At 65.4% G+C, this 57,671-nt stretch carries 44 protein-coding genes and 3 pseudogenes; 27 read left to right on the top strand and 20 right to left on the bottom strand.

Features of this window, described 5'->3' with window-relative positions; genetic code table 11:
- Positions 1 to 198: 198 nt before the first annotated feature.
- The 3 genes from C5O79_RS34050 to C5O79_RS34040 all read left to right on the top strand — a co-directional run bounded on the left by C5O79_RS34050 (position 199) and on the right by C5O79_RS34040 (position 5,346).
- Positions 199 to 3,612: a DUF2339 domain-containing protein gene (locus C5O79_RS34050; RefSeq protein WP_122476739.1), complete on the top strand. Its 3,414-nt coding sequence runs from the start codon at positions 199 to 201 to the stop codon at positions 3,610 to 3,612.
- The gene (locus C5O79_RS34045) at positions 3,609 to 4,949 is read left to right on the top strand and encodes a DUF3999 domain-containing protein (RefSeq protein ID WP_122476740.1); all 1,341 of its coding nucleotides are present in this window, start codon (positions 3,609 to 3,611) and stop codon (positions 4,947 to 4,949) included. Before C5O79_RS34050 ends, C5O79_RS34045 begins: the two co-directional genes overlap by 4 nt.
- Positions 4,950 to 5,064: 115 nt before the next feature.
- A complete protein-coding gene (locus C5O79_RS34040) occupies positions 5,065 to 5,346 on the top strand; it encodes a hypothetical protein (protein WP_131932140.1) in 282 nt (93 codons plus the stop codon).
- Between the two features lie 121 nt (positions 5,347 to 5,467).
- Here C5O79_RS34040 and C5O79_RS34035 read toward each other — a convergent pair whose 3' ends face one another.
- On the bottom strand, positions 5,468 to 6,172 hold the full coding sequence (locus C5O79_RS34035) for a GNAT family N-acetyltransferase (RefSeq protein ID WP_236862344.1): 705 nt from the start codon (positions 6,170 to 6,172) through the stop codon (positions 5,468 to 5,470).
- Between the two features lie 279 nt (positions 6,173 to 6,451).
- Here C5O79_RS34035 and C5O79_RS34030 point away from each other — a divergent pair, with 279 nt between their 5' ends.
- The 3 genes from C5O79_RS34030 (at position 6,452) to C5O79_RS34020 (ending at position 8,171) form a co-directional block, all read left to right on the top strand.
- A complete protein-coding gene (locus C5O79_RS34030; protein ID WP_039346660.1) occupies positions 6,452 to 6,757 on the top strand; it encodes an NIPSNAP family protein in 306 nt (101 codons plus the stop codon).
- 310 nt (positions 6,758 to 7,067) lie between these two features.
- Positions 7,068 to 7,718 carry an NAD(P)H-dependent oxidoreductase gene (locus tag C5O79_RS34025; protein WP_122476741.1) on the top strand — a complete coding sequence of 217 codons (651 nt, stop codon included), beginning with the start codon at positions 7,068 to 7,070 and terminating at the stop codon, positions 7,716 to 7,718.
- Positions 7,719 to 7,952: 234 nt separating this feature from the next.
- The gene (locus C5O79_RS34020) at positions 7,953 to 8,171 is read left to right on the top strand and encodes a transcriptional regulator (RefSeq protein WP_122476742.1); all 219 of its coding nucleotides are present in this window, start codon (positions 7,953 to 7,955) and stop codon (positions 8,169 to 8,171) included.
- A 308-nt stretch (positions 8,172 to 8,479) separates the two neighbouring features.
- Here the strand turns inward: C5O79_RS34020 and C5O79_RS34015 are convergent, their stop codons facing one another.
- From C5O79_RS34015 to C5O79_RS38725, 3 genes and pseudogenes are all read right to left on the bottom strand, one after another.
- A complete protein-coding gene (locus C5O79_RS34015) occupies positions 8,480 to 8,677 on the bottom strand; it encodes a DUF2188 domain-containing protein (RefSeq protein ID WP_122476744.1) in 198 nt (65 codons plus the stop codon).
- Positions 8,661 to 8,830, bottom strand: a pseudogene (locus C5O79_RS34010) (IS3 family transposase); the annotation flags it as partial. The pseudogene C5O79_RS34010 and the gene C5O79_RS34015, both read right to left, overlap by 17 nt.
- Positions 8,829 to 8,972: pseudogene (locus C5O79_RS38725) on the bottom strand (LysR family transcriptional regulator); the annotation flags it as partial. The pseudogenes C5O79_RS38725 and C5O79_RS34010, both read right to left, overlap by 2 nt.
- Before the next feature lie 178 nt (positions 8,973 to 9,150).
- On the opposite strand from C5O79_RS38725, the gene C5O79_RS34000 reads away from it, so the two are divergent.
- The 4 genes from C5O79_RS34000 (at position 9,151) to C5O79_RS33985 (ending at position 11,445) form a co-directional block, all read left to right on the top strand.
- Positions 9,151 to 9,810, top strand: a complete 660-nt coding sequence (locus C5O79_RS34000; protein ID WP_046549787.1) for a carbonic anhydrase — start codon at positions 9,151 to 9,153, stop codon at positions 9,808 to 9,810.
- 61 nt (positions 9,811 to 9,871) lie between these two features.
- Positions 9,872 to 10,342 (top strand): cyanase, encoded by a 471-nt coding sequence (gene cynS, locus C5O79_RS33995; RefSeq protein WP_046549700.1) that lies wholly within the window; start codon positions 9,872 to 9,874, stop codon positions 10,340 to 10,342.
- Positions 10,343 to 10,487: 145 nt separating this feature from the next.
- Positions 10,488 to 10,967: a DUF1348 family protein gene (locus tag C5O79_RS33990; protein WP_028362915.1), complete on the top strand. Its 480-nt coding sequence runs from the start codon at positions 10,488 to 10,490 to the stop codon at positions 10,965 to 10,967.
- A 220-nt stretch (positions 10,968 to 11,187) separates the two neighbouring features.
- On the top strand, positions 11,188 to 11,445 hold the full coding sequence (locus C5O79_RS33985; protein ID WP_122476746.1) for a DUF4148 domain-containing protein: 258 nt from the start codon (positions 11,188 to 11,190) through the stop codon (positions 11,443 to 11,445).
- A 450-nt stretch (positions 11,446 to 11,895) separates the two neighbouring features.
- Here C5O79_RS33985 and cynR read toward each other — a convergent pair whose 3' ends face one another.
- From cynR to C5O79_RS33965, 4 genes are all read right to left on the bottom strand, one after another.
- A complete protein-coding gene (gene cynR, locus C5O79_RS33980; protein ID WP_122476748.1) occupies positions 11,896 to 12,783 on the bottom strand; it encodes a transcriptional regulator CynR in 888 nt (295 codons plus the stop codon).
- Between the two features lie 421 nt (positions 12,784 to 13,204).
- The gene (locus tag C5O79_RS33975) at positions 13,205 to 13,885 is read right to left on the bottom strand and encodes a hypothetical protein (protein ID WP_163009039.1); all 681 of its coding nucleotides are present in this window, start codon (positions 13,883 to 13,885) and stop codon (positions 13,205 to 13,207) included.
- 203 nt (positions 13,886 to 14,088) lie between these two features.
- Positions 14,089 to 14,568, bottom strand: a complete 480-nt coding sequence (locus C5O79_RS33970; RefSeq protein WP_047851177.1) for a DUF1348 family protein — start codon at positions 14,566 to 14,568, stop codon at positions 14,089 to 14,091.
- Between the two features lie 124 nt (positions 14,569 to 14,692).
- Positions 14,693 to 14,941, bottom strand: coding sequence for a hypothetical protein (locus C5O79_RS33965; protein WP_122476750.1), 249 nt, complete (start codon positions 14,939 to 14,941; stop codon positions 14,693 to 14,695).
- A 164-nt stretch (positions 14,942 to 15,105) separates the two neighbouring features.
- Between C5O79_RS33965 and C5O79_RS33960 the strand changes: the two genes are divergently transcribed.
- Complete coding sequence (locus tag C5O79_RS33960) at positions 15,106 to 15,693, top strand: TetR/AcrR family transcriptional regulator (RefSeq protein WP_122476753.1); 588 nt, start codon at positions 15,106 to 15,108, stop codon at positions 15,691 to 15,693.
- Between the two features lie 89 nt (positions 15,694 to 15,782).
- On the opposite strand, the pseudogene C5O79_RS38720 reads toward C5O79_RS33960, so the two are convergent.
- Positions 15,783 to 15,981 (bottom strand): annotated as a pseudogene (locus tag C5O79_RS38720) (IS3 family transposase); the annotation flags it as partial.
- A gap of 207 nt (positions 15,982 to 16,188) precedes the next feature.
- On the opposite strand from C5O79_RS38720, the gene C5O79_RS33955 reads away from it, so the two are divergent.
- From C5O79_RS33955 to C5O79_RS33920, 8 genes are all read left to right on the top strand, one after another.
- Entirely contained in the window at positions 16,189 to 17,091 is a 903-nt protein-coding gene (locus C5O79_RS33955) for a hypothetical protein (protein ID WP_046549707.1), read from the top strand.
- A 1,214-nt stretch (positions 17,092 to 18,305) separates the two neighbouring features.
- A complete protein-coding gene (locus C5O79_RS33950; protein ID WP_131932144.1) occupies positions 18,306 to 26,045 on the top strand; it encodes a YadA-like family protein in 7,740 nt (2,579 codons plus the stop codon).
- Positions 26,046 to 26,169: 124 nt separating this feature from the next.
- Positions 26,170 to 26,838, top strand: a complete 669-nt coding sequence (locus C5O79_RS33945; protein ID WP_122476756.1) for an OmpA family protein — start codon at positions 26,170 to 26,172, stop codon at positions 26,836 to 26,838.
- Between the two features lie 389 nt (positions 26,839 to 27,227).
- Entirely contained in the window at positions 27,228 to 28,373 is a 1,146-nt protein-coding gene (locus C5O79_RS33940) for a DUF2827 domain-containing protein (RefSeq protein WP_046549709.1), read from the top strand.
- A gap of 14 nt (positions 28,374 to 28,387) precedes the next feature.
- Positions 28,388 to 29,542, top strand: a complete 1,155-nt coding sequence (locus C5O79_RS33935) for a DUF2827 domain-containing protein (RefSeq protein WP_122476758.1) — start codon at positions 28,388 to 28,390, stop codon at positions 29,540 to 29,542.
- A gap of 25 nt (positions 29,543 to 29,567) precedes the next feature.
- On the top strand, positions 29,568 to 30,035 hold the full coding sequence (locus C5O79_RS33930; protein WP_047851184.1) for a DUF4019 domain-containing protein: 468 nt from the start codon (positions 29,568 to 29,570) through the stop codon (positions 30,033 to 30,035).
- Between the two features lie 34 nt (positions 30,036 to 30,069).
- Entirely contained in the window at positions 30,070 to 31,206 is a 1,137-nt protein-coding gene (locus tag C5O79_RS33925; protein WP_071331985.1) for a DUF2827 family protein, read from the top strand.
- A gap of 24 nt (positions 31,207 to 31,230) precedes the next feature.
- Entirely contained in the window at positions 31,231 to 33,210 is a 1,980-nt protein-coding gene (locus C5O79_RS33920; protein ID WP_122476761.1) for an FkbM family methyltransferase, read from the top strand.
- Between the two features lie 195 nt (positions 33,211 to 33,405).
- Here C5O79_RS33920 and C5O79_RS33915 read toward each other — a convergent pair whose 3' ends face one another.
- The 3 genes from C5O79_RS33915 to C5O79_RS33905 all read right to left on the bottom strand — a co-directional run bounded on the left by C5O79_RS33915 (position 33,406) and on the right by C5O79_RS33905 (position 36,648).
- The gene (locus C5O79_RS33915; protein WP_046549714.1) at positions 33,406 to 33,822 is read right to left on the bottom strand and encodes a hypothetical protein; all 417 of its coding nucleotides are present in this window, start codon (positions 33,820 to 33,822) and stop codon (positions 33,406 to 33,408) included.
- 92 nt (positions 33,823 to 33,914) lie between these two features.
- A complete protein-coding gene (locus C5O79_RS33910; RefSeq protein WP_046549791.1) occupies positions 33,915 to 34,718 on the bottom strand; it encodes an EAL domain-containing protein in 804 nt (267 codons plus the stop codon).
- A 787-nt stretch (positions 34,719 to 35,505) separates the two neighbouring features.
- A complete protein-coding gene (locus C5O79_RS33905) occupies positions 35,506 to 36,648 on the bottom strand; it encodes a DUF2827 domain-containing protein (protein ID WP_047851187.1) in 1,143 nt (380 codons plus the stop codon).
- Positions 36,649 to 37,090: 442 nt separating this feature from the next.
- Between C5O79_RS33905 and C5O79_RS33900 the strand changes: the two genes are divergently transcribed.
- Positions 37,091 to 38,413 carry a galactosyl transferase GMA12/MNN10 domain protein gene (locus C5O79_RS33900; RefSeq protein WP_122476763.1) on the top strand — a complete coding sequence of 441 codons (1,323 nt, stop codon included), beginning with the start codon at positions 37,091 to 37,093 and terminating at the stop codon, positions 38,411 to 38,413.
- A gap of 104 nt (positions 38,414 to 38,517) precedes the next feature.
- Here the strand turns inward: C5O79_RS33900 and C5O79_RS33895 are convergent, their stop codons facing one another.
- From C5O79_RS33895 to C5O79_RS33870, 6 genes are all read right to left on the bottom strand, one after another.
- Complete coding sequence (locus tag C5O79_RS33895; RefSeq protein ID WP_047851189.1) at positions 38,518 to 40,632, bottom strand: phospholipase C, phosphocholine-specific; 2,115 nt, start codon at positions 40,630 to 40,632, stop codon at positions 38,518 to 38,520.
- Between the two features lie 42 nt (positions 40,633 to 40,674).
- Positions 40,675 to 40,878: a hypothetical protein gene (locus C5O79_RS33890; protein ID WP_039339629.1), complete on the bottom strand. Its 204-nt coding sequence runs from the start codon at positions 40,876 to 40,878 to the stop codon at positions 40,675 to 40,677.
- Positions 40,879 to 41,193: 315 nt separating this feature from the next.
- Positions 41,194 to 43,191 (bottom strand): acetyl/propionyl/methylcrotonyl-CoA carboxylase subunit alpha, encoded by a 1,998-nt coding sequence (locus C5O79_RS33885; protein ID WP_122476766.1) that lies wholly within the window; start codon positions 43,189 to 43,191, stop codon positions 41,194 to 41,196.
- Positions 43,192 to 43,236: 45 nt separating this feature from the next.
- Positions 43,237 to 44,022 carry an enoyl-CoA hydratase/isomerase family protein gene (locus tag C5O79_RS33880; protein ID WP_122476769.1) on the bottom strand — a complete coding sequence of 262 codons (786 nt, stop codon included), beginning with the start codon at positions 44,020 to 44,022 and terminating at the stop codon, positions 43,237 to 43,239.
- A gap of 19 nt (positions 44,023 to 44,041) precedes the next feature.
- The gene (locus tag C5O79_RS33875) at positions 44,042 to 45,649 is read right to left on the bottom strand and encodes a carboxyl transferase domain-containing protein (RefSeq protein ID WP_039339637.1); all 1,608 of its coding nucleotides are present in this window, start codon (positions 45,647 to 45,649) and stop codon (positions 44,042 to 44,044) included.
- A gap of 31 nt (positions 45,650 to 45,680) precedes the next feature.
- On the bottom strand, positions 45,681 to 46,862 hold the full coding sequence (locus tag C5O79_RS33870) for an isovaleryl-CoA dehydrogenase (RefSeq protein ID WP_122476772.1): 1,182 nt from the start codon (positions 46,860 to 46,862) through the stop codon (positions 45,681 to 45,683).
- Positions 46,863 to 47,032: 170 nt separating this feature from the next.
- On the opposite strand from C5O79_RS33870, the gene C5O79_RS33865 reads away from it, so the two are divergent.
- On the top strand, positions 47,033 to 47,779 hold the full coding sequence (locus C5O79_RS33865) for a TetR/AcrR family transcriptional regulator (RefSeq protein WP_122476775.1): 747 nt from the start codon (positions 47,033 to 47,035) through the stop codon (positions 47,777 to 47,779).
- A gap of 54 nt (positions 47,780 to 47,833) precedes the next feature.
- Here C5O79_RS33865 and C5O79_RS33860 read toward each other — a convergent pair whose 3' ends face one another.
- A complete protein-coding gene (locus C5O79_RS33860) occupies positions 47,834 to 48,322 on the bottom strand; it encodes a MarR family winged helix-turn-helix transcriptional regulator (RefSeq protein WP_039339640.1) in 489 nt (162 codons plus the stop codon).
- Between the two features lie 199 nt (positions 48,323 to 48,521).
- Between C5O79_RS33860 and C5O79_RS33855 the strand changes: the two genes are divergently transcribed.
- The 5 genes from C5O79_RS33855 (at position 48,522) to C5O79_RS33835 (ending at position 54,371) form a co-directional block, all read left to right on the top strand.
- Positions 48,522 to 49,601, top strand: coding sequence for an aromatic ring-hydroxylating dioxygenase subunit alpha (locus tag C5O79_RS33855; protein WP_122477521.1), 1,080 nt, complete (start codon positions 48,522 to 48,524; stop codon positions 49,599 to 49,601).
- Positions 49,598 to 50,563: a PDR/VanB family oxidoreductase gene (locus C5O79_RS33850; RefSeq protein WP_122476778.1), complete on the top strand. Its 966-nt coding sequence runs from the start codon at positions 49,598 to 49,600 to the stop codon at positions 50,561 to 50,563. Before C5O79_RS33855 ends, C5O79_RS33850 begins: the two co-directional genes overlap by 4 nt.
- Positions 50,564 to 50,612: 49 nt before the next feature.
- Positions 50,613 to 51,674, top strand: coding sequence for an aromatic ring-hydroxylating dioxygenase subunit alpha (locus C5O79_RS33845; protein ID WP_122476781.1), 1,062 nt, complete (start codon positions 50,613 to 50,615; stop codon positions 51,672 to 51,674).
- 156 nt (positions 51,675 to 51,830) lie between these two features.
- The gene (locus C5O79_RS33840) at positions 51,831 to 53,174 is read left to right on the top strand and encodes an MFS transporter (RefSeq protein ID WP_122476783.1); all 1,344 of its coding nucleotides are present in this window, start codon (positions 51,831 to 51,833) and stop codon (positions 53,172 to 53,174) included.
- Positions 53,175 to 53,276: 102 nt separating this feature from the next.
- Positions 53,277 to 54,371: a porin gene (locus C5O79_RS33835; protein ID WP_122476786.1), complete on the top strand. Its 1,095-nt coding sequence runs from the start codon at positions 53,277 to 53,279 to the stop codon at positions 54,369 to 54,371.
- 26 nt (positions 54,372 to 54,397) lie between these two features.
- Here C5O79_RS33835 and C5O79_RS33830 read toward each other — a convergent pair whose 3' ends face one another.
- Positions 54,398 to 54,844, bottom strand: a complete 447-nt coding sequence (locus tag C5O79_RS33830; protein ID WP_046549726.1) for a hypothetical protein — start codon at positions 54,842 to 54,844, stop codon at positions 54,398 to 54,400.
- A 420-nt stretch (positions 54,845 to 55,264) separates the two neighbouring features.
- Between C5O79_RS33830 and C5O79_RS33820 the strand changes: the two genes are divergently transcribed.
- On the top strand, positions 55,265 to 57,454 hold the full coding sequence (locus tag C5O79_RS33820; protein WP_122476789.1) for a TonB-dependent siderophore receptor: 2,190 nt from the start codon (positions 55,265 to 55,267) through the stop codon (positions 57,452 to 57,454).
- The last annotated feature ends 217 nt before the right edge of the window (positions 57,455 to 57,671 follow it).

The raw sequence follows: 57,671 nt of genomic DNA, 5'->3' as shown, positions 1-57,671 counted from the left end.
CCGCGCCAACCCGGAAAATCCGCGAGGGCCGCTGTGATACATTCCCCGCCAACAGGCTGATCGCAACGCAGGCCGCCACGCGGCCACCGTGGTCAGCAGCGCATGCCGGTTCGCCTGCCGGCCATGCCGATACCGCCTCGACCGGCAAACGTCCGATCGCAGGCCGATAACGATACGAGAGAGAGGGAGCAAGGCGAGATGAACTGGGCTTTTACCGCAATCGGCTTCATCGTAGGCGGGATTGCCGCATTGATCGGGGATTTCTCCGGCATCACCGGCGCAGTGCTCGGTGCCGCGATCGGGTTCTGCCTCGACAATACGCTGCAACAGCGCAAGCGCAAGAACAACGGCACGCCCCCCGGCGCGTTCGCGATGCAGGCACCGCCCGCCCAGCCGCCGGCACCCTTGGCCGAGCGCGTCGCACGCCTCGAGGCGACCGTCGAGACGCTGACGCGTGAAGTCGCGTCGTTGCGCGGCCAGTTGGCCGGCGCGAAGGCCGGCTCGGCCGCGACTGACGCGACCGTGTACACGCCCACCGGGGCCGCCGCTACCTCTGCCTCGGCAGACCCATCCGCATCCTTCCCGCCTTCGGCCGTCCTGCCGCCGCGCGTGCCTGCCCAGCCGGCCGCCGCACGCCCGGACGCATCGGCGTCCGCCTCGGCACCGGCTCCCGCCCCCGTTCGCGCCGCCACGCCGGCACCGACACCGGCCGCCGCGATCCGCGCGAGCGAAACGCCTGCCGCCGCAGCGCCTGCACCGTCGGCTCCCCCCGCGCCGCCCAAGCCGCGCGAACCCGACCTCGTCGAGCGCGCATTCCGCGCCGCGCGCGACTGGCTGCTCGGCGGCAACACGGTCGTGCGCGTCGGGATCATCGTGCTGTTCTTCGGCGTCGCGTTCCTGCTCAAGTACGCGGCCGACAACAACATGCTGCCGATCGAATTCCGCCTCGCCGGCACCGCGCTGGCCGCGGCCGCGCTACTCGCGATCGGCTGGCGCGTGCGCGCGCGCCGTGCGGCGTACGGGCTCGTGCTGCAGGGCGGCGGCGTCGGCATCCTGTACCTGACGATCTTCGCTGCGACCAAGCTTTACGCGCTGCTGCCCGTCGGCGCCGCGTTCCCGCTGATGGTGGCCGTGTGCGCGCTGAGCGCGTTCCTCGCGGTGCGGCAGAACGCGCTGCCGCTCGCGTTCATGGGCACCGCGGGCGGCTTTCTCGCGCCGGTGCTGCTGTCGACCGGACAGGGCAACCATGTCGCGCTGTTCAGCTACTACGCACTGCTGAACGCGGGCATTTTCGCGATCGCGTGGTTCAAGGCCTGGCGTCCGCTGAACCTGCTCGGCTTCGTGTTCACGTTCACGATCGGCTCGGCATGGGGCGTGACGGCCTACCGGCCCGCGCTGTTCGCGAGCACCGAGCCGTTCCTCATCCTGTTCTTCCTGATGTACGTCGGCATCGCGCTGCTGTATGCGGTGAAACGCGAACTCGCGCTGCGGCACTACGTGGACGGCACGCTCGTGTTCGGCACGCCGATCGTCGCGACCGCGCTGCAGGCGTCGCTCGTGAAGGACATGCCGTTCGGGCTCGCGTGGAGCGCCGTCGCGCTGTCGGCGTTCTACGTCGTCGTCACCGCGTGGCTCGCGCGGCGCCGCGACCGCCTCGCGCTGCTGTTCGAATCCATGCTCGCGCTCGCGGTGATCTTCGCGACGCTGGCCGTGCCGCTCGCGTTCTCCGGCCCGACGACCAGCGCCGCGTGGGCGATCGAAGGCGCAGCCGTCGTGTGGCTCGGCGTACGCGAGAAGCGCATGCTGCGGTTCGGCTTCGGGTTGCTGATGCAGGTTGCCGCGGCCGGCGCATTCTTCACGAGCCTGCTCGGGCCGGCCGACGCCGCCGCACTGCCGGTGCTCAACAGCCCCTACATCGCGATGCTGCTGATCGCGCTCGCCGGCCTGTTCACCGGCTGGTGGCTGCACGGGCGCGGCGAAGCGCGCGCGTGGCATGCGTGGATGCCCGAGATCGGCGCCGCGGCCGCCGCATGGGGGGTGCTGTGGTGGGTGAGCGGCGGCCTGCACGAGATCCTCGTCTACGCGAGCCGTCACGTCGACCTGCATGCCGATCGCTTCGTCGTCGATACGACTGCGCTGTTCGCGGCCGGCACCGCATGGCTCGCGCACGTCGCGCGCCGCCGGCTCGCGTGGCCGCTCGCCGAATGGCCCGCGCTCGCGCTGACGCCGGTGCTGGCGCTGCTCGCGCTGCGCGCGTTCGATGCACACGAGGCGCCGCTGTCGGGGATGGGCGCGTTCGCGTGGCCCGCCGCGGTCGGCGCAGGACTTGCGCTGCTGTGGCGGCAGTCGCGCGGCACGGCAGGCGCCGATTCCGCGCAAGGCTCGGCGCGCGGCGTCGCGCCATCCCTCTCCGCAGGCATCATTGCGCCGCTGCACACGCTGATGTTCTGGACCGTGTGCGGGCTGCTGTCGCTCGAAGGCTTCTGGCGCCTGCGTGCGTACGTGCCCGAAGGCGCGTGGAGCTGGAGCGCATGGGCCTACGGTTTCGGTGCGCTGCTCCTGCTGGTGTCGGGCCCCGGCTCGCGACTGCGCTGGCCGGTTGCGGCGTTTCCGCGCGCGTACCAAGTATGGGGCGCGGCGCCGCTCGCCGCACTGCTGTGGCTGTGGAGCATCGCCAGCGTGACCAGCGACGGTAACGCTGCGCCGCTCTTCTGGCTCCCGCTGCTCAACCCGCTCGACATCGCGCAGTTCCTCGTGTTCGTCGCGTTCGCCGTGTGGCTGCGCCGCCTGAAGACGCTCGGCATCGCGTGGCATCCGCGCGTCGTCGACTACGCGGCCATTGCAACCGTGTTCCTGTGGTTCAACGCACTGATGCTGCGCACGCTGCATCATCGCTTCCACATGGCCTACGACATCGACACCGTGCTGTCGTCGTTCGGCATCCAGCAGGTGTTCATGGTCGGCTGGAGCCTGTTCGCTTTTGCCGGGATGTGGCTGACGCGCCGCGACGGCATCGCCCGCATGTGCGCGCTCGCGTCGCTGCCGCTCATCGTCGTGATGTGGGTGTGGACCTTCTACGCGAACTTCACGCAGGACGGCGGAAGCTGGGCGCGCGTGCCGCTCTTCAACCCGCTCGACCTCGTGCTCGCGGTCGTCTATGCACTCGCCGCGTCGTGGTTCGTGCGCGCACGCAAGCTTGGCTGGTCGTTCGGCAAGTATCGCGTCGAGCTGCCGAGCGCGGCCGGCGCGACCGCGTTCCTGTGGCTGAACGCGATCCTGTTGCGCACGTTGCATCACTGGGCCGGCGTGCCGTACCAACTCGGCGCGATGGCGGAATCGACGCTCGTGCAGGCGTCGGTGTCCGTGTACTGGACGCTCTGCGCGCTCGCGATCACGATCTGGGCCACGCGCCGCGGGCTGCGTCCGCTGTGGTTCGTCGGCGCCGCGCTGCTCGCGCTCACGGTCGTCAAGCTGTTCCTGTTCGACCTGTCGCACGTGTCCGGCATCGAGCGCATCGTGTCGTTCATCGGCATCGGCGTGCTGCTGCTGTTGATCGGGTATTTCTCGCCGCTGCCGCCGAAGGCCGCCGCGCAGCAGGACGACACGCAATGAAACGACTCGCCGCCCTGCTCGGACTGAGCCTGCTCGCGTCGGTCGCGGCGGCCGACGGGCGCGCCGCGCAGCGCTTCGCGCTCGACCTCGACGGCACCGCCGCGTATTACCAGCTCACCGTGCCGCAGCCCGTCTATGCGGCGAGCCGGCGCGACGAGCTCGGTGACGTGCGCATCTTCAACGGCGCGGGCGAGCCGGTGCCGTATTCGCTCGACGCCCCCGCGGCGGCCGCCGCCGTCCCGCCGAAGCGCACGCCGGTGCACTGGTTTCCGCTGCCGCCTGCCCGCGCCGACAATGCCAACGCGCCGCTCGGCGTGACGGTCGGCCCGGACGGCGCGCTGCGCGCGGGCGTCGCCGCACCGGTGCGCGCGAAGCACGGCGCGGATCTCGTCGACCTGTCGCATGCGGACGGCGAGATCGACGCGCTGCTCGTGCACGTGAGCGACGACAGCTACCAGGGGCGTGTGGCCGTCGAAGCCAGCGACGACCTGCGTGGCTGGCGGTCGCTCGGCAGCACGCAACTGCTGAAGGTCGGCCACGGCGACGCGATGCTGGTGCAGGAACGCATTGCGCTCGAAGGCGCGGCGCCGCGCTACCTGCGGCTCGACTGGCTCGATGGTGCGCCCGCGATCGCGTCGATCGACGTCGAGACGCACCCGCGCGATGCACGCGGGGCCGACACCGCATCCGTGCCACGTCAATGGCGCGACGCCGTACGCGTGCGGGCCGGCGGCACACCCGGCGAGTATCTGTTCGACACCGACGGCACATATCCGGTCGACCGCGTGCGCATCGACTTGCCGCAGCCGAATACCGTCGCGCGCGCGACGCTGCAGAGCCGCGCGGACGCGCAGGCGCCGTGGCGCGACGTCGCGGGCGCCGTGCTGTTCCGGCTGCAGGGCAAGGCCGGCGAGCAGCGCAATCCGCCGCTCGAATTCGCGGCGAATACGGATCGCGCGTGGCGGATCGTCGTCGACATGCGCAATGGCGGATTCGGCGGCGGCCAGCCGGCCGTCGCGATCGGCTGGCATCCGGCCGCGCTGACGTTCGTCGCGCGCGGCACGCCGCCGTTTACGCTCGGTGTCGGCGACGCGTCGCTCGTGTCGTCGGCCGTGAGCCGCGACGCGTTGCTGGTCGGCATGGCGCCCGAAGTGCGGCCCGCGCGCGTCGGCGCGGCGTTGCCGGTGTCGGCGGTCACGCCGGCGTCAGTGGCCGATACGGACGCACCGCGCCGCTACGTGCTGTGGGGCGCGCTGGTCGTCGCGGTCGGCGTGCTCGGGACGATTGCGTGGCGCCTCGCGAAAGGCGGTGGCGATACGCGCGGCCGCGACGAGTGACGCGAGGCGCTCGTCGCCCGTCTTTACACACCATGTATCGGGTGGACCTGTTTCCTTCGACGTTCGCAATGCATCACTGCGTATAGTCGTCGCATCGGAACCACGATGTGACGACATGCAGGAAACCTATCCATCGTATGACCGGCCGCTGCCACGCACACACGCGCGTGCGCCCGGCCCTGCGGCTGAAGCGGCCTCTGCTGCTCTTCCGATCATGCTGCCGCCGTCGATCGCCCTGCCCGCGCATGCCGACGACACGCCGGCGGCGCAGGGCACCATCGATGAAACGAGCCGGCAGCCTTCTGCGCGTGCAGCTTCCGTTTCCATGCAACCATCTTATGAAGGTTCGCGTGAAGATCGCGGCAAAGGATCGCGTCAGGGTATAAAAAGCGCGTAAACGTCCGTTTCGCCGCGGCGCGGCGGGGGTGTCTCAAGGGCCGTACACGAGCGGGAGCGCCACACTCCGCTCATCCGACGTTTACGCGGAAAAAACAGGAAAACGAACCGGCGCGCGACGGTCAGCCGAACGTGTAGCGCACGTGCTGGCCGCGCCGGGCCGCGGCGACCACGCGCGACGGCAACGCATACGCAAGGCGCCGCACGGCCGCCACGCGCGCGGCCATGCGTGACGCCGGCGCCACGCGGCGCGCGATGTGCGCGACGGGCCGCTTGCAAAGGATCGCGCTGTCGTAGCGCTTGCCGTCGAAGCGCATCACGTCGACGACGTCGAAACCCTGCGCGCCATAGAACGCGAGCAGGTGCGAAGCGGGATGCGGCGTATCGAGTGCGAGCAGCGTATAGCCGCGCAGCGCGGCCCACTGTTCGGCGAACGACAGCAGCAGCGCGCCGATTCCGCGGCTTTGGCATGCGGGGTCCACCGCCACCTGCCGCACGCTCGCGACGCCTTCTCGCCGGTACAGCGAGCACGCCGACGACGGATCGGTCGCATACAGCGTGGCCGTGCCGATCACGCGCCCGCCGCACACGGCGACGTAGCACTCGCCCGCTTCCGCGCGGCGGCGCGTGACATCTTCGCTCTGGTCGACGCACGTGCAATTGAGTCCCATCGCGCCGAGGCGCGCGAACGCGCGATGCAGCATCGGCGTAAGTTGTGCATAACTGTCGAAGGCCGGATCGAAACGCCGCACGATCACCCGATCGGCGCACACGGAAGGCGGCGCGGCGGGAGTACGTTCGGCGATCGCGTTCCAGGGTATCGACATTGCCTTGCTCCGTGGTTGGGATGCCAGAAGTCTATGAGCGCGCCCGCGGCCCTCGCAAGAAAAAATGTCGTAAAAGTTTGGGGAAACGCGCGCGGGAGAGACGGTCGCGAGGGTGCGCCCCGCCGCGCTGCGCGGGTCGTTGCGAGCAGATGAAAGTGCGCCGATCGTTGCTTGCGCAAGCAATGCATCCCGCTGCGGGATCACTCGCCGGCGTGTGCCGTTGACACACGCGACGACGCCCTCCAGACTCGTGGGTTCCTCTCCTCACCGAGCGCGCCCATGATCACCTGCTACCTTCGCTACGTCATCGATCCGTACAAGCTCGACCAGTTCGAAACCTACGGCAAGATGTGGATTCCGCTCGTCGAAAAGTTCGGCGGCACGCATCACGGCTACTTCCTGCCGTCCGAAGGGGCGAACAACATCGCGCTCGCGATGTTCTCGTTCCCGAGCCTCGCCGAATACGAGCGCTACCGCGAACGCTCGATGGACGATCCGGCCTGCCAGGCGGCGTTCCGCTACGCGGAGGAAACACGCTGCATCGTCAGCTATGAGCGCAGCTTCTTCCGGCCGGTGTTCGAGTAACGGGCAACGGCCCGGTACATTGCGCCCCGTTTCCTGACCGGGACGAAAAAAAGCCCCGCCTGCATCCGCGCGGCGGGGCCAACCCATGTCAGTAGAGACATCATGGAGGAGACGGGCCCATCTTATCGACCGCGGCCCGCCGTCCCAACCAAGCATTTCTGCTATCGATCTGGGCGGCCGCGCACACGATTGCCCCTGCCGCGCGGCATATCGATAGAACGAAAAGTCGTTTTCAGAGTGGCGTCGGGGTCGTTACCATCTGGTTTTAAGCCTGTGCTTAGCCGGGCAAGCCATCCCCAAGGAGCGCCCCTTGACTGCATTCGATCAACACCGCCGCCCATTCGTCGTCGGCATTGGCGGTACCACCCGTGCAGCGTCGTCGACCGAACGCGCGCTGTCGTTCGCGTTGCGCGGCGCGCAAGCGGCCGGCGCACGCACGCGGCTGTTCGACGGCCCGTTCCTGCATACGCTGCCGCACTACGCGCCCGAACACAAAACGCTGACCGACGCGCAGCGCGAACTGATCGACGCCGTGCGCCAGGCCGACGCGATCATCATCGCGACGCCTGGCTATCACGGCGGCGTCTCCGGCCTCGTGAAGAACGCGCTCGACACGCTCGAGGAACTGCGTGCGGACGATCGGCCGTATCTCGACGGCCGTGCGGTCGGCCTGATCGTCACCGCCTACGGCTGGCAGGCAGCCGGCACCGTGCTGACGTCGCTGCGTTCGATCGTGCATGCGCTGCGCGGCTGGCCGACGCCGTTCGGCGCGACCGTGAACACGCTCGAAACGCGCTTCGACGGCGCCGACAGCTGCTCGGATCCGAAGGTCGTCGCGCAGCTCGAGACGGTCGGCACGCAGGCGGCCGAGTTCGCGCTCGCGTTCGCATCGCATCGCACGGCCTCGCATGCGGCATCGGTCGACGCACTCGCGCCCGTGCTGAAGATCGCCAACCAGTAATTTCCCCATCTCCCACCGCCCGCGCCCGGCCGACTCCATTCGCCGGCGCGGGCGGTGCCTATTCGGCCCCACGGCCACGCGCCGTGCACACCGACGCTGCTTCCCGCCTGCCCGTTCCCGCCCCCGTGCCGATAACGATTCGGTCCGCTGCGTGATTTGCATTGGCCGAAAGATTGGTTCACGCCGCGGGCGGGTTTTCGTACGCTGAACCTCCGAACTTTCTCCGCGCACGCCATGAACCGTACGATCCGCTACAAGGGCTACGAAGTCGCCCCCGCTGCCGCCCGGTTGCCGAACGGGCTGTTCGCCGCCAACCTGACGATCGAGAAGGCGAGCGGCAGCCCGTCGCCGCGCGCCGTTTCGTTCGACGCGATCGATTTCTTCTTCGAGGAAGAGCACGCGCTGGCCTACGCGTCCCGCTGGGGTCGCCTCTGGGTCGACACGAACGCGTGACGCACGCCTGGCCGGCTATCGTTCGTCAATAAAGTCGAGCGCCATGCATGAATGAAATCAATGGCTTGAAAAACATTCCGCCATGATTGCCCGCTTCATTTTTCCATACAAGTTTAGCAAATGCCGCTGAATTGACAGGAAATACGAGCACTCGCTAATAGGCTTGATTCTTTCCAAGCTGTGGCGGTCTATCGATCGATCTTCGTCAGAATAGGCCGAGCACCATAGCGGAAGTGGCCTCCCACGCCACCTCCGCTCACAACTCTAGTCGGCGGGACCAGCATTGACGGGAACCATCATCAAATGCGTCAAGGCTTCCGCCACTTGTCCGGCTTCCCGGCACTCGTAGTACGCACCCGCTCCACCAGCACAAGGCCGCTCGGGTTGAGTTCGCCTGCACGTTCAATCGCTTCGCGTTGCGTCGTGGCAGTTGCACTTGCCCGTTGCGAATCCGGATGACGAACTGCGTAATTGACCTGCCTGACTTTGATCCTGAGCGGCAGCAATCAGCCACTCGCCCGGGCTCCTTTCCCTCTCTGGTTGCTTGAGCGTATAGGTTGCCACCCGGCGACTGAGCCGCACATAGCAACATGCCTGCGTTGAGATAGCCCCCGCCGAATCAGGACTTCCAGCGCATCGCGCCGGCCCGTTGGCCATGAGTTGCACGTTCCGCCCCGAACGGTCCAGCCGCCGAGTGCGCAGCATGTCTTCCAGTTGACGTCTCTGCTACGACAGCGTGGGCCGAGAAATGTGCAGCACCTCGGCGGCGCACGTGAAATTGCGGTGCTCCTGGACGGCCAGGACGTACGCACGTCACACAACAGCACGGCGGATTTCCTCGTGTCCGACAACAATTGGTCTTTCCTATGGTTAGCATCACAAACCCGTCTTGGACACTATGACGCCACAGGTCCATTCTCTGTTCAACGCATCGCACTGACCGACGCGGCGACGAACGCCAGACTGAATGGAGCTGACCATGCAAGAGATCATCGACGGTTTTCTGAAATTTCAGCGGGACATCATGCCCGCTCGCAGGGAGTTGTTCCGCAAGCTGGCGACCAGCCAGACGCCGCGCACCCTGTTCATTTCCTGTTCCGATAGCCGCATGGTTCCCGAACTGGTCACGCAGCGCGAACCGGGCGATCTGTTCGTGATCCGAAACGCCGGCAACATCGTGCCTTCGTTCGGTCCCGAGCCGGGCGGTGTGTCGGCTACCGTCGAATATGCAGTGGCCGCGCTCGGCGTGACGGATGTGGTGATCTGCGGCCACTCGGACTGCGGCGCGATGACGGCCGTCGCAACGTGCAAGTGCCTCGACCATATGCCCGCCGTCGCGAACTGGCTGCGCTACGCCGACTCGGCGAAGCTCGTCAACGAGGCGCGTGAACATGCAGGCGAGCGCGAGCGCGTCGACTCGATGGTGCGCGAGAACGTCATCGCACAGCTCGACAACCTCAAGACCCATCCCTCCGTTGCACTGGGACTTGCGCAAGGCCGCCTCAATTTGCACGGATGGGTCTACGACATCGAATCCGGCTCGATCGACGCGCTCAACGCCGCGACTCGCCAGTTCGTGCCGCTCGCCGCGCATCCCGATGTCACCGCGACGCCCGCCGAGTGCGTGGCTGCGCTCTGATTCCCGGCTCGTCACACCGACTGCCGATCTCACCAGGTTGATTTACTCAAGGAGCAACATCATGACCCAATCGCAAGTCACACCGAACGCACGCGAAGCGCTGACGGAAACGATCGTCGACGCGAAGGTGCGCAAGAACCTCACGTTCGAAGCCATCAACGAAGGCACGGGCCTGAGCCTCGCATATACGACAGCCGCGCTGCTCGGTCAGCATGCGCTGCCGGAGAATGCGGCGAAGCTCGTCGCCGAACGCCTCGGGCTCGACGACGACGCCGTGCGCCTGCTGCAAACCATTCCCGTGCGGGGCAGCATTCCGGGTGGCGTGCCGACCGATCCGACCGTCTACCGCTTCTACGAAATGGTGCAGGTGTACGGCTCGACGTTGAAGGCGCTGGTTCACGAGAAATTCGGCGACGGCATCATCAGCGCGATCAACTTCAAACTCGATATCCAGAAGGTTCCGGACCCGGAAGGTGGCGAGCGTGCCGTCATCACGCTCGACGGCAAGTATCTGCCGACCAGGCCGTTCTGAACCCATGATGCAACGACGAAAATTCTTACTGAGCACCGGTGCCGCGCTTGCTTCGGGCGGCCTTGCGCTCTCGGGTTGCACGATGACGGGGCCGCGCTCCACGTCGAGCACCAACAACGCGCTGTCCTCCACAAGGAGATCCGAAATGACTTCACCCGCAGCAGTTCGCCCGCCGCTTCCACCGTTCACGCTGGAGACGGCCATCGAGAAAGTCCGTCTCGCGGAAGACGGCTGGAATTCGCGCGACGCCGCCAAGGTCGCGCTCGCCTATTCGCTCGACACGAAATGGCGCAATCGCGCCGAGTTCGCGAACAATCGAGCGGAAGCGCAGGCGTTCCTCGAGCGCAAATGGAAGAAGGAGCACGAGTATCGCCTGATCAAGGAACTGTGGGCATTCGGCGGCAATCGCATTGCCGTGCGCTACGCCTACGAATGGCACGACGACTCGGGCAACTGGTTCCGCTCCTACGGTAACGAGAACTGGGAGTTCGGCGAGGATGGCCTCATGCAACGCCGCTATGCGTGCATCAACGATATGCCGATCAAGGAATCCGAGCGCAAGTATCACTGGCCCCTGGGCCGTCGGCCGGACGATCATCCGGGGCTGAGCGAGTTGGGGCTTTGAAGCCCGGATCGCTACAGCCGCGGTGATCGATTAGCGCCCGACGATCCTGTTGCGAAGAACGACGGATTGTTGGGCGTGTATTGACGTTCACGGGTACTGCTAGTTTTGTCGGGCGGTGCGCGAATCTCGTCCGGTGATTCGGCTATCAGAAACTATGATCCGCAACGCCATTATAGTTAGTACTACCTGATTTATACCGAAACAAGGAAAGGGAAACATCATGAACAAGAGCATCCGTCACATTTCGTACGTCCTGTCGGCACTTACGCTGGCTGCTTCCACCACGACCGCGTTTGCTGCCTCCTCCGCAGAAGCGGCTTCACCGGGTTACCACTCCGCTGCGCCGTTGATTCAGCAGAATGCGGCTCCGGAAGCCCAGCGCGCACTGACCCGCCGCGACGTGATCAACGAGCTGATCCAGGCCGAGCAGGACGGTACGCGGCAACGCCTGGACGATACGGTTTTCCACGGCTCGTGACGCCAGACCAAGCGGCTGCGACGAAGCGAGTCGTACGCCGCCTCATGAAGAGGGAGTCGCCTCGATGTGTTCATGTCCGGCGAATCGCCGTTTGCAGCATCCAATGCGGCAACGATCACGCCGAACTCGATCGTGAACACTTCCTCGATCGCAGCCCACATCGGCTTTGCCGATGCCGCCGAATCTACGGCCAACAAACACTCGGTTGACGGTTTGACCAAGCGCCCAGCAGTGAAAGGGGTCGCGGTCGGCGCGCATGCCAACGCATGCTGTGCCAAGGCCGGTCGCCACCCAAATGTTGGATCGTTACCGAGGCGGCGACAAGTCGGCAAAAGCGGGCTTCCCGTCGATGATCTCGGCAAAACGCGCTGTTGCGGGCCAATCCGCTCGCGCTGCATCAGCTTCGAAGCAAGTCACTCAACTACGCAACGCCGTCGATGTAGGTGGTGGTCACGTCGGCTTTCCAAACCGCTCAGTCAGCAGTTGTACGAACGCCCTGCTTGCCGCAGTGCGATACGCACCCTTGCGCTCCAAGACGGCAGCCGTACGCGTTGGCAGAGGGGGATCGAGCGGCACGGGATGTAGGCCCTCTTGCACGCGTGCGATGTGATCAGGGAGAACCGTCGCCAGTTGCCCGCGACGCACGATCTCGACGATTGCACCGATCGTATCCACTTCGATTGCGACAAGCGGTCGAATGGCGTGACGCGCAAAATGCTCATCGATGAACCGGCGCGTCGCGAATGTGTCGTTCAGCAAGACCAACGGCTCCTTGCCAAAATCAGGCGCCGCGAGTGCCTTGCGGCGTGCGGCACGCGGGTGGTTGCGGCCTACCACCAGGCTCAGCGTTTCCGCGAAGAGGGGTTGGCTTTCGATGTCGACTGAAAAGGCCGGATGGAATGCGACACCGATATCAAGCCTGTCGTCCGCAAGCTGCGCCTCCATCTGATCCTGTGTGAGTTCGCGGATATCGATCCTGATGCCAGGATGCAGCTGGTGGAAGCCATCGACGACCGGCCCGACCAAGGAAGCCGTATAGGTCGGCGTTACTGCGAAACGCAGGCTGCCCCGGCTCAATTCCGCTACGTCGTGTATCGCCCTCACCCCTGCGTCAAGGTCCTGTAGCGCGAGCTTGGCGTAACGCATCCACGCCTCTCCCGCGTCGGTCAATTGAACGGTTCTGCCTGAACGGTCGAACAGCAGTGTTCCCAGGGTGTCCTCGAGCTGCCGAATCTGCTGCGACAAGGTGGGCTGCGATACATGAAGCGCCTCGGCAGCGCGCGTGAAGTTCTTCTGTTCTGCTACTGCAAGGAAGTAACGGATATGACGTAGCAGCACGGGAATCTCCTCACCTATTGGCTATTCCTATCGAATCTATCGAAAACCAGTCTTGGGCGCTATTGAAATTCGCGTCCATCCTTCATCCATCGAATCAACGCCCGCACCAGATCCGATCGTGATGGAGGTCGTCGACGTGTTGCGGATACGCTGAACCCGGCCGTTAGTACGCTCACGCTGATGGAAATTTTTTGTTCGTATGCTTTCCTAATGATATTCGTTCGAGCGATCATCGTGTCCGCCTTTTCTGCTCGCCATCGACCTCCCGCTCGATGTTGTGCGGTCTCGCGCATCTTCGATCGTTCATTTGCTCGGCGGCGAAACGCCGGGCGATGTGTTGCCCGAGTCTCACATCAGCGTTGGTCAAAACCACAGTCGTATGCCTGCCCGTTATCGTAGGTAGGTGACCGTGTCCAGCGTTTCAGGAGGCTGCTCCACTTGGACCGAAGACCCGAAAGTTGGAGATGGCATCAATGGAGAACGGACCAGCTTTCAGCTGATTCCACTTCGTGCGAGTTTGCACCCACTGCGCGTGCTTGAATTGTGCAGCGTTTGCCGCGTCGTGAAGCGCCGGATATCCAAATTCGTCGGCATACTCGCGAAGGGCTGCCTGCCGCTCACGCCAATTGCCGGTACCGTGGTTAGCAAACGCGATATGTTCGAGGCACAAGTGAAGGACCGTTGCTGCACAGCGTTCGCTCGATGAACGGTCTCTATATGACACAACACGATCAGCAAAGAGAACTGCTGCGTTGTTCTTTTCGATCGCTTCTGCGACGTCAATGTCGAAGCCTGGAATGAAATGCGCACTCAAGGCGATGATTTCTTGCTGTTCCATCGTCAGTGAGGAGTACCAGCCAAGGAAGTGGTCGAGCGGCGATTCAATATTTTCGTTTGACATAATTGAGTCGATCGGCACCAACTCTACCGACTCGGAAGTGGAACGCACCGCGCAAGCAAGGCGCGAACCGTATTGCAGGATTTTGGACGCACCAACCATAATGTCGCTGCGCGGCATTATTTCGTTATCCTGCTGTTTTGCGATGTCTGCAAAATCTACGCGCGACATTGAGCGGCTGTTGTGCAGAAGCAAGGGCTGCAACGCTTACTGCCCACATGGAGTGGGCAGCAATCGCTAGAGGGCAGGCTAGGCGAGAAGGACAGCGAGACACCCTGGAATTCCCAAGCTGGGTGGGGTTGCTCCGTCATACCAAGCTTCGGGAGGCCGTCGTCGCAGAGACTGCCTCACCGTTGTCTTCGTTTCCCCGCGTGCTTCCAATTGAAGCGATACGATCAGCCCAGCTATTAGAGGCCGAGATCCGACAAGCCGGGATGATCATCCGGCCGACGGCCCAAGGGCCAGTGATACTTGCGCTCGGATTCCTTGATCGGCATATCGTTGATGCACGCATAGCGGCGTTGCATGAGGCCATCCTCACCGAACTCCCAGTTCTCGTTACCGTAGGAGCGGAACCAGTTGCCCGAGTCGTCGTGCCATTCGTAGGCGTAGCGCACGGCAATGCGATTGCCGCCGAATGCCCACAGTTCCTTGATCAGGCGATACTCGTGCTCCTTCTTCCATTTGCGCTCGAGGAACGCCTGCGCTTCCGCTCGATTGTTCGCGAACTCGGCGCGATTGCGCCATTTCGTATCGAGCGAATAGGCGAGTGCGACCTTGGCGGCATCGCGCGAATTCCAGCCGTCTTCTGCGAGACGGACTTTCTCGATGGCAGTTTCCAGCGTGAACGGCGGAAGCGGCGGGCGGAGTTCAGTGTTGGTCGACATGGTGTTACCTCAGTGGCTGGTGGATGAAGACCCGTTACCGGGTCGAAGGGTGGATAAGAGCAGTGCTGCGTGTTCTCGATCGCGTAGTCTGGCGACTCGCCCGTGTGCAGGGCGGACTTCGCCCTTACACCGCGAAGGTGATGTAACCGCCCGAGTGCGTCATGATGTGCGCCCAACGCACGGCCGCGTACAGGCCCTCGGCCGATGCAAAGTCGCTGCCGTCGATCGCGACGACCCACTGGTCCTCTTTGAGGCGAAGCGCGAGTCGTTGGCTTTCGATCAGGTCGCTGTACCAGCACCATGTGGCCGGATTCGACTTATCGGCCTGCAGAGCTTGATGAAGGGCAGTGACTTCGCAATCCGAGGGGCACATGACAGTCTCCTTTACGTACCGACCTTGAATGATTGAGACAGGTCTGTCTCAATATTGATGTAGACAGGTCTGTCTGTCAAGGAATTTCGGTGCATCCCGGCGCCTTTGCAGAGACAGGTCTGTCTGCCATAATGGACGCATGATTTGGCAAAAAAGGGGCCGAAATGTCACAACCCTCCGCACGCGACCGGATATTGGATACCGCGGCGCGCCTGTTCTATCAGGATGGATTCCGTGCCACAGGCATCGACAAGATCATCGCCGAGTCAGGCGTCGCAAAAATGTCGCTTTACCGGCACTTCGCCTCCAAGAGCGAACTTATTGCAGCGTTCCTGGACCGTCGTCATGAGTTCTGGATGGGCTGGTTTGTCGAAGAGGTGGAGGCTCGTTTTGCTCAGCGTGCCGAGCTGTCCGTCATCGCGGAAGCCTTAGGTGAATGGTTCGCGCAGGAAGACTTCCGTGGTTGCGCCTTTATCAATGTGGTCGCCGAAGCCGGATCGACGGGAGACCCGGGGCATCTTCAGCAGGCCGTATCCCACAAGCACGCGCTTGAGCAGTACATTTCTGAACTCGCTGGCCGCCTAGGGCTCCAGTCGCCTGCTACCGTCGCCGCAGATGCGATGCTCTGCGTGGAAGGCATGATCGTGCGCTATCAGGTGACACATGATTCGACAGTGGTGGATTCGGGCAAGCGTGTACTGGCGAGAATCGAAGAAGGCGCGTCAACAAGGCGCAAGTCCAAAGCTGCCTGACGGGTCCTTTCTGCGTGGACACCAACACCGGTGTCGCGTTTCATGGATGCAGAGCCTCTCGGCCGAGTGACCCAGTTCCTCCGCTTGCACAGAGGCACCCTGCCGTCGTCCAGCTTTCGCGCCACCGCCTGTCCACTTGCTTCCCGTGTGCACAGCTCGTCCGTCGCGGCCTGCTCGGACACCAATGAAGCAGCTGGTCGGCCGGCCGAGCCAATCACGCATTTCCTGGCTTCCGGATAGCGGTCGCGAACCCACTTCGACAGTTTCTGGGCGACAGGGATAGCCCAATCTCCCGAGGTTGCTTCGCGCCCCGCGTTACAGATACCCACTGCGGAAGGCGGCCGTCACTACCGCACGGGAGCCCTCGCTCGCCTTAGGTGTCGATCCGCTCGGTTTTAACGTCCAACGACACCGGCGTGCCCATGGCCGCTCGAAAATACGCGTTTACGGAAGCTATGCAAGAATCTTTCGACCCGTAATCGCATAACAATAGCCATGAGTGACACGCTGCAGGAACAGCATGCAGCGGCAGATCATGCAATGCGCAACTGGACCTTCGAGAGGCAAGGTTCGGTCCGGATCGGTTCCGATGCGCACATGCAGATGTTCTGCCGCATGCTGCTCGACACACACAATCCATACAAGCCGGCAGTCATCGACTGGCCGGCGCTCACGCCCGCCGAGCTCAAACGGCTCACGTCGCTGCCGATCTGGGACATCGCGGTGCAGACCGAAGGCCGCGCATCGATCCGCGTGGCCACCTATGCGTCGACGATCGGCGATCCGCTGCTGCGCCGCGCACTCGAGATGGACGGCGGCGAGGAAGCGCGCCACAAGGTCGTGCTGTCGAAGCTCGTCGAGGCATACGGCATCCGGCTTGCCCCCGAGCCGGCCTACCCTGCGCCGAAAGATCCCGAGTGGTGGTGGATCGTCACGGGCTTCAGCGAATGCATCGACAGCTTCTTCGCGTTCGGCCTGTTCCGTTCCGCGCAGCGCTCCGGCTATTTCCCGCCCGAACTCGTCGACACCTTCGAGCCCGTGATCCAGGAAGAAGGCCGCCATATCCTGTTCTTCGTGAACTGGTACGCATGGTACTGGCGCTCGCTCCCGTGGTGGCGCCGGCCGTGGTTCTTCGCGCGGGTCGCGGCCGTGTGGGTGCATTTGATCCGGGAGCGCATCGGCATCGCGCGCGGCATCGATTCCGACGGCGTCGCACGTGACGCGAACTTCCCGGCGACCGGCACCGCCGATATCGGCGATGCGCTCAATCCGCGCGAGCTGATCGAACTGTGCCTCGCCGAGAACGACCGGCGGATGGCCGGCTACGACAAGCGCCTGCTGCGCCCGATGTTCGTGCCGCGCATGGCGCGGTTAGCGCTGCGGTTTCTCAAGAAGTAAGGCCAACGCGCCTGGCAGAAGTCCGGTTGGTCGGGCAACCGGGCAATGCCTTCCTCGACGCTCGAAACCTCGGGCACCTGAATTCCACCGGGATCCGGGCGCCGGCAACGGCATCGCCAGCATCCGGCCGTGCAACATGCGATACGAGACGATCGATGCATCCGTCCCGTTCGGTGGCCCGCCCCTGGGGCGCGTTCGAACTTCGCTGCGCGCTCGTTGCACTTCCATGGCGAGCCGCATCACTGGGCTACCCCGTCCGCCGTCTGCTCGAGGCCGCCCCGTCGCGTCCGGTGTGGAACCTTGCCGACCTGCAGAGCCCTGCCGGATGTGGCGCGCCGGACACACTTACTCCCGCCCTTTTTTCTTCGATGCTTCGGCGCGCGCGGACAAATTGTCACACCCGGGATTTGACGATTCGGGGGCAGGCCGACTGCACCGGACAGCCTCTTTAACAACCTGTCGCCGTCAGGCGCACCATCGACGCAGGTCCCCCCTGCCTGACGGATTTGCCCTGCCGCTGAACCCCACTCGATTGTCACAATCGCAGAAATAGTCAATAGGACAAATTCGAAAGGTGAATGATGACGATCCGGTCGGCCGTCCCGTAGCACTTTTTTACAAATTCGACGGGCCAACCGGCCCGAAACGCCCGTCACGCGGGCCATCGCAGCGGACCGGATGCGCAAATCAGCACAGCCCGATGTTTTATATTTCAAATTAAATTGATTTATAGATAATCCGCATAATCAATAAAAATTCCACATGCAAATCTCAAGTTAACAAATTAATGATTATGCAGCCATATTATCCATCCGCACACCAACCAACATTACACCCACGAAAGAATTTCTTAACTCGCAAACGTTTGCTATTTCATTCATCTTACAATTTGGCATTTTTACTATGTAACCCACCGCACAAAACAACCGTAACACCATGATTTTTATAATAAAAATTGAGTCGAGCGCAGAATCCCCAAACCCTTCACTAAACATTCTTACAACTTTCAAATACATTCTTCACAGATACATCAAAACGCGATCCATTAACCATCCTTTAACTTTCCAAACGCTCTATTTATCACTTTTTATCAATCTGAAAAATCCTCCTCCAATAAACTCCGCCCATCAATTTTGAGATTCGCGCGAGCGCACGGAGTATTCCTCTAACAAAAGAGACCGGTGTGTGGCGTGCATATTTGGAGGTAGCAGGACATGAACCGCACATACCGCTCGATCTGGAACGAGGCTCTTGGCGCATGGGTTGCCGCATCGGAGCTGGATTCTGCACGGGGCAAGAGCAAACGCTCGTCATCGGTCAAGTTGCTCGTCAGCTTGTTGCTGGTTGGCGCCGCACAGGCCAGCTACGCCGGTCTTTATACGTTCAGCGGAGGTAATGGAGGGGCCAATTGCGGTTACGCCGCCGGTACCGGACCCGACGGCGTGCGCTCGTATGTTGCCGGCACGAATCCCCAGGACGGCAGCGGCGGCTGGTCGTCGGTTGCCGGCTGTAATGCGAACGGCAACAACCTGACCGGCGTCACCCTGTTCGGCTCGTATACGACGGCCTCCGGCAACGGGGCCGTGGCTATCGGCATGGGCGCCTATGCCGCGCAATTGGCAACCGCCAACGGTCTCCAGGCAACGGCCTCGGGTCAATCGAGTACCGCACTGGGTTACAACGCATTGGCGGGCGGCACCGGCTCCGTGGCGCTGGGCGCCAATGCTGCGACGGCAGCCGACGGCTCGATCGCAATCGGTACGGGAGCCAAGACCACGGGCGGCTCGCAGGACATCAACTCGATTGCGATCGGCAATGGCGCGACAAGCTACGGCCAAAGCTTCGCGCTGGGTACGGGCGCATCAGCCGACCAGAACGGCTTTTTGCAACAAAACAGCAGTGTCGCTGTCGGCGCTTTGGCCAAGACGTCGAACAACACGACGCGTGCAGTTGCACTCGGCGTAGGCGCAACAGTCGACAACTCGAGCACGGTGATCGATGCTGGCATGGCGCTGGGCGCAGGCGCCACGTCGGCGGCGAACAGCGCGGCCGCACTGGGCACGAACGCAAAGGCTTACGGAAACAACTCCATCGCGCAAGGCACGAACGCCGTCGCAGGGGTCAGCGGTTCGCTGACCCCTGCGAACGATATCGCGCTCGGCAACGGCGCAACTGCGTCGGGCGGCAGCTCGGTTGCTTTGGGTTCGGGCGCGACTTCCACCGTCGCCAATTCGGTCGCCATCGGCACGGGGTCCACCGCCAGCGGCAGCGCATCGGGTACCACCGGAGGTACCGGCACCGTCAGCAGCACGATCAACGGTCAGTCGTTCGGCACCTTTGCCGCGGCGTCATCGACCGCCGGTGTTGTCAGCGTCGGAAATGTCGGTTCGGAACGTCGCATCCAGAACGTCGCGGCAGGGCTCGTCAGCAGTACCAGCACTGACGCAATCAACGGCAGCCAGCTCTACGCAGTTGCGAGCACGACGACGTCGAGCATCACCAGCCTGTCGACGTCGACCTCGACGGGTCTGTCGTCGACAAACAGCTCGATTACGTCGCTGTCCACCTCGACCTCGACCGGTCTCTCGTCAGCCACCAGCTCGATCGGTTCGCTTTCCACGGGCCTCAGCTCGACCAATAGCTCGGTGACGTCGCTGTCCTCGTCGACTTCGACGGGTCTCTCGTCGGCCAACAGCTCGATCACTTCGCTGTCGACTTCCACGTCGACCGGCCTCTCGTCGGCCACCAGCTCCATCGGTTCGCTTTCCACGGGCCTCAGCTCGACCAATAGCTCGGTGACGTCGCTGTCGACTTCGACTTCGACGGGTCTGTCGTCGGCCAATAGCTCCGTCACTTCGCTGTCGACTTCCACGTCGACGGGGCTCTCGTCGGCGAATAGCTCGATCACCTCGCTGTCCACGTCCACGTCGACCGGCCTGTCGTCGGCCAACAGCTCGATCGGTTCGCTGTCGACCGGTCTCTCGTCGACCAATAGCTCCGTCACGTCGCTGTCGACCTCCACGTCGACCGGCCTCTCGTCGGCCAGCAGCTCGATCGGCTCGCTCTCGACCGGTCTCTCGTCGACCAATAGCTCCGTCACGTCGCTGTCGACTTCCACGTCGACCGGCCTGTCGTCGGCCAACAGCTCGATCGGTTCGCTCTCGACCGGTCTCTCGTCGACCAATAGCGCCGTCACTTCGCTGTCGACTTCCACGTCGACCGGCCTGTCGTCGGCCAACAGCTCGATCGGCTCGCTTTCCACGGGCCTCAGCTCGACGAATAGTTCGGTGACGTCGCTGTCGACTTCAACCTCGACGGGTCTCTCATCGGCCAACAGCTCGATCACCTCGCTGTCCACGTCCACGTCGACCGGCATCAACTCGCTGTCCACGTCCACATCGACGGGTCTGTCGTCGGCCACCAGTTCGATCACCTCGCTGTCCACCTCGACCTCGACTGCGATCGAAGCCGCGAAGACGCACTACTACAGCGTCAACGACGGTGGTGTGCAGCAAGCCAACTACAACAACAACGGCGCAACGGGCATCAACTCGCTCGCCGCCGGTGTAGCCGCCACTGCAGCGGGCGCGAGCAGTGTCGCCGTCGGCAATGCTGCAAACGCAGGCGGCGCAAGCGGCGTCGCCGTCGGCAATGCTGCGAGTGCGAACGCAAGCAGCGCGGTCGCGATCGGCCCGAATGCCGTCGCGAGCAACGTCGGCAGCGTCGCGCTGGGCAGCGGCTCCGCCACGGCCGCGGCCAACCCGACGCCTACCGGTACCGTCGGCGGCGTGACCAGCACGTTCGCGGGCGGCAATCCGACGAGCGTCGTCAGTGTTGGCAGCTCGACCAACCAGCGCCAGGTCACGAACGTTGCGGCCGGCGCGATCTCCTCGACCAGTACCGACGCAATCAACGGCTCGCAGCTCTTTGCAACCAATGTGGCCGTGGATTCGCTGTCGACGACGGTGTCGTCGTCCAGCAGCGCAATCTCGTCGCTGTCCACTGGCCTGAGTTCGACCAACAGTTCGGTCTCGTCGTTGTCGACTTCCACGTCGACGGGGCTCTCGTCGGCGAATAGCTCAATCACTTCGCTCTCGACGTCGACTTCGACGGGCCTCTCGTCGGCAAACAGCTCGATCACTTCGCTGTCCACCTCGACTTCGACGGGGCTCTCGTCGGCGAATAGCTCGATCGGTTCGCTGTCCACCTCGACTTCGACCGGTCTCTCGTCGGCAAACAGCTCGATCACCTCGCTGTCGACTTCGACCTCGACCGGCCTCTCGTCGGCAAACAGCTCGATCACGTCGCTGTCCACGTCGACGTCGACCGGCCTCTCGTCGGCGAATAGCTCGATCGGTTCGCTGTCCACCTCGACTTCGACCGGTCTCTCGTCGGCAAACAGCTCGATCACCTCGCTGTCCACGTCGACGTCGACGGGGCTCTCGTCGGCGAATAGCTCGATCACTTCGCTGTCCACCGGCCTCAGCTCGACGAATAGTTCGGTGACTTCGCTGTCGACCTCGACTTCGACCGGCTTGTCGTCGGCTAACAGCTCGATCACCTCACTTTCCACGTCGACGTCGACCGGGCTCTCGTCGGCGAATAGCTCGATCACCTCGCTGTCGACTTCGACTTCGACCGGTCTCTCGTCGGCAAACAGCTCGATCACTTCGCTGTCCACCTCGACTTCGACCGGTCTCTCGTCGGCAAACAGCTCCATCGGTTCGCTGTCCACGGGCCTCAGCTCGACGAATAGCTCGGTGACATCGCTGTCGACTTCGACGTCGACCGGCCTGTCTTCGGCTAACAGCTCGATCACCTCGCTCTCGACTTCGACCTCGACCGGCCTCTCGTCGGCTAACAGCTCGATCGGTTCGCTGTCCACGGGCCTCAGCTCGACGAATAGTTCGGTGACTTCGCTGTCGACGTCGACTTCGACGGGTCTGTCCTCGGCCAATAGCTCGATCACATCGCTGTCGACTTCGACCTCGACCGGCCTCTCCTCGGCCAACAGCTCGATCACGTCGCTCTCGACTTCGACCTCGACGGGCCTGTCGTCGGCCAATAGCTCGATCACATCACTGTCGACTTCGACTTCGACGGGCCTCTCGTCGGCCAACAGCTCGATCACCTCGTTGTCGACTTCGACCTCGACGGGCCTGTCGTCGGCTAACAGCTCGATCACGTCGCTGTCGACCTCCACGTCGACGGGCCTCTCGTCGGCAAACAGCTCGATCACGTCGCTGTCCACGTCGACCTCGACGGGCTTGTCCTCGGCGAATAGCTCGATCACGTCGTTGTCCACGTCGACCTCGACCGGCCTCTCGTCGGCTAACAGCTCGATCACGTCGCTGTCCACGTCGACCTCGACGGGCTTGTCCTCGGCGAACAGCTCGATCACCTCGCTGTCGACCTCGACTTCGACTGGCCTCTCGTCGGCCAACAGCTCGATCGGTTCGCTGTCCACGGGTCTCAGCTCGACAAATAGTTCGGTAACCTCGCTGTCGACTTCCACGTCGACCGGCCTGTCGTCGGCTAACAGCTCGATCACTTCGCTGTCGACTTCAACCTCGACCGGCCTCTCGTCGGCTAACAGCTCCATCGGTTCGCTGTCCACGGGTCTCAGCTCGACGAATAGCTCGGTGACCTCGCTGTCGACCTCGACTTCGACTGGCCTCTCGTCGGCCAACAGCTCGATCGGTTCGCTGTCCACTGGCCTCAGCTCGACGGATAGTTCGGTGACCTCGCTGTCGACTTCGACGTCGACCGGCCTGTCGTCGGCTACCAGCTCGATCGGCTCGCTCTCGACCGGTCTCTCGTCGACCAATAGCTCGGTCACGTCGCTGTCGACCTCGACCTCAACGGGTCTGTCTTCGGCCAACAGCTCGATCACGTCGCTGTCCACGTCGACCTCGACGGGGCTGTCCTCGGCTAACAGCTCGATCACGTCGTTGTCCACCTCGACCTCGACGGGCCTGTCTTCGGCCAACAGCTCGATCACCTCGCTGTCGACTTCCACGTCGACCGGCTTGTCGTCGGCCACCAGCTCGATCGGTTCGCTGTCCACGGGTCTCAGCTCGACGAATAGTTCAGTGACTTCGCTCTCGACCTCGACTTCGACCGGCCTCTCGTCGGCCAACAGCTCGATCGGTTCGCTGTCCACGGGCCTCAGCTCGACGGATAGTTCGGTGACGTCGCTGTCGACCTCGACCTCGACGGGCCTCTCGTCGGCCAACAGCTCGATCGGTTCGCTGTCTACGGGCTTGAGCTCGACAAATAGTTCGGTGACTTCGCTCTCGACCTCGACTTCGACCGGCCTCTCGTCGGCTACCAGCTCGATCAGTTCGCTGTCCACGGGCCTCAGCTCGACGGATAGTTCAGTGACGTCGTTGTCGACTTCCACGTCGACCGGCCTCTCGTCGGCTACCAGCTCGATCGGTTCGCTGTCCACGGGCCTCAGCTCGACGAATAGTTCGGTGACTTCGCTGTCGACTTCGACCTCGACGGGCCTCTCGTCGGCAAACAGCTCGATCACCTCGCTGTCGACTTCCACGTCGACCGGCTTGTCGTCGGCCAACAGCTCAATCGGTTCGCTGTCCACGGGCCTCAGCTCGACGGATAGTTCGGTGACGTCGCTGTCGACCTCGACTTCGACCGGCCTCTCGTCGGCCAACAGCTCGATCGGCTCGCTGTCCACTGGCCTCAGCTCGACGGATAGTTCGGTGACGTCGTTGTCGACTTCCACGTCGACCGGCCTTTCGTCGGCTACCAGCTCGATCGGTTCGCTGTCCACGGGTCTCAGCTCGACGAATAGTTCGGTGACGTCGCTGTCGACTTCGACCTCGACCGGCCTCTCGTCGGCAAATAGCTCGATCACCTCGCTGTCGACTTCGACCTCGACCGGCCTCTCGTCGGCAAACAGCTCGATCACCTCGCTGTCGACTTCCACGTCGACCGGCTTGTCTTCGGCCAACAGCTCGATCGGTTCGCTGTCCACTGGCCTCAGCTCGACGAATAGTTCGGTGACGTCGCTGTCGACTTCGACCTCGACCGGCCTCTCGTCGGCGAACAGCTCGATCACCTCGCTGTCGACCTCGACCTCAACCGGTCTCTCGTCGGCCACCAGCTCGATCACCTCGCTGTCCACGTCGACCTCGACCGGCATCAACTCGCTGTCCACCGGCCTGAGCAGCACGAACAGCACGATCCTGTCGCTGTCCACGTCGACGTCGACCGGCATCGGCTCGCTGTCCACCGGCCTGAGCAGCACGAACAGCTCGGTGTCGTCGCTGTCGACCTCGACCTCGACCGCGATCAATGCCGCGAAGACGCACTACTACAGCGTCAACGACAACGGCGTGCAGCAAGCCAACTACGACAACACGGGCGCAACGGGCACCAACGCCCTGGCAGCCGGCGTGAACGCCAGCGCGGCAGGCGCCAGCAGCGTCGCGGTCGGCGACGGTTCGAACGCGCAGTCGGCAGGCGCGGTCGCCATCGGCCAGAACGCATCGGCAACGGGCGGCAAGGCCGTGTCGATCGGCTCCGGCAACACGGCAACCGGCGACGGCGCGGTCGCGATCGGCGACCCGAGCATCGCAACGGGTACCGGCGCGGTGGCGATGGGCGCGAACGACACGGCGACCGGCAACGGCGCAGTGGCGCTCGGCAACGCGAACACGGCCAACGGCGCGAGCGCACTTGCACTCGGCAGCTCGAACCAGGCTACCGCGGACAACACGATCGCGCTCGGCAACCAGGCCACGGCAAGCGCGACCGGCGCGCAAGCGTATGGCTCGGCAGCGCAGGCAACCGCCGCCGACGCACTCGCCTTCGGCACGAATGCACAGGCCAACGTCGCCAACTCGATCGCACTCGGCGCGAACTCGGTCACGAGCGCCGCGAACCCGACGTCGAGCGCCACGATCGGCGGCGTCACGTACCCCTTCGCAGGCGGCTCGCCGGTCGGCGTGGTGAGCGTCGGCGCACCGGGCCAGGAACGCCAGATCACGAACGTCGCCGCGGGCCGGATCTCGGCCAGCAGCACGGACGCGATCAACGGCAGCCAGCTCAACGCGACGAACAACGCGATCAACACGCTGTCGACGTCGACCGCGTCGAACGTCGCGTCGCTGTCCACGGGCATCAACTCGCTGTCCACCGGCCTGAGCGCGACGAACAGCAACGTGGCCTCGCTGTCCACGTCGACCTCGACCGCGATCAACTCGCTGTCGACGGGCCTTAGCACGACGAACAGCAACGTGAACTCGCTGTCGACGTCGACCTCGACCGGCATCGGTTCGCTGTCCACCGGCCTGAGCACGACGAACAGCAACGTGGCCTCGCTGTCGACCGGCGTGACGAACATCAACAACCAGTTGAACCAGTTGTCGACGACGCTCAACAACAACACGACGCGTGCGGCGAACAACAACGGCGTGGCGGCCGACATGAATGGCACCGGCACCGACCACCCGACCGTCACCGCCGGCTCGAACTCGGTGGCGATCGGCGCGAATTCGACGGACGGCGGCCGCTCGAACGTGGTGTCGGTCGGTAGCGACACGCAGCAGCGCCAGATCACGAACGTCGCGCCGGGTACGCAAGGCACCGACGCGGTGAACGTGAACCAGCTGACGCAGGTGCAGACGACGCTGTCGACGGCACTGTCGGGCCAGCAGGCGCAGATCAACTCGCTGGGTTCGCAACTGCAGCAGACCGACCAGATGGCGAAGCAGGGTATCGCGGCCGTCGGCGCGATGGCATCGATCCCGCAGCTCGATCGCGATGCCAACTTCGGGATGGGCGTGGGTACGTCGACCTTCCTCGGCCAGAAGGCGATGGCGGTCAACATGCAGGCTCGCATCACGGAGAACCTGAAGGCGTCGATCAACGGCGGCTTCAGCGGCGGTCAGAAGGTGATCGGCGCCGGCATGCTGTACCAGTGGAAGTAACGCGTCGCGCCGCCAGGCCGCCCGGCACGCCAGCCGGACGGCCCGCGGCGGCCCCGACGGCCGGACGAGCCCGCCGCGCCACCCGCGGCGGGCTTCAGTCAACCCAAGCATTGAGGATGTAACCGTGAACAAACTCGCTCTTGCGCTCGCACTCTCCGCAACGGCCCTCGCCGCGTGCTCCACCGCATCCGGCCCGACCTTCAGCGCCTCCGAACTGCAGCCGCGCGACGGCGTGCGCACCTTCCAGGTGGACTGCCACGGCCTGCTGTCGGGCCCGCAGACCTGCATGAAGGCCGCCCGCAAGATTTGCGGCGAAGAGCCCGTGCGCGCCGTCGATTCGGCACGCGCGCTGCGCGACAAATCCGATCCCGCGACGCTCGTGTTCCAGTGCGGCGCCGCGGCGGCCGAGGCGGCTTCGGCCCCGGCCGCCGCGCCGGCGACTGCCGTCGTCGAACAGGTGAACCTGTCGGGCGACGCGCTGTTCGCAACCGACCACGCGACGCTCGCCCCGACCGCGCGCGAATCGCTCGACCGGTTGCTGAGCGAGCGCGCCGACCACACGTACTCGCAGGTGAGCGTCATCGGCTTTACGGACTCGGTGGGCAGCGACGACTACAACCTCGCGCTGTCGAAGCGCCGCGCCGAATCCGTCGCGGCGTACCTGAAGGCGCACGGCCTGAAGACCGACTCGCTGACGGTCACGGGTCGCGGCAAGGCCGATCCGGTCGCGTCCAACGCGACGCCGGAAGGCCGCGCCAGCAACCGCCGCGTCGAAATCCGCCTGCAGCACTGAGCGGGCCGCCGCCGCGCGCGGCGCCCGGTCCGGCCGGCCGCCGGCCCCGCACCCGACCTCCGCCGGACCGCCCGGGCGCCGCTTCGCCGGCGCCCGTTTCCGTTGGCCGGCGGCTATGTCAAAGTTCGTCACGTCCCGCCAAAACCGGGGGTTTCCGTGCCACAATCGCCGCAGACAGTCGCCGGGGCAGCCGCCCGAATCGCACGCCGTGCCAGGCGTGCCCGACGACACGCCGGAAACCGGCTGCCGCCCTCGCGAACCAGGTCGCCCGATTCGCCCGCCGTGGCGCACCGGCGCACATGCAACCATGACGATCCACGGCGCGCCGCTTTCGGGCCAGACGCTCGACGCGATGCCCGGACGCACGACGCCGCAGAGGAAACCAACCGGTGACGGACATCAATGAAGCCGCCTCGGGCGGCACCCGCAAGCAACGGCCGGCGGTCGGCATCTCGCTGTTTGCGCGCGACGGCCAGGCGATCTGGGAAAACGGCATACACCAGAACATCGCGTTCCTCGCGATGATGCTCAAGCGCTCGGATCGCGTCGGCCCCGTCTACTTCCTGAACGGCGGCGACGCCAATGCGCTGCCGGCCGGCCTCGAACTCGACGGCCTCGACATCCCGCTCGTGAAGCCCTCCGACGTCACGCACGAACTCGACGTCGTGATCGAAATGGGCGCGCAGTTGCCGGTGGAATGGCTCAGGCACATGAAGGCGCTCGGCAAGAAAATCACCGCGTTCTTCTGCGGGCACGTGTATGCCGGCCTGTGCGAAACGCCGATCTTCGGCAAACCGTCGGGGCACATCTTCAACGGCGCGCCGTTCGACGAAGTGTGGCTGCTGCCGCAATACGACAAGACGGCCGCGCCGATGCTGCAGACCATCCTGCGCGCGCCCGTCCATCTGATGCCGCACATCTGGTCACCGTACTTCCTCGATCGCCGCATCGCCGCGCTCGCCGCGGAAGGCGCGACGTTCGGCTATCGGCCCGGCCGCCGCCCGTGGCACCTGGCGATGCTCGAACCGAACATCTCGGTCGCCAAATCCTGCCACTACCCGATGCTCGCGTGCGACGAGTTCTACCGCGCGCGCCCGGACGCGGTCCAGCACATGTTCGTCGTGAATTCGTTGCACATGAAGGAGCATCCGACCTTCGTGCACTTCGCGAACAGCCTCGACCTCGTGCGCCAGCACAAGGCGACCTTCGAGCCGCGCCTCGACCTGCCGGGCTTCATGGCGCGCCATGCGGACGCTGTCGTGTCGCACCACTGGGAAAACGGGCAGAACTACCTGTATTACGACGTGCTGTACGGCGGCTACCCGCTGATCCACAACTCGACGCTGATCGGCGACGCCGGCTATTACTACCCGGACTTCGATTCCGCGGCAGGCGGCCGAGCGCTGCTCGAGGCCTGGCTGCATCACGACGAACGCCTCGACGACTATCGCGCGAAGGCCGGCCGGCTGCTGCAGTCGGTCTCGATCGACAACCCCGCGAACCTCGACGCGTTCGTCTCGCGTCTGGTCGCCTGAACCGGAGAATACGCATGTCGGACTCCAATGCCCGTCAAGCGCCCGGCGAGGGCAAGCGTCTCGTCGTCGGCGTATCGCTGTTCGTGCGCGGCGCCGGCCAGTCGCTGTGGGAAAACGGCATTTTCCAGAACTGCCTGCTGCTGATCCTGCTGCTGCGCCAGTCGCCGCTTGTCGCGGAAGCCGTGATGGTGAACGGCGGCGAACAGGTCGCCGATCCGCAGATGATGCTCGGCGAATGGGACGTGCCGCTGCTGTCGATGGACGAAGCGCTGCAGCGCTGCGACGTGCTGATCGAAATGAGCGCGCAGTTCGGCGCCGACTACCTGCGCGCGTTCCGCGAGCGCGGCGGCAAGGTCGTCACGATGCGGGTCGGCAACGACTACGTGATCGACATCGAACGCGCGATGTTCGACAAGCCGTCGGGTTTCCTGTTCTCGGGCGCGCCGTACGACGCCGTGTGGACGATCCCCGAATTCGAGCGCACGTGCCTGCACTATTACCAGTCGGGCCTGCGCGCGCCCGTCACGATCGTCCCGCACATCTGGCACCCGATGCTGTTCGACAAGGCGCGCGCGACGCTCGGCGCCGGGCTGTCGTTCGGCTATGAGCCCGGCAAGCCGCGCTGGCGCGTGACGATGTTCGAGCCGAACATCTGCATGGTGAAGACGAGCGTCATTCCGATGCTGGTGACGGAGGAAGCGTATCGCGCGCAACCGGATTTCCTCGAGTTCGTGCGCGTGTGCAACACGCTGCACCTGAAGGAACATGCGACGTTCGTCCACTTCGCGAAGAGCCTCGACATCGTGAACCACGGGATCACGACGTTCGAAAGCCGCTATGCGGTGTACGAGTTCATGGCCGCGTACGGCGATGCGGTGGTGTCGCACACGTGGGAAAACGCGCAGAACTACCTGTACTACGAGCTGCTGTACGGCGACTATCCGCTGATCCACAACTCGCCGTTCCTCGGCAAGGCCGGGTATTTCTATCCGGACTTCGACTGCCACGCCGGCGGCCGCGCGCTGCTGAAGGCGTTTGCCGAACATGATGCCAACCTCGAGGCGTACCGCGAGCAGTCGAGGCACGTGCTCAGCGCCGTCAGCATCTACAACCCCGAGAACGTCGCCGCCTATACGGACGCGATCGCCACCCTCTATCGCGACGCGTGACGCGCCGCCTTTTCCGGACTCCGACATGAATGCACGCACGCCCCTCACTCGCGCCAAATGGCTGATCGGTTGCGCCGTCGCTTCGATCGCGATCGGCGCGCACGCGCAATCCGCCGGCGAATCGGCCGACGCGCTGCTCCGCGACTCGGATGCGGTGTTCAAGCAGCTCGATGCCGGCCAGTACGGCGCGGTGTGGACCGACGCGGCCCCGTTCGTGAAGGCGCGCATCAAGCAGGACCAGTTCGCGGCCGACATGCAGCATGCACGTCAGTCGGTCGGCACGGTCAGCCGTCGCGGGTGGGCGCAGATCACGCGCATCCGCTACACGAATGCGGCGACGACGCCCGACGGGCTTTACGCGAACGTCGACTACACGACCACACTGACGAGCGGCGCGACGGTCTACGAGAAGCTGAGCTTCCGCCTCGAAGACGACGGTCGCTGGCACCTGACTGGCTACGTGCCGCGCCAGTCGCAGAATTTCGCGCAATAACCCGCGGGCAGCGCCCCCCCACGGAGCCGATCCGATGAAACTCAATGTCGCGATAACGATGAACGTGCAGCGCGACGCGACGCAGTCGATCTGGTACAACGGCGCGAATCAGCACTGCGTGTTCCTATACATGCTGCTGAAGCAGTCGCCGCTGATCGGCGAGGTCTGGCTCGCGCACGACGACGGCATCACCGACTATCCGCAAGCGCTGATGATGGACGCGTTCGGCGACGCGCTGCGGCCGCTGTCAGCCGTCGTCCACCAGACCGACCTGCTGATCGAAATGAATGCGTTCATCGATCAGACCCACACGGATGCCGTGCGCCGGCGCGGCGGCAAGTGCGTGTCGTACCGCTTCGGCAACGACTACGTGATCGCGGTCGAAACGATCAACTTCGAGAAGAATCAGTGGCGGCCGAACCCGAACCGCGTGCAGTTCGACGAGATCTGGACCAACCCGCAGCACATGCACACGTGCGCGGCGTATTTCCAGGCCGTCTATCGCGCGCCGGTGATCGAGCTGCCGCACATCTGGTCGCCGTATTTCATCGAGCGCAGCCTCGACGCCGATCCTGAACTGAAGGCGCGCTTCGGCTATCGCAACCACGGCACCGCGAAGCGCATCGCGTTCTTCGAGCCGAACCTGAACGTCGTGAAGAGCTCGATCGTGCCGATGCTCGCCGCGAACGCGTGCTACGTCGAGCATCCGGAGCTCGTCGAGCACGTGTTCATGACCAACACGTTCGACAAGAAGGAAAACGTCGCCTTCAAGCATCTCGCGCTCGGGCTCGAGATGGTGCGCGACGGCAAGGCAACCGCCGACGTGCGTGCACCGTTCGTCGCGTGGGCCGCGCATCACACCGACATCGTCGTGTCCCATCACTGGGAAAACGGCCTCAACTACCTGCTGTACGACGCGCTGTACGGCAACTACCCGCTCGTGCACAACTCGCCGTTCCTGCGCGACGTCGGCTACTACTACCCGGACTTCGAGATCTTCGATGCGGCGCGTGCGATCGCGACCGCCGCGCAGACGCATGACGGGCGGCTCGACGACTACGCGGCCGCGGCCCGCCGCTGCCTGCATCACGTCGACACGCTCGCCGAGCACAACGTCCACGCGTATTCCGCGCAGATCCGGCAGCTGTTCGACGGCCGCGCGCTCGGCTGACCTCCTTCGTCCACGCTAGCATCCATGAATCAGACCGTCCGCAATTTCGTCGTGATCGATTCGATTCACGGCCCGTTCGTCATCAACCGGCACTGCGCGTTTCAGGCCGAAGCGCTGATCAAGACCGGCCGGCCGCATATCCAGGGCGAGCTCGACACGATCCTGCACGTGATCGACCAGTTGCCGGACGATGCGATCGCGGTGGACGGCGGCGCAAATGCGGGGCTCGTGTGCGTGCCGATCGCGCACCGGCTGCGTGCGCGCGGCGGCCGCGTGTATGCGTTCGAGCCGCAGCGCACGCTGTTCCATGCGCTCGGCGGCACCGTCGCGCTCAACCAGCTCGACAACGTCCATCTGCTGAACATGGGGCTCGCCAGCACCAACGGGACGATGAAGGTGCCCGACGTCGACTACGGACAGGAGGCCGACTTCGGCCAGGTCTCGCTCGTCGACGGGCGGGCTGACGGCGGCACGCCGACCCCCGTCGTGCGGCTCGACTCGCTCGGGCTGCCTCGGCTGGATTTCCTGAAGCTCGACATCGAAGGGATGGAGATCGACGCGCTGCGCGGCGCGCGCCGGCTGATCGAGACGCATCTGCCGTGGTGCTGGATCGAATACTGGAAAGTCGGCGAGGCGCCGATCATCGCCACGTTCGCCGGCCTCGACTACACGTTCTACCGGATCGACGGCCTGAACATGCTGTGTGTGCCGAACCCGCGCTGGGACCGGCAGAAGCTGATCATCTCGGGCGATCCGCTCGCCGTCACGTCTAAGGCGGAAAACGATACGGCGCTCCCGGCAGCGGCAACCGCAGCCGCCGACGCCGAGGCGCCCGAAACGAACTGGAATCTCGCACTCGACCACGAGTCGCGCGGCGAATGGGGTCATGCCATCGACCGCTGGCAGCGTGCGCGCGACCGCGGGCTCGACGACGATGCGATCGCGCTGCAGCTCGCGTCGTGCTACGGCTTCGCCGGCGCACCCGAAGCCGGGCTCGCGGCGCTCGAACGCTTCGGCGATCCCGCCGCCCTGCCCGACGCGACGCGCGGGCGCATCGAACTCGCGCGCGCGGCGCTGCTGCTGCGCGCCGGCCGGCGCGACGAGGCCGCCCGCGCCACCATCGCCAGCGAAAACGTGCTGACGGCCACCCAGTTCGGGCTGCCGACGGAGCGGCTCTACCAGGGCCAGCCGCTGCGAGGCAAACGGCTGCTCGTGCTCAGCTACGGCGGCGTCGGCGACCAGCTCCAGTACGCGCGCTACCTGCCTACGCTCGGCGCGCTCGGCTGCACGAGCGTGACCGTCGTCGTGCCGGACGCGCTGACGGGCCTGCTGCGTCACACGTTCCCGCACATCGAATTCATCGGCGCACACGGCGCATGGGTCGACACGTCGCAACTCGCGCACGACTACTGGTGTTCGTGCCTGATGCTCGCCGCGCAGTTCGGCTACGCGCCGGCGCCCGCGGGCTCGGCCGCCGCGTACCTGTCGTGCCCGCCCGCGCACGCGACCGCGTGGCGCGAGCGCGTGCAGCGCGACGGCCACCCCGCCGGCACCCGCCGCATCGGGCTCAACTGGCGCGGGCGCGACGAAAGCGACGCGCGCTTCCATCGCGCGGCCAGCCTGCGCGACCTCGCGCCGCTGACGCGGATGCATGGCCACGCCGCGTACTGCATCAACCGCGACCTGTCCGCGCAGACCGAGCAATCGGACCTGCCGGTGACGTTCCCGCATCATGAGATCGGCGATTTCAGCGACCTGGCGGGGCTGATGCTGGCGCTGGATGCCGTGGTGACCACCTGCACCGCGCACATCCACCTCGCCGGCGCGCTCGGCGTGCCGGCCGTGCTGCTGCTCAGCCCGAAAGCCGACGCGCGCTGGGAAACCGGCTCGCGCACCGCGCTCTATCCGGGCATCCGGATCGTGCGCGCCGCGCGCGTCGGGCAATGGGACGACGCGGTCGACCGCGCGATGGCGTTCGTGCTCGGCGGCTTCGGGAAGGATTGATCGACGGGATGCGGATCGGGGCCGCGGCGTACGGAGGATGTCGACGCGGGCCGCGCGTCTCGGCTCCGCGAGCGCCGGGACCTGCGACGGCTCATTCACGTCGACGATCACGACGGCCCCGCGCCCGCCACCCTGCTCGGTGAAATACACGGCCTCCGGCTTGACCGCTTGGCCCGTGACGGGCGTGAACAGGCGCTAGACCAGCACCCGATCGCCGCTCTGCGCGGCGAACGTACGGCCATGCCGCCGCCCCATCCGCGCGAGCACCGCAAAGCAATGCGCCACCGGCCGGCTGGCGCTGCCGGATTGCTTGACGAGGCTGTCGGATACGCCACGCGCGATGGCCGAATCGTCGCCGCACGCGCCTGCGATAACGGCCGCGTAATAGTGCCGCGCCGCCAGCTCGCGGCCGCCGGCGTCGAGCGGCGTCATTCGCTGAATGCGGCGCGCAATGGCTTTCAGGCCGTCGAGATACGGCGCGACGTCGATCGGCACATCGGTCGATTCGGCGCCCAGTTGCCACAGCATGTCGGCCAGCTCGGTGATCGCGACGAGGTCGCGCGCACCGGTCGCCTGCGTGCCCGTTCCGCCTCCGGCCTTCGTCCCTGCCATGCTCGACCCCTTTGCGATTCGTCCCGGCCACGCGCCGATCACGCCCGATATCGGCGTGCATGCGGCACGCCACCTCGCCCGTTCCCGCGCCGTCACGCGGCGGCCGGCGACCGCCACGAAAAACGGATGCCCTGCGCCCAGGCGACGCCGGCATCCACGATGATCTGCCGGTCGACCTCGCTCTCCACGCCTTCGACGACGACGTGTCGCGCACCTTCATGTGCGAACGCGATCAGCCGGCGAAACTGGTAACGCCCGATCGCGTTGCGCTTGATCATCGACAGAATCGACCGGTCGAGCTTCACGATGTCGGGATTGCCGACCACCAGGTTGTTCAATGCACTGAAGCCGACACCGAAATCGTCGATCGCGATGCGGCACCCGGCCCGCTGGAAGCGGCTCACGAATGATCGCCCCGCGACGGGATTCAGCGGCCCCGTCTCCGTGATCTCGACCACCAGACGCGCCGCGACCGACGGCTCGCGCTCGAGCCGCCTGAAGATGGCCAGCCACGCGTCGTCGACCACCGCACTCGCCGCCGCCACGTTGCAGCCGTAGACGGCAGCCGGATCGGCGCGCAGCGCGTCGATCGTCCGGCCGACCACGAGCCGGTCGAACCACCGCATCAACCCGAGCGCCTCGAGGCGCGGCAGGAACGCGACCGGCGGCAGCGCATCGCGCTCGCCCCACCGCAATCGCGCCAGGCACTCCTGGTACAGCACACCACCCGACAGGTCGGCCCGGCACACGGGCTCCTGTGCGAACCCGAGCCGGCTTTCCACGAAACTGCGTACCGACGCAAGGTCGGGATGATCGTCGGGGGCGCCGAACACGAGATCGATTTCGTCACGATTCGCTTCCCGATTCGCCTCCAGGCGAGCTTCGACCGCATTCATCCGGCGCTCCGGCAAATGGCGAGCCGCCGATCGCGGCTCGACCTCAAGAAACATGCGGAGCAAGCCGACCATGACGCGCTCCGCCGCCTACCCGGCCATCCTGTTATGTCGATCTTTTCCGGGAGCGTACTTTTCGCTTCGGCGCGCCGTCAAATTCGATATTTTTCACGATATTCAGTAACTGGAAATACACCATGCGCACGCGATATCGAATGTGCGACAGGCCACACTAATGCAAATTATGGAACTCCGATCCGGATACTGTTTATTTCTCTTACCTAAACAACCCGATCCGACTCAATTCCCCTGCAACTCATGGATCCCGAAAATCAGGAAATCCCGAATTGATCTGATCAATACTGGCCCGTGAGGCATCGTTTCATCACCCGCTACCAGGCCTACCGCAGAGGCGCTCCAGCCCGTTTGCCCTACGTCTGAAATCGGCTGCCGCACGTCATTCGATCATTGCAGCATTCAATTTTATTGTTTCAAACGAATTATTAAATTTTCAAACTGGAATCTGACAGCCCTGAATCGATAATATCAATTTAATTTATATGACGATTATCGATTGAACCATTTTTAACAATCTTAAATACTTGTTAACCTTTAAAATGATTTCCGACGGACTTCCCTCGGAGCCGTCAAATTCGTGCCTTCAAAACCGTCGAACCGATCGGGTTCGGCGGTTTCTTTTTTAACGGCACCATTTCGTCAGACATTAGGGCGGGACTATCCCGATGGCGGGATTCGGCGCGACGGTGTGCATCGCGCGAAAGATAAGGCCTTATGCGGCCGATGCGCCGACCAGATTCGCGAGCAGCGCATCGTATTCGGCGACGAGTGCCGGATTGGCCGACGTATAGCGGCCGAGGATCTGGCGCTGGCGCCGCGTGTACGCTTCCCAGTCGTCATCGTGCGTATGCAGCGCGCGCAGCAGCGCATCGGCGCCTTGCTGCACGTCGTTGTCCGGATAGTAGTAGCCGAGATCGGGCGCGAGGCTCGCGTTGTGCACGAGCGGATAGCCCTGCCAGCACACGTCGAAATAGAAATAGTTGAGCGGGTTCGACCATTGGTGCGACACGACGATATCGGTCAGGTCGGCCAGGAACAGCGGCGTATCGAAGCGCCCGACGAAGCTCGCCTTGCCCGCGCGCACGATGTCGAGGTAGTTCATCAGCATCACGAACTCGGGGCTGTCGTGTGCGAGGCGGTCGGCATTCGTCACGTGCGTGAAGCAGATCGCGTCGGGGTCTCGCCGATACGCTTCGTCGATGATCAGCATCGGATACACGCAGAACTTCACCACGTCGTGGTTCGGCTCCATCACCGTCAGGCGCTTGCCGGGCTCGCTGCGCGGGCGGTATTCACCGTGCTCGGGCAGCGGCGCGGCGCGCGCACTCAGGAACATCGGATCCCACACGAACGGCACGACGCGCCCCGGGCAGCGGCGCAGCGACTGCAGGAACGGCAGCGACGAAGGCGCGATCTGCGGAATCGCCCACACCTCGTCGTAGCCGCGGTTGATGAACAGCGAATCCCACAGCCGGCGGCCGAACAGCATCGACTCCATCACGTTGATGTACTCGACGCCGCAGCAGTAGCTGACGAGCTTCGCGCCGCGCGCCTTCAGGTACGCCGTCTGCTCGCCGTTGACCTGGCCGCCGAGCTCGATCACCACGTCGAGCGAATCCTTCATGTCGTCGAACGTGCGCGTGTCGAATACGTTGCGATCCCACGGCAGCGCATCGGTGAGCGGCACATCGGTGGTGTTGACCAGCGTCACGCGGTAGCCGTGCGGCGACGCCATCAGCAGCTTCGCGAGAAACAACGCGTTCTGCTTGATGCCGTTGATCCACAGGCTTTCGTCGGGGGCACGCAGTCCGATCGTGATACCGATGCGCAGGCCGTTCAGGACAGGAGACGTCATCGTCGGCAGGATGGAAGGTTGGATGGGGATGGAATGGACGCAGTGTAGCGCGCGATGCGCCGCCCGCGTCAAGCGGCGCGCCGGCGGCAAGCCGGCATTCTAGCGGAGCGCCGGCCCCATACTGTCAGGGATGGTCAGCGCGCGGCCGCCGCATGCAAATCGGCGAGACGGTTGTGCGATACTCCGGCGACCCGCCGCGCGACCGGGATGCCGGGGGATGGCCGGACGGTATCGGCATCCGGCGCGTGCAGAAAAAGACCTCGCAACAACGCTGCGAAAACATGGCTGACAGAATGGAACGCGACGCCGCGCAAGTCTTCCGGACTATCCGTCACGAGCAAGGGCGGCACGCGCCGGAACGCGTGCCCGGCCGCGATGCCGTGCCGGCACACCCCGCGCCCGGCGCCCGCGGTTACCCGCTTCGAGGCCGTCGGAGCCCGCGATGATCGTCCTCAGCCATTTCAGTCACGACGCACCCGCGAGCCTCGAGAATCACCGGCAATACGCGCAGGCGCACGGCTATCGCCACGAAATCGTCGACGCCTCCGCGATGCCGCAGGCGCTGCCGTTGCGGCCGCTCCATCGCTACGAATCACTGCTCCATGTGCTGCGCGGCGCGCAGCCCGACGAACTCGTGCTGCTGCTCAGCGAAGATGCGGCGATCATCGAGCCCGTCGCGCTCGACCGCCTGATGAGCGGCCGCGACATGCTGTTCGTCGACGCGTTCGCGCCCCCATTGCCGCAGGTCGACGTGCAGATCTGGCGCAATACGGCGGCCGTGCGGGCGATCGTGATGCAGCTGGTGCAGCGCTGCAAGCTCGGCAGCGAACCGCGGCTGACCTCGGAGGCCGCGCTGTTCGCGGCGCTCGACACGCATCACCACATGACCCCGATCGACGGGGTGTATCCGGTCATGCCGACCAGCCCCGACCTCGATCCGATGTGGAGCCGCGAACCGACGTTCGCGATCAGCATCGACGACACGCCGCACGATCCCGAACGGAAAGGCACGACGCGCCGTTTCCGCGACGCGCTCGTGGCGTACGTCAATCGATGCCGTGCCGCTGGCCGGCCGATGTTCTCGTTCGATCACGCCGCCGCCAATACGCCGGACGAAGCCGCCGAGCGCAGCACCTACAATCCGGGCAGCCCGATCGCGTTGATGACGCTCTACACGCCGAACATCGGCAGCTATGCGCGCGTCGCCGAACGGAATTTCCGGCGTTATTGCGACACGCACGGCTACACGCTCTACGTGCATCGCGACATTCCGGCCGAAATCGGCCTGAACGCGACCGGCAACTGGTTCAAGCCGTGGCTGTTGCATGCGTACCTGCAGCATCACGAATGGGTCGTGTGGCTCGATGCCGACGTGCTGATCGCGGACCAGCAGAAAGCGCTGGCGCCGCTGCTCGAAGGGCGCGACTGGCTGCTCGCACACGACCTCGGCCAGTGGGCGTTCAACTCGGGCGTGATGGCCTTCCGGCGCACCGGGCGCAACGACGCGATGCTGCGCGACATGATGACGACGATCACCGCGCTGCACGACCGGTCGAGCGTCTATGCGAGCGACGGCGACCAGCTGCATTTCATTCGCGCGATGGAGCGCGACGGGCAATTGCACGGCGAAGGCGTGGCCGATCTCGTCAGCTTCAACACGCCGTGGCTGTTTCGCCGCGCGGACAGCCACATCGTGCACTACTACGGAATGTGGTCCGCGATGCGTGCGCTGATGATGGCGCACGACGACGGGGTGCTGGGCTGACGCAGAGGTTCGAAGCGGCAAAACCCGCTGGATGACTACAATCAAGTTCCCGAGAGACGGCGCTCATCGCGTGCCGGCAAGCCGCCGGCACGCACGGGCTACGGTCAGATCGCCGTCATCGTCGGCGCGACGGCGGCCGGATCGGTGAGGCTGGGATTGCCGGTTTCGACGTGCCCCGCGATGCGGCGCGTCCATCCTGCATTCCCCGCCACCGCGAACTGCAGGTCGTACCAGTGGCTGCTGCACGACAGATCCCAGCGCGCCTCGACGCGCTGCCCTGCCGGCACCGTCAGCGTGCGCGGTGCGCCACCGTACGCGACATCGGTAGCCGTGACCGTGAGCGTGCCGGTGCCCGCGTTGGCGATCGTCACGTACACGTCGCCGTTGGCCGTGTCGTAGCACGGCGTGATTTCAGGCTTCGCGCCGGCATCGGCCGCGGCCGACCCCGCGAAACGCCGGAAATAACCGTTCGGCCCCCACACGCTCACCAGGTAGTTGCCGTTCGCGTCGAGCGCCCACGTATCGGTCAGCTGCTTGCCCGCTTCGACCGTATAGCGGCGCGGCATCGCGGTCGCGTCCCCCGTATAGACCCAGAAGTGCGCGCCCTGCGTGCCGGTATTCGCGAACGTCAGCGCGTAGCCCTGCGCCTGGAGCTGGCCGGTCACATGCAGTTCGTACGGCAGCGCGCGCGCCGGCCGCGTGCCGGGTTCCTGCGCCGTCACGACCTGCTGCGCGGTGCTGGCCGGCGCGGTCTGCGACGACGCGCGCGAGCACTGCAGGTCCGCCTGCGCGACATACGCCTGCGTGCTCGGCAGGGTCGGCAGCGTGGCATCCGATTTCGAGAAGTCGAGCGCCGACGTCAGGTCGCCGCAGATCGCGCGGCGCCATGGCGAGATGTTCGTTTCCATCACGCCGAAGCGCTTCTCGATGAATTGCAGCACCGACGTGTGATCGAAGACCTGCGAGCAGACGAAGCCGCCCTTCGACCACGGCGAGACCACGAACATCGGCACGCGCGGGCCGAGGCCGTACGGCAGGTTGTCGGCCGTGTATGTGCCCGTCTGCGTCGAGGTCACGACGTTGTGCCGCTCGAGCGACACATCCACCGTACTCATGCCGGAGCCCGGCAGCGTCGGCGCCGACGGCGGCACGACGTGATCGAAGAAGCCGTCGTTCTCGTCGTACATGACGAGCAGGACCGTCTTGCTCCATACGTCCGGATTCGACGTCAGCGCATCGAGGATCGTCGACAGGTAGTACGCGCCGTACAGCGGCGTGAACTTCGGATGCTCCGAATACGCGGCAGGCGGCAGCAGCCACGATACCTGCGGCAGCGCGTTCGCCTGCACGTCGGCCTTCAGCTGCGTGATCGGGCGCGTGCTCATTCCGCGCGTCTGCAGCGACGAGCCGGCCGGCGCATTCACGAAGTTGTTGAAGCACGCGAGCATGTTCGTGCCGTAGTTGCCGGTGAAGTTGTCGAACCCGGTACCCTGCTGGTAGATCTGCCACGAGATGCCCGCCTTCTCGAGGCGCTCCGGGTAGGTCGTCCAGCTGAAGGGCGGCAACTGGACCTTGTCGAACTGGTTGTCGATGTAGTCGGTGTTGTCGAGCAGCGGGCCGCCGCCCGTGCCGAGCGGGTCGACCATGCCCGTCATCAGATACATGCGGTTCGGGTGCGTATTGCCCGGAATCGAGCAGAAGTAGTTGTCGCACACCGTGAACGCATCGGCGAGTGCATAGTGGAACGGAATGTCGTCGCGGACGTGATAGCCCATCGTCATGTTCGACTTCTGCACCGCCCATTGATCCGCGCGGCCGTTGTCTATCGCGCCGTGCGTCGTCGCCCACGTATGCGGCAGGCCGCCGATACATTGCGCGTTGACGCCCGGGTTGGTCGTGTCGTAGCGGAACGGCGCGATCACGCTCGTCTTGTCCTCCTGCCGCGGCTGGAACCACACCGGCTTGCCGTTCGGCAGCGTGACAGGGAAGCGGTCGTTGTAGCCGCGCACGCCGCTCAGGTGACCGAGGTAGTGGTCGAACGAGCGGTTTTCCTGCATGAACACGACGATGTGCTGGACATCCTGGATCGTGCCCGTCACGGAATTCGGCTCGATCGCCAGCGCCTTGCGGATCGATTCCGGCAGCAGTGCGGTGGCGGCGGTCGCACCGGCGAGGCCGGCGGAGAACTTCAGAAAGTCGCGTCGCGAATGGGTGGCCATGCTGGTTGCTCTTGATTGGATTTCTGGTGGAAACGGCCGGGATCAGGAAGCGGGCGAGGAAGCAGGTGCGGTGAATCCGGGCGGACAGTGCATCTGCGCGGTGGCGACCACGCCGCCGCCGCAAGCGGCCTTCTGCTGCGCGACGGGCGCGGCGGGTGCCGTCACGTCGTCGTTGCAGGCGCCGAGGAGTGCGGTCAGCGCGATCAGACCAGCGACCGCGAAGGGCCGTAGGGCCGAGTTTCGCATAACGTCTCTCCGTGGAGGTGATGACGTGACACAGGCGCGGGTGCGCACCGGTCATATCGACGGCGAGATGCTAATTTCGACGTGTTACACGATGGTGTCGCGCCAAGACGCGAGCGGCGTGCACGCAGATGGCGGCACGTGTCGGGGCGGAAGAGAGCGTGAAACGTAATGCAATCGAAAGATTCGCATTACTTCGTTTTGCCGTAGCGATCGAAGCAGGCCCGTCGCAATCCCGGTTGTGAAACGAATCGCGAAGCTTCATTGACGGGCCGGCAGCCGCAGCAGCCGGCCCGCATACGGTGAAACAGGCGGCGCTCAGCCCTCCGCCATCATCAGCAATTGCGCGCCATCCGAAACCTGGTCGCCGACGCCGTACAGCACTTCCGCGACCACGCCCGCGCTCGGCGCGCCGATCGTGTGCTCCATCTTCATCGCTTCCATCACGATCAGCGGCGTACCCGCTTCGACCTTCTGGCCGGGCTCGACCAGCACGGCGATCACCTTGCCGGGCATCGGCGCGGTCAGGCGGCCACCGCCCTGCTCCGCGTCACCCGCATGCGCGAGCAGGTTGCGCCATTCGAACGTCTCGGCCGCGCCCTGCGTGAACACGTGGAAGTTGTCGCCGTCCGCATACACGCGGCCGCTGCTGCGCACGCCGCCGAGCGTCACGTCGAAATCGAGCGGCGTGGCGCCCCGCGTCCACACGAACGGTTGCGCGGCGGCGTCGCCGATCGCGAGGCGCGCAACCGCGCCGTCGTCCTCGTACGTCACCGTCACGTTCGCTTCGCGTTCGGCCGCGTGCCATTCGAGCGTGCGGCGATAGCCGCCGTTCAGCCGCCAGTCCGGCAGCGCGCCCCACGGCGACGAACCCTGCGCGGTCGCGCCGCGTTCGCGTGCAAGCAGCGCCGCACACGCGAGCGCAAGCATCGCGCGCGGCGGCTCCTGCGGCGCGAACAGCGTGTCGTGGTTGCGCTCGATCAGGCCCGTGTCGAGATCGGCCGTCGCGAACGGTGCGCACGCAACGATCCGCTGCAGGAACGCGGCGTTCGTATGCAGGCCGACCACTTCACAGGCACGCAGTGCACGCAGCATCAGGCTCAGCGCTTCCGCACGGTCCGCGCCATGGACGATCAGCTTCGCGATCATCGGATCGTAGAACGGCGTGATCGCGTCTCCTTCGCGCACGCCGCTGTCGACGCGCACCGAGGCGCCGATCGCGAACTCGACACCGGCCGGCAGCCGCAGGTGCTTCAGCGTGCCCGTCGACGGCAGGAAGCCGCGCGCCGGGTTCTCCGCATAGAGGCGCGCCTCGAGCGCGTGGCCCTGCACGTGCAGTTCGTCCTGCTTCAGCGGCAGCGGCTCGCCGGACGCGACGCGCAGTTGCCACTCGACGAGATCGAGGCCCGTGACCATCTCGGTGACCGGATGCTCGACCTGCAGGCGCGTGTTCATCTCCATGAAGTAGAACGCTTCGCCCGTCATGATGAATTCGACGGTGCCCGCGCCGACGTAATTCACCGCACGCGCGGCCGCGACGGCCGCCTCACCCATCGCCTGGCGCACGTCGTCGTGCAAACCGGGCGCCGGCGCTTCCTCCAGCACCTTCTGGTGACGGCGCTGCACCGAGCAGTCGCGGTCGAACAGGTACACGGTATTGCCGTGCGTGTCGCCGAACACCTGCACCTCGACGTGGCGCGGGCGCGTCAGGTATTTCTCGATCAGCACGCGATCGTTGCCGAAACTGCTCGCGGCTTCGCGCTGGCACGACGCGAGCGCCGCCGGGAAATCGTCGGAGCGCTCGACCACGCGCATCCCCTTGCCGCCGCCGCCCGCGCTGGCCTTCAGCAGCACCGGATAGCCGATCGCGTCGGCTTCGCGATGCAGGTTGGCCGCGTCCTGGTCGTCGCCGTGATAGCCGGGTACGAGCGGCACGGCGGCCGCGTGCATCAGTGCCTTCGCGGCGGCCTTCGAACCCATCGCCGCGATCGCGTCGACCGGCGGCCCGATGAAGACGATGCCGGCCGATTCGCACGCATGCGCGAAATCTTCGTTCTCCGACAGAAAGCCGTAGCCGGGGTGAATGGCCTGCGCGCCGGTGGCGCGCGCGGCTTCGATGATGCGCTCGATGCGCAGGTAGCTGTCCGCGGCGGCCGAGCCGCCGATGTGCACGGCCTCGTCGCACGCGGCCACGTGCTTCGCGTTCGCGTCCGCGTCGGAATAGACGGCGACGCTCGCGATCCCGAGACGTTTGCACGTCGCGGCGACGCGGCACGCGATTTCGCCGCGGTTGGCGATCAGAATCTTGTCGAACATGGCTTCGGTGTCGTCCGGAAAGAGGGGGTCACGCGCGCTGCGCGATCATTCACGCCACGACGGCGTGCGCTTTTCGAGGAAGGACGCAATCCCTTCGCGCGCTTCCGCGCCGGCGCGGGTGCGCGCGATCCAGTCGGCGGTCTGCTCGATCAGCGTCGCGTCGAGCGGGCGGCCTGCCACGTCGGCGACGAGCCGCTTGCACGCCTTCACCGCGTCGGGGCCATTCGCGACGAGCGTCGCGGCCAGCTTCGCGACCGTGTCGTCGAGCGCCTCGGCGGGCACCGCGTCGTGAATGAAGCCGAGCGACGCCGCACGCGCGCTGTCGAACACCTCGGCGGTCGTGAAGTAGCGGCGCGCCGCGCGCTCGCCCATCGCGCGCACCACGTACGGCGCGATCGTCGCGGGGATCAACCCGAGCCGCGCTTCCGACAGGCAGAACTTCACGCCGTCGGCGGCGATCGCAATATCGGCCGCCGCCACCAGGCCCACGCCGCCCGCATACGCATCGCCATGCACGCGGGCGATCACCGGCTTGCCGCAGCGATGGATCGCCTCGAGCATTCGCGCGAGCTTGCGCGCATCGGCACGGTTCTCGTCGTCCGAGTAACCGGCCATCTTCTTCATCCAGTTCAGGTCCGCGCCCGCGCAGAACGCCGCGCCTTCCGCGGCGAGCACGATCGCGCGCACGCCTTCGTGCGCGTCGAGCCATTCGAACGCGGTGGTCAGCTCGGCGATCGTCGTCTCGTTGAACGCGTTGCGCACGTCGGGACGCGCGAGCGTGACGGTCGCCACGCGGCCGGCTTCGCTTACCTTGATCGTTTCGTATCGCATCGTTCAGCCCTCCCGGCCGTTACATGCGGAACACGCCGAAGCGTGTGTCTTCGATCGGCGCGTTCATCGACGCAGCGAGGCCGAGGCCCAGCACGTCGCGCGTTTGCGCGGGATCGATCACGCCGTCGTCCCACAGCCGCGCGCTCGCGTAATACGGATGGCCCTGGCGCTCGTACTGATCGCGGATCGGCTGCTTGAATGCGTCCTCTTCCTCGGCCGACCACGAACCGCCCTTCGCCTCGATGCCGTCGCGGCGCACCGTCGCGAGCACCGACGCGGCCTGCTCGCCGCCCATCACCGAGATGCGCGCGTTCGGCCACATCCACAGGAAGCGCGGGCCGAATGCGCGGCCGCACATCCCGTAGTTGCCGGCGCCGAACGAGCCGCCGATGATCACCGTGAACTTCGGCACCTTCGCGTTCGACACGGCCGTCACCATCTTCGCGCCGTGCCGCGCGATGCCTTCGTTCTCGTACTTGCGCCCGACCATGAAGCCCGTGATGTTCTGCAGGAACACGAGCGGGATCTTGCGCTGGCAGCACAGCTCGATGAAATGCGCGCCCTTCACCGCCGATTCGGAGAACAGGATGCCGTTGTTCGCAACGATCCCGACCGGGTGGCCCCAGATGTGCGCGAAGCCCGTGACGAGCGTCGTGCCGTAGCGCGCCTTGAATTCGTCGAACTCGGAATCGTCGACGATGCGCGCGATCACCTCGCGCACGTCGAACGGCTTGCGCGTATCGACCGGAATCACGCCGTACAGGCTCTTCGCGTCGTAGCGCGGCGGCTTCGGCTCGCGCAGCGCCACCGGCGGCGCGATCTTCGGTGCGAGGTGGCTGACGATGTTGCGCGCGATCGACAGCGCATGCGCGTCATTCTGCGCGAGATGGTCGGCCACGCCCGACAGGCGCGTATGCACGTCGCCGCCGCCGAGATCCTCGGCGCTCACTTCCTCGCCGGTCGCGGCCTTCACGAGCGGCGGCCCGCCGAGGAAAATCGTACCCTGCTCCTTCACGATGATCGACTCGTCGCTCATCGCCGGCACGTACGCGCCGCCCGCCGTGCACGAGCCCATCACGACGGCGATCTGCGCGATCCCCGCCGCCGACATCGTCGCCTGGTTGAAGAAGATGCGGCCGAAGTGGTCGCGATCGGGAAACACGTCGTCCTGGTTCGGCAGGTTCGCGCCGCCCGAATCGACGAGGTATACGCACGGCAGCCGGTTTTCCGCGGCGATTTCCTGTGCGCGCACGTGCTTCTTCACGGTGACCGGGTAGTAGGTGCCGCCCTTGACCGTCGCGTCGTTGCACACGATCACGCATTCGCGGCCGGCAATGCGGCCGATCCCGGTGATGACGCCCGCGCCCGGCGCGTCGTCGTTGTACATGCCGTTCGCCGCGAGCTGCGAGAACTCGAGGAACGGCGCGCCCGGATCGAGCAGTTGCGCGATGCGGTCGCGCGGCAGCAGCTTGCCGCGCGACAGGTGCTTGTCGCGCGCGGCCTGGCCGCCGCCTTGCGCGAGCTGTTCGATCTTCGCGCGCAGGTCGGCGACGACCGCCTCGAGCGCGGCGGCATTCGCGCGGAAGTCTTCCGAGCGCGGGTTCAGTTTCGATTCGATGATCGGCATCGACGGAGCTCCGTTCGCGTGACGTGGGGCGTTACATCGTTTCCGCGAACAGCTCGCGGCCGATCAGCATCCGGCGGATCTCGCTCGTGCCGGCGCCGATCTCGTACAGCTTCGCATCGCGCCACAGGCGGCCGACCGGGTATTCGTTGATGTAGCCGTTGCCGCCGAGGATCTGGATCGCCTCGCCGGCCATCCACGTCGCCTTCTCGGCCGTGTAGAGGATCACGCCCGCGCAGTCCTTGCGCACCTGGCGGATGTGGTCGCTGCCGGCCGAGTCGAGATGGCGGCCGACCGCGTACAGGTAGGCGCGGCAGGCCTGGAACGTGGTGTACATGTCGGCGACCTTGCCCTGGATCAGCTGGAATTCGCCGATCGCCTGGCCGAACTGCTTGCGGTCGTGGATATACGGCACCACCGCGTCGAGGCACGCGGCCATGATGCCCGTCGGGCCGCCCGACAGCACCGCGCGCTCGTAGTCGAGGCCGCTCATCAGCACCTTCACGCCGCCGTTGAGCTGGCCGAGGATGTTCTCCTCCGGCACTTCGACGTCCTGGAACACCAGCTCGCCCGTGTGCGAGCCGCGCATGCCGAGCTTGTCGAGCTTCTGCGCGACCGAGAAACCCTTCATCCCCTTCTCGACGATGAACGCGGTGATGCCGCGCGAGTTGGCTTCGACGTCCGTCTTCGCGTAAACGACGAGCGTGTCGCAATCGGGGCCGTTGGTGATCCACATCTTCGTGCCGTTGAGCACGTAGCGGTCGCCGCGCTTGTCCGCGCGCAGCTTCATGCTGACGACGTCGGAGCCGGCGTTCGGCTCGCTCATCGCGAGCGCGCCGATGTGTTCGCCCGACACGAGCTTCGGCAGATACTTCTGCTTCTGCGCGTCGGTGCCGTTGCGGTGGATCTGGTTCACGCACAGGTTCGAGTGCGCGCCGTACGACAGGCCGATCGATGCCGATGCGCGCGAGATCTCTTCCATCGCGACCATGTGCGCGGTGTAGCCCATGTTCGCGCCGCCGTATTCCTCGGCCACCGTCATGCCGAGCACGCCGAGATCGCCGAACTTCTTCCACAGATCCATCGGAAACTGGTCGGTGCGGTCGACCTCCGCCGCGCGCGGCGTGATTTCCTTCGCCGCGAACGTCGCGACGGCGTCGCGCAGCATCTCGATGTCTTCACCGAGCATGAATTGCACACCGGGCAGGTTGATCATGTCTCCTCCGTCTCCAGAAAGTGTGTGGCACCCACCGATTTCTGAGTTTAGCTCAAATCGAATGAATACCCAGATTCATTGACTAATACTGCGGAAATTTTGCACAGTTTCGCGCCTCGCCGGGTTCGTCGTCAATAGTTTTTTGAGTGATACTCAGATATGATGCCGAGATGACAGCCGCTACCGCCGACACCATGACCGCCACCGTCAAAGCCGACCGCGCCGATACCTCGCGCGCGCCCGCCGGGCGCAAATCCCAGCAACGCGTGCAGGACATTCTGCGCGCCGGCCGGGAAGTGTTCGCCGAAAAGGGTTACGAGCATGCGACGGCCGCCGAAATCGCGCAGCGCGTGGGCGTGTCGGAGGCGACGGTGTTCAGCTACTTCCGCGGCAAGCGGGAGCTGTGTGCGCGCGTCATCGCGGATTGGTACGACGAAAACATCGCCGCATTCGAGGCAGGGATGCCGCAGGACGCGTCGGTGCAGCAGCAGTTCGCGTTCATCGTGCGCACCCACCTGCGGCTGATGCTGGTGAACGGCACGGGCCTGTGCGCACTGGTGCTGTCGGAAGGCCGCGCGAAGCAGCACGCGCTGAGCGACGAGCTCACCGCGCTGCAGCGCCGCTACACCGCGCCGCTGATGGGCGTGCTCGCGCGCGGCCAGGCCGCCGGGCAGGTGCGCACCGACCTGCCGCTGAGCCTGCTGCGCTCGATGGTGTTCGGGCCGATCGAGCACGTGCTGTGGGATGCGATCCTCGGGCACCGCAAGCTCGATACGGAAACGACGGCCACGCAGCTCGTCGACATGCTGTGGGCCGCCGTGCAACCGCCGGCGCCGGAACAGGCGGCGCTCGTGCGCTTCAGGAACGAAGTGGCGGAAGCCGTGCGGCGGCTGGAAGGCGAAAGCACGCGCGGGTGACGCGGGGCGGGCAGCGCGCCCGCCGCTTCCCCGCCGCTGCGGGGTTCGAGGGCGCTACGACTCGTCGCCGACGCGCAGCGGCGCGCGGCTCTGCTCGTTGTTCAAATGGACGAACTTGCGCAACAGGCGCATCAGTTCCTGCGAATCGTCCTCTCCCATTCCGTCGAACAGGCCGGCACGCAATTCCTTCACCGACGGAATCAGGTGCGTGAGCAGTTCGACGCCCGCCGGCGTCAGCAGCAGGCGGCGCTGCCGCCGCGGCAGCACTTCGCGCACGATCAACCCTTTCGCTTCGAGCCGGACCGCGAGATCCGCGGTCGTCGACGTGTCGAGCGCGACCCGCTGCGCGAGCGTCACCTGATCGAGCCCCGGGCACTCGTACAGCATCCGCAGGACCGCGTACTGCACCGGCGTCACGTCCCGGCCCAGCTTCTCGTAGAACATCGCAACCGCGATCTGGTGCGCGCGCCGGATCAGGTGCCCGGGCTCGTCGTACAGATCGAGCGGGAAAACCGGCAGGTCGGCGGGATTCGTTTTTTCCATGAATGAGTCGATGACATAAGCGGCGCATGCCGGTTGCACGCGCCGACGGCATGGCGCTGCCTCGCGCCATTTCCCGGGAAAACCAGTATACCGCCCGCCTTGCTCCAGCCAATCTCGATGAGTACACTGAATCTCATTCAGTACACGGAATGAAGAGATGCCGCGTACCGGCGGCATCGACCTGAAGGAGACGACGAACGTGTTTCTCAAGAATGCTTGGTACGTGGCATGCACGCCCGATGAAATCGACGGCAAGCCGCTGGGCCGCAAGATCTGCAACGAGTCGATGGTGTTTTACCGCGCGGCGGATGGCCAGGTCGCCGCGCTGGAGGATTTCTGCCCGCACCGCGGTGCCCCGCTGTCGCTCGGATTCGTGCGCGACGGCGTACTCGTGTGCGGCTATCACGGGCTGGAAATGGGCTGCAACGGCAAGGCGGCCGGCATGCCGGGCCAGCGTGTCGGCGGCTTCCCGCCGATTCGCAGCTTCCCGGCGATCGAGCGGTACGGATTCATCTGGGTCTGGCCGGGCGATGCGGCGGCAGCCGATCCCGCCAGACTGCCCGCGCTGGCGTGGGCGGAAGACCCGGCCTGGGCCCATGGCGGCGGCCTGTATCACATCCGCTGCGACTACCGGCTGATGATCGACAACCTGATGGATCTCACGCACGAGACCTACGTGCATGCGACGAGCATCGGCCAGAAGGAAATCGACGAAGCGCCGCCGAAGACCACCAGCCACGGCGACGAAGTCGTCACGAGCCGCTTCATGGAGAACGTGATGCCGCCGCCGTTCTGGCGGATGGCGCTGCGCGGCAACGGGCTCGCCGACGACGTGCCGGTCGACCGCTGGCAGATCTGCCGCTTCGCGCCGCCGAGCCACGTGATGATCGAAGTCGGTGTCGCGCATGCGGGCCACGGCGGCTACGACGCGCCGGCCGACCTGAAGGCGTCGTCGATCGTCGTCGATTTCATCACGCCCGAGACGGACACCTCGATCTGGTACTTCTGGGGGATGGCGCGCAACTTCCGGCCCGACGATCACGCACTGACCGCCGAGATCCGCGAAGGCCAGGGCAAGATCTTCGCCGAGGATCTCGAGATGCTCGAGCGCCAGCAGCGCAACCTCGAGCAGTGGCCGGACCGCAAGCTGCTCAAGCTCAACATCGACGCGGGCGGCGTGCTGTCGCGCAAGGTGATCGAGCGGCTGCTCGCCGACGAGAACGCGTCGAGCCCGCAGCGGCCCGTGATTCCGGTCACGCAGATCAAGGAGGCGTCATGAGCGCCGCGACGCTGACGGTCCGGGTAGCCCGCAAGTGGCAGGAAGCGCGCGACATCTGCGGCTTCGAATTCGTCAGCGATGACGGCTCGCCGCTGCCGCGCTTCGACGCCGGCGCGCACATCGACGTGCATCTGCCGGGCGGGCTCGTGCGCCAGTATTCGCTGTGCAACCACCCGGAGCACGGCGATCGCTACCAGATCGCGGTGCTGCGCGATGCCGAAGGTCGCGGCGGATCGCGCGCGATTCACGACGCAGTCCGGCAAGGCGACACCGTGCGGATCGGCCTGCCGCGCAATCAGTTTCCGCTCGCGCCCGACGCGCCGCACCACCTGCTGCTCGCAGGCGGGATCGGCGTCACGCCGATCCTCAGCATGGCGGAACGGTTGCACTCGTCCGGCGTCGCGTTCGACATGCATTACTGCGCGCGCTCGACCGACCGCATGGCGTTCGTCGAGCGGATCAACGCGGCCGGGTTCCGCGATCGTGCCCGCTTCCACGTCGACGACGGCGCGCCCGAGCAACGCTTCGACCTGGCCGCCGTGCTCGCCGAGGCGCCCGAAGGCACGCACCTTTACGTATGCGGGCCGCGCGGCTTCATGGATGCGGTGCTGAACGCCGCGCGCGAGCGCGACTGGGCGGAAGCGCGACTGCACTACGAGTTCTTCGGCGGCGCGGTTGCGGCGTCCGGCGCGGATCGCGCGTTCCAGGTGCGGATCGCGAGCAGCGGCCAAGTGATCGACGTGCCGGCCGAATGCACGGTCATCGCGGCGCTGGCGGCAAACGGCGTCGACGTGCTGACATCGTGCGAGCAAGGCGTATGCGGCACGTGCTTGACACGCGTGCTGCAAGGCGAGCCCGATCACCGCGATGCATACCTGACCGACGACGAAAAAGCCGCCGGCGACCAGTTCATGCCCTGCTGCTCGCGAGCACGAACGGACCTGCTGGTACTCGATCTGTAGACGGATACGCCCGACACGAGGCGGCCGACCACAATACTGGAGACGATCAATGGAGCAACATGCCGGGCCATCAATCAATACTGCTAAATTCCCGGTCGACCGATGGTGGGTCGCCGCGCTGTCAACCGAACTGACGGACAAACCCATCGCCCGCACGCTGCTCGGCCATCCGGTCGTCCTGTTTCGGTTGCCTTCCGGGGAAGTCGGTGCGCTGGAGGATCGCTGCTGCCACAAGTCGCTGCCGCTGTCGTGCGGCTCGCTCGAAGCGCGCGGCCTGCGCTGCGGCTATCACGGCCTGCTGTTCGACCGCGGCGGCACATGCGTGGAGATTCCCGGGCAGGACCGGATTCCGGCCACGGCATGCGTGTCGTCGTATCCGGTGCAGGAGCAGGACGCGATCGTGTGGATCTGGATCGGCGCCGACGCACACGCTCGACCGACCTGCGCGCCGCCGCGCTACACGTTCCACACGGATCCGCAATACCGGTTCGGCGGCGGCCATTACCATTACGACGCGCCGTATCAACTGATTCACGACAACCTGATGGACCTGAGCCACCTCGGCTATGTCCATCTGAAAACGATCGGCGGCAACGCACCGCTGCACATGGGCGCGGAAACCCGCGTCAGCAGCGACGGCGACACGGTGACACTGGTTCGCCGGATGCCGGATTCCGTCCCGCCGCCGACCTACACCGCCGCATGGCCGTTCGCGGCCCGCGTCGATCGCTGGCAGGAAATCGAGTTCCACGTGTCGCACATCCGGATCTGGACCGGCGCGATCGACGCGGGCACCGGCGACCTGCACGATCCGGCGCGCGGCGGCCTTCACATGCGCGGCTTCCACGGCATCACGCCCGAGACGGAAACGACGACGCACTACTTCTGGACCGTCGCGACCAATCCGCAACACGACGTCGAGCGGGTCGCGCAAACGGTCATCGAGCAATCCGCGGCGACGTTCGACGAGGACAAGGCCGTGATCGAAGCGCAATACCGGAATCAGCTGCGCTTTCCGGAGCGTCGCCAGCTCGACATTCACGTCGACGCGGGCCCCAATCGTGCGCGGCGTGTGATCGAGCGGCTGCTGCTGCAGCCCGAACCCGCGTAAGCATCTTGCCGGCGCACCAGCGGTGCCTGCCGGCCGCAGCGGGAGGTCTCCGGGAATGCCCGTCAGCCCGCGCATTCGCTTGCATCCCATCCGTTGCGGCCGGCTTCGATGCCATTCCATTTGATTAGTCATACTACTTTATGAAGGATCTTTGACGTGAGCGCAAATATCCGCAATACGATCGACGAATCCCCGATGAGCGCATTCCAGACGATGGCGGTCACGGCCTGCGTCGTGCTGAACATGCTCGATGGCTTCGACGTGCTGGCCGTCGCGTTCGCCGCGCCGCACCTGGCGGCCGAATGGAAACTGAGCGGCAAGGAAATCGGCCTGCTGCTGAGTGCCGGGCTCGCCGGCATGGGCATCGGCTCGGTGCTGATCGCGCCGCTGGCCGACCGCGTCGGCCGCCGCCGCATCATCCTGCTCTGCCTCGCCGTGATCTCGACCGGGATGCTCGCCTGCGCGGCCACGCACGGCACGCTGCAACTCGCCATCGCGCGTGCGTACACGGGGCTCGGCATCGGCGGCATGCTGGCGAGCCTGACCGTCATCAGCGGCGAGTACGCATCGAACAAATGGCGCAGCGCCGCGATCGGCATGCAGTCGACCGGCTACGCGATCGGCGCCACTGCCGGCGGCGTCATCGCCGGCTACCTGCTATCGACCTGGGGATGGCGCAGCGTGTTCGCGTTCGGCGGCATCCTGACCTTGCTGGCGATCCCGATGGTGCTCGCGCTGCTGCCGGAATCGCTCGATTTCCTGCTGGCGAGGCGCCCCGACGACGCGCTGCAAAAAATCAACCGCATCCTCGCGAGGATGAAGCGCGCACCGATCGATGCGCTGCCGAGCACGACCTCGTCCATCGACACGGCAAGCCCCGCGTCGAGCTGGACAGCCGTGCTGCGCGCACCGCTCGCGCGCCGCACGATCGCATTGTGGATCGCGTTCTTCCTCGTGATGGGCAGTTTCTACTTCGTCGTGAGCTGGACACCGAAGCTGCTGGTCCAGGCCGGGCTGTCGGCGGCGCAGGGCGTCACCGGCGGCGTCCTGCTCAACCTCGGCGGCATTGCGGGCGCCTCGCTCTTCAGCCTGCTGTCGACGCGTTTCGGCCTGCGCAACCTGCTGGGCGCGACCCTGCTGCTCGGCGGCGCGCTGATGGTCGTGTTCGGCGCGAACACCGGCTCGCTCGGCATCGGGATGACCGTCGCGGTGTTCCTCGGCGCGGTGATCAATGCGTGCGTGGCCGGCATGTATGCGCTGTCGCCGACGCCATACCCCGCCGAAATCCGCACGACCGGCATCGGCCTCGCGGTCGGCATCGGTCGCCTCGGCGCAATCCTGTCGCCGATGACGGTCGGTGCGCTGCTGGACGACGGCTGGTCCGTGTCCCATCTCTATCTCGCGTTCCTCCTGCCGATGGCCGGCGCGGCAATCGCCGTCGCCGTAGCGGGCTCGCGTGCCGCGGCACCGCACCGGCAACGCGACCCGGCGATGTCGTAACACGCGACGCGCGCAGTCTTGCCGATACCCGTCGGCATCCCGGACTCGTCCGGGTCACCATAAAAATCGATAAGCATATCTACATACTGTTTGGAGACAGACATGAAAACGAAACTGGGCGTCGCGCTCGCGACGGCAATGGCGCTGGCCGGGCCGGCCTGCGCGCAAAGCAGCGTCACGCTGTACGGGATCATCGATACCGGCGTGTCCTACTACAACAACGCCGCGCACGGCGGATCGTTCACGGGCATGCCGACGCTGACCGGCGAGGTGCCGTCACGGTGGGGATTGAGAGGCACGGAGGATCTCGGCGGCGGCTATCAGGCCTTCTTCGTGCTCGAAAACGGCTTCCAGCCGGGCACCGGCGCATTGAACTACGGCGGCCGCCTGTTCGGGCGGCAGGCGAACGTCGGCGTAAACAGTCCGCTCGGCGCGCTGACCCTCGGCCGCCAGATGAACATGTCGATGATCGTGCTGACCAATGCCGACGTGATCGGCCCGTCGATTCATTCGATGGCGGATTTCGATTCCTATCTGCCGAACGCGCGCAGCGACAATGCGATCGGCTATAGGGGCACGTTCCGCGGCGTGACGCTCGGCGCCACCTACAGCTTCGGCCGCGACGCGGCCGGGCCGGCAGGACCGTCGGCGACGGGCTGCGCCGGACAGGTGCCCGGCGACATCGTCGCCTGCCGCCAATACACGGCGATGCTCGCGTACGACGCGAGCAACTTCGGGATCGCCGCGTCGCACGACGTGATGCGCGGCGGTGGCGGCGCGCTCGCCCCGCTGAACAATCCAGCGTACACCGATACGCGTGACATCGTCGCCGGCTACGTGAAGATCGGCCCCGCGAAACTCGGCGCAGGTTGGATCCGCCGCAATCTCGCGGCGGCCGAACACCTGCAGGCCGATATCGTGTTCGCCGGCGGCACGTACTATGCGACACCCTACCTCGCGCTCGACCTTCAGGGCATACGCTACCTGCAACGCCGCGAAAACAGCGAAGGCGGCACGAATGCCACGCTGCTCGTCGGCCGCGCGAACTATTTCCTGTCGAAGCGGACGACCGTCTACACGTCGGTGGGCTACATGTTCAACAGCAAGCTGGCGGCGAACGCGGTCGCCGCCGGCGGGACGGTCGGGACCGGGATGAACCAGCTCGGCGTGATGGCCGGCATCCAGCAGAAGTTCTGAACGCCGGCCCCCGCGCCGGCGCTGGGTCAGTTGGCGAGCCGGCAGTGCGAGAGCTTCAACCCCGGCAGCACCGGCGCATCGATATAGCCTTCGTTCACGCAGCTGAAGCGGAACGCTGCCGACGTGACGAACGGCTTGATCTCGCCGCCGGGGAATTTCGGCTTCAGCGCATCCTGGTCGGCCACGTCGAAATGCGTGTCGAACTGCTCGCCGTCCTTCGTCAGCGCGCCGAAATAGGTGCCGCCCGGATCGCTGCCCATCCGGATCACGGCGCCGACGAACACGAGGCGCTTGCCGTCGTACTTCGTCTTCGCGGCGGCCATGTCCTGCGTATAGGCCTCGATCACGGCGCCGTAACGCGCGTCGATCGCGGGGTCGTTGTCCGATGCCGCGAAGGCGATCTGGTGAACGCCCGCCAGCATCGTGCACGCCGCAAGCGCGGCCGCCGCGAATGGCGCGGAAATCTTCTTCATGGGTGGTCTCTCCCGTCTAGCGTGGTGGTTGAAGTGACTGAAGCCCGGCGCTTCGCCGGCTGCCCGGCGCAACGCCCGATAAATTCGCTTCCGTGGCTTTAATCGTTCGAATGGCGGAACACGGCTGCGATCACTTCTTCACCCGCGTGGTCGTGCGCGGTGCGCAGCGTCGCGCTGAACGCGACGTGACAGGAAAATGACATGGTGCGGCCCCCGGCTCTCTCATTGAATGTCACTGCTTCTGATTTTTGGTCGCTACGGTAGCAGACGGCCAACGGCCCGGCAACCAGGGCCCGCTTGTCACCGTTCATTTCATTACAATTGCAAATGATTCTTATTAAATATATTATTCGCGTCCTGGTCGTGGCGAAACGCCGTGGCCCGCACCCCGATCCTTAGCACTCCGTCTCGCATCGATTCATGCCATCCCGCCGACCACCCCGCCGCGCCCGGCCCCTGCGCCCGTGGCGCACGAGCCTGCCTGCCCTGATCACCCTGTGCGTCGCGAGCGGCACGCATGCGTCCGCCGCCGAACGCGCCGACGCCGAACCCGCCGCCTCAACTTCCGCTTCCACGTCCGCGCCACCGGCCGCGCGCGAACTCCCGGCCATCAGCGTCAGCGCATCGGCAACCGCCGATCCGACGGTCGGCTATCAGCCGCGCACCACGAGCATCGCGGGCGGCGACAACCGGTCGATCAAGGAAATTCCGCAATCGGTCGCGGTGGTCAGCAGCAGCGTGATGCAGGACCAGCAGGCGCGCTCGCTCGACGACGTGCTCGGCAACATCAGCGGCGTCACGCAAACGAATACGCTCGGCGGCACGCGCGACGCGTTCATCAAGCGCGGCTTCGGGTCGAACAACGACGGCTCCGTGCTCGTCGACGGCGTGCGCACGCCGGTGCTGCACAGCTATCTGGCAACGATCGACCGCATCGAAGTGCTGAAGGGCCCGGCGTCGCTACTCTACGGGATGCAGGATCCGGGCGGCGTGATCAACCTCGTCACGCGCAAGCCGGAAGACACGTTCGGTGGCTCGATATCGGCTTCCCGCACGAGCCACGGCGGCAGCAGCGCGACGTTCGATCTCACGGGCCCAGTCGGCCACCCGGGCCAGGTCGCCGGCGGCACGCTCGCGTTCCGGCTGACCGGGCAATACGACACGAGCCGCTACTGGCGCAGCTTCGGCCGCCAGCGCGACGCGCTGATCGCGCCCGCGCTGTCGTGGCACGACGCGAACACGTCGATCGACGTCAGTTACCAGTACGTCGACTACACGACGCCGTTCGATCGCGGCACCGTGCTCGTGAACGGCCAGCTCGACGATGCGCTGCGCTATCGCCGCTACGAGGAGGCGTGGTCTCAAAGCAGCGGCATCCAGGAAACGCTGCGTGCGCGCATCGAGCACCGCTTCTCCGATGCGTGGCGCGTGCGTGCGACCTACGGCTGGGGCCGCGACCGCTACGACCAAACCATCACCCGCGCCACCGCGTTCAACAGCGCGACCGGCGCACTGACGCGCTCGTCCGATGCAAACCTCGGGCGCAACGACTCCGACCAGATCGCGACACTCGGCCTGCTCGGCAACGTGACGCTCGCCGGGATGAATCACGCGATCTACATCGGCGGCGAATACGAGCGGCAGCGCAGCTTCCGCGGCGACACGATCCGTGGCAAGGCGACCAAGGGCTTCAACCTGTACGACCCCGTGTACGACCTGCTCGCGCCGGGCGGCACGCCCAACCCGAAGCAGAGCGATTCGCGCTCGCTGGTGCATGCGTATTCGATGGTCGTGCAGGACTCGGTGAAGCTCACTGACCGCCTCACCGCGGTGGGCGGGCTGCGCTGGGAAAACTGGCAGCAGGAATCAGGGATGGGGCGGCCGTTCGTATTCGCCGACCGTTCGCGCGGCACCGTGTGGCTGCCGCAGTTCGGGCTCGCGTATGCGCTCACGCCGGCGCTGACCGCCTATGCGAACGTGAGCCGCTCGTTCAAGCCGAACGTCGCCACGAACGTCGCGGCGCCGCTCGCACCGGAATACGGCCGCGTGCTCGAGGCCGGGCTGAAGTTCAGCCTGAAGCCGGCGATCACCGGCACGCTCGCGGTCTACCAGATCGACAAGCGCAACGTCGCGGTCACGGTCGGCGACCTCACGTCGACGATCGGCACCGCGCGCTCGCGCGGGATCGAGCTCGACGTCGCCGGGCAGATCACGCGCCACCTGAGCGTGATCGGCAGCTACGCTTATACGAATGCGAACGATCGCGACAGCAACACGCCGCTCGTCAACGTCGCACGCCATACGGGCAGCCTCTTCGCGGTATACGACACGGCGATCGCGAACCTGCCCGGCCGCTGGCGCTTCGGCGGCGGCGCACGTCTGGTCGGCACACGCTCCGGCGACACCGCGAACAGCTTCACGCTCCCCGGCTACGTGACCGTCGACGCGTTCGCGGCCTACGAAACGACGATCGGCAAGTTCCCGACGCGCTTCCAGCTCAACGTGAAGAACCTGCTCGACAAGACCTACTACCCGTCGAGCAACAACAACCTGATCATCGCGGTCGGCGAGCCGCGGCTCGTCACGCTGACGACGACGGTGTCGTTTTGAAGTTCTGAGGGTCCGATGCACGCGTGGGTGGGCCGGCAGGCAAACAGCGGCCCACGCTCAAAATTGCAAACATCGGATATGCACTGAAATGAATTTCGTACAGCTATCAGGCCATCTGAACGTCTTTTCAGATCGATCCCATATTCACATCGCCAGCAACTCTTCACGCTTGCGTCTGGAGAAGTCCATGTACGTCCACATCTGCTGAGCGCCTGCT

This window comes from Burkholderia sp. SRS-25 (genome assembly GCF_004343765.1).
Classification (GTDB): domain Bacteria; phylum Pseudomonadota; class Gammaproteobacteria; order Burkholderiales; family Burkholderiaceae; genus Burkholderia; species Burkholderia contaminans.
Note: the sequence above shows the minus strand (reverse complement) of the source record. Positions and strands in the feature narration are given on the sequence as shown.

Coding starts and splice junctions, on each gene's coding strand:
- C5O79_RS33865 (WP_122476775.1), top strand. CDS start 47,033: ATGACAGCCGCTACCGCCGACACCATGACCGCCACCGTCAAAGCCGAC.
- C5O79_RS33970 (WP_047851177.1), bottom strand. CDS start 14,568: ATGTCGACCAACACTGAACTCCGCCCGCCGCTTCCGCCGTTCACGCTG.
- C5O79_RS33965 (WP_122476750.1), bottom strand. CDS start 14,941: ATGTGCCCCTCGGATTGCGAAGTCACTGCCCTTCATCAAGCTCTGCAG.
- C5O79_RS33820 (WP_122476789.1), top strand. CDS start 55,265: ATGCCATCCCGCCGACCACCCCGCCGCGCCCGGCCCCTGCGCCCGTGG.
- C5O79_RS33935 (WP_122476758.1), top strand. CDS start 28,388: ATGTCGGACTCCAATGCCCGTCAAGCGCCCGGCGAGGGCAAGCGTCTC.
- C5O79_RS33885 (WP_122476766.1), bottom strand. CDS start 43,191: ATGTTCGACAAGATTCTGATCGCCAACCGCGGCGAAATCGCGTGCCGC.
- C5O79_RS34020 (WP_122476742.1), top strand. CDS start 7,953: ATGAACCGTACGATCCGCTACAAGGGCTACGAAGTCGCCCCCGCTGCC.
- C5O79_RS34045 (WP_122476740.1), top strand. CDS start 3,609: ATGAAACGACTCGCCGCCCTGCTCGGACTGAGCCTGCTCGCGTCGGTC.
- C5O79_RS33895 (WP_047851189.1), bottom strand. CDS start 40,632: ATGGCCACCCATTCGCGACGCGACTTTCTGAAGTTCTCCGCCGGCCTC.
- C5O79_RS33875 (WP_039339637.1), bottom strand. CDS start 45,649: ATGCCGATCATCGAATCGAAACTGAACCCGCGCTCGGAAGACTTCCGC.
- C5O79_RS33880 (WP_122476769.1), bottom strand. CDS start 44,022: ATGCGATACGAAACGATCAAGGTAAGCGAAGCCGGCCGCGTGGCGACC.
- C5O79_RS33905 (WP_047851187.1), bottom strand. CDS start 36,648: ATGACGTCTCCTGTCCTGAACGGCCTGCGCATCGGTATCACGATCGGA.
- C5O79_RS33960 (WP_122476753.1), top strand. CDS start 15,106: ATGTCACAACCCTCCGCACGCGACCGGATATTGGATACCGCGGCGCGC.
- C5O79_RS33890 (WP_039339629.1), bottom strand. CDS start 40,878: ATGCGAAACTCGGCCCTACGGCCCTTCGCGGTCGCTGGTCTGATCGCG.
- C5O79_RS34030 (WP_039346660.1), top strand. CDS start 6,452: ATGATCACCTGCTACCTTCGCTACGTCATCGATCCGTACAAGCTCGAC.
- C5O79_RS33950 (WP_131932144.1), top strand. CDS start 18,306: ATGAACCGCACATACCGCTCGATCTGGAACGAGGCTCTTGGCGCATGG.
- C5O79_RS33845 (WP_122476781.1), top strand. CDS start 50,613: ATGGAGCAACATGCCGGGCCATCAATCAATACTGCTAAATTCCCGGTC.
- C5O79_RS34035 (WP_236862344.1), bottom strand. CDS start 6,172: ATGTCGATACCCTGGAACGCGATCGCCGAACGTACTCCCGCCGCGCCG.
- C5O79_RS33860 (WP_039339640.1), bottom strand. CDS start 48,322: ATGGAAAAAACGAATCCCGCCGACCTGCCGGTTTTCCCGCTCGATCTG.
- C5O79_RS34050 (WP_122476739.1), top strand. CDS start 199: ATGAACTGGGCTTTTACCGCAATCGGCTTCATCGTAGGCGGGATTGCC.
- C5O79_RS33870 (WP_122476772.1), bottom strand. CDS start 46,862: ATGATCAACCTGCCCGGTGTGCAATTCATGCTCGGTGAAGACATCGAG.
- C5O79_RS33900 (WP_122476763.1), top strand. CDS start 37,091: ATGATCGTCCTCAGCCATTTCAGTCACGACGCACCCGCGAGCCTCGAG.
- C5O79_RS33835 (WP_122476786.1), top strand. CDS start 53,277: ATGAAAACGAAACTGGGCGTCGCGCTCGCGACGGCAATGGCGCTGGCC.
- C5O79_RS33910 (WP_046549791.1), bottom strand. CDS start 34,718: ATGAATGCGGTCGAAGCTCGCCTGGAGGCGAATCGGGAAGCGAATCGT.
- C5O79_RS33990 (WP_028362915.1), top strand. CDS start 10,488: ATGACTTCACCCGCAGCAGTTCGCCCGCCGCTTCCACCGTTCACGCTG.
- C5O79_RS33925 (WP_071331985.1), top strand. CDS start 30,070: ATGAAACTCAATGTCGCGATAACGATGAACGTGCAGCGCGACGCGACG.
- C5O79_RS33985 (WP_122476746.1), top strand. CDS start 11,188: ATGAACAAGAGCATCCGTCACATTTCGTACGTCCTGTCGGCACTTACG.
- C5O79_RS34000 (WP_046549787.1), top strand. CDS start 9,151: ATGCAAGAGATCATCGACGGTTTTCTGAAATTTCAGCGGGACATCATG.
- C5O79_RS33915 (WP_046549714.1), bottom strand. CDS start 33,822: ATGGCAGGGACGAAGGCCGGAGGCGGAACGGGCACGCAGGCGACCGGT.
- C5O79_RS33920 (WP_122476761.1), top strand. CDS start 31,231: ATGAATCAGACCGTCCGCAATTTCGTCGTGATCGATTCGATTCACGGC.
- C5O79_RS33930 (WP_047851184.1), top strand. CDS start 29,568: ATGAATGCACGCACGCCCCTCACTCGCGCCAAATGGCTGATCGGTTGC.
- C5O79_RS33955 (WP_046549707.1), top strand. CDS start 16,189: ATGAGTGACACGCTGCAGGAACAGCATGCAGCGGCAGATCATGCAATG.
- C5O79_RS33850 (WP_122476778.1), top strand. CDS start 49,598: ATGAGCGCCGCGACGCTGACGGTCCGGGTAGCCCGCAAGTGGCAGGAA.
- cynS (WP_046549700.1), top strand. CDS start 9,872: ATGACCCAATCGCAAGTCACACCGAACGCACGCGAAGCGCTGACGGAA.
- C5O79_RS34040 (WP_131932140.1), top strand. CDS start 5,065: ATGCAGGAAACCTATCCATCGTATGACCGGCCGCTGCCACGCACACAC.
- C5O79_RS33830 (WP_046549726.1), bottom strand. CDS start 54,844: ATGAAGAAGATTTCCGCGCCATTCGCGGCGGCCGCGCTTGCGGCGTGC.